This is a genomic window from Micromonospora sp. NPDC048930 (assembly GCF_043197935.1).
GTDB lineage: Bacteria > Actinomycetota > Actinomycetes > Mycobacteriales > Micromonosporaceae > Micromonospora.
In genome coordinates this window covers 54962-111661 of the sequence record NZ_JBICUB010000019.1, presented here as the reverse complement: position 1 = coordinate 111661, position 56700 = coordinate 54962, and the positions used below count along the sequence as shown (strand labels likewise).

Here is a 56700-nt window from a genome sequence, read left to right as displayed (position 1 = left end):
AGCTGCTCATCGGTGACCTTGGCCGGGTCGTACACGGCGATCGCGTGTGGGCCCTGCTGCCTGGCGAAGGCGCGGCCGAACGGCGCCGAGGACGCCTCGAGCAGCGCCAGCGCCACGACGATCGTCGTGGTGGAGAGCAGGACGACCAAGCCGATGACGAACGTCTGCACGCGACGTCGCCGGACCGCGGACCGCGACGCCCGCCACACGGCACTCATGCGCGTTCCAGACTGCGTTCGCGGGTGATCCGGCCGTCGGCGAGTTCGACCACGCGGCTCGCGCACCGCGTCGCGAGTCGCTCGTCGTGGGTGACGATGAGCAGGGTCTGCCCGATCTGGTTGAGGTCCAGCAGCAGATCCATCACCTGCTCGCCGGAGCGACTGTCCAGGGCGCCGGTCGGCTCGTCGGCCAGCAGCAGCTCCGGACGGTTCATAAGGGCCCGGGCCACCGCGACGCGCTGGCGCTCGCCGCCGCTCAGGGCGGCCGGATACACGTTGCGCCGGTCGGCGATGCCGAGCTCGTCGAGCAGTTCCATGGCCCGCTTGCGTGCCGGGCCGGCCTTGGTACCGGTCAGCTGGGCGGCGAGAGTCACGTTGTCTATCGCCGGTAGGTCGTCAAGCAGGTTGAAGAACTGGAAGATCATGCCGATCCGGTGCCGCCGGAACAGCGCCAGCTTCGTTTCGTTCAGGCGGCTCAGCTCCTCGTCGTGGACGCGCACCGACCCTGATGTCGGTCGGTCCAACCCGGCGATCATGTTCAGCATGGTGGACTTGCCGCAGCCCGACGGGCCCATCACCGCCACCGCCTCGCCGGTGCGGATCTCGAGCGACACGCCGTCCAAGGCGGTCGTGTCGCCGTATTCTTTGCGGACGTTGTCCAGCCGTACAACGCACGTGTCAGTGGTCATGGCAGCACGCTATGGCTGCGGGTGGCGCCCGGTCGTCGGTCCCGGGATGTAATCCGTCGGAGCTGTCATCCCAGGGATGTACCGGCTGCATACCGGGGATGATGTGGCACCGGTTCGGCTCTGCGAAACTTCCTGGATGAGATCGGGGGCGATGTGGCTGGTCGGCGCGCTCGTCGCCGCCTGCGCGACCGCGGCATGGCTCGGTGTCACACTCGTCCGCGCGCGACGCCGGCACCGCCGGGCGCTGGAGGAGCGGGGCTGGCTCCTCGAGCGGGAGCGGGAGAGCGTGGCCCGGACCGCCGTCGACGCCGAACGTGCCCGCATCGCCCGGGAGCTGCACGACATCGTCAGCCACAACGTGAGCCTCATGATCGTGCAGGCCGGTGCCGCACGCGAGGTGCTCACGGCCATGCCCGACGAGGCCGCGGCGGCGCTGTCGGCGGTGGAAGGCGCCGGACGGACCACGATGACCGAACTGCGGCACCTGCTCGGCCTGCTGGCGCCCGCAGCGGACGGCGACGATGGCACGGAGGGAGCGGATCTGGCGCCGCAGCCCAGCCTCAGCAGGCTCAGCCCGTTGATCGACCGAATCGCGTTCGCCGGTCTGCCGGTGGAGGTGCGCATATCGGGTGAGCCGCGGCCGCTGCCTTCCGGGATTGACGTTACCGCGTACCGAATCGTGCAGGAGGCGCTGACGAACGCGCTGAAGCACGGCGCCGGAGGGGGGAAGGCGGAGGTGACGATCCGCTACGCCGGCCATTCACTGCGGGTGGAGGTGCTCACCACGGGTCCCAGCGTGCTCACGGGCGACCAGCCTGCACCGCGCGGCGGAGACGGCGCCGGGCGGGGATTGCTGGGGCTGCGACAGCGCGTTGCGGTCTACGGTGGCGATCTCGACGCCCGCCGGCGGCTCGGCGGCGGGTTCCGGGTCCGCGCCCGCATCCCGGTGGAGCACCCGTGAAGGCGCAGCCCGACCCTTCCAGCCCGCCCGGGTCCACGCCGCCGGCATCCCCCCGCGTGCTCATCGCCGACGACCAGGAGCTGATCCGCACCGGCTTCCGGCTGATCCTGGTCGCCCGCGGCATCGACGTGGTCGGCGAGGCCGCCGACGGCGTCGAGGCGGTGGAGGCCGAGCGGCGGCTGCGTCCCGACGTCGTGCTCATGGACATCCGCATGCCGGTGATGGACGGGCTCGAGGCAACCCGACGCATCCTGGACCACAGCCCCCGCTGCCGGGTGCTCATGCTAACCACGTTCGACCTCGACCGGTACGTCTACGCGGCTTTGGCGCTCGGCGCGAGCGGATTCCTTCTCAAGGACGTCACCGCGGACCACCTCGCCGCGGCGGTGCGCCTCGTCGACACCGGCGACGCACTTCTCGCGCCCTCGATCACCCGGCGGCTCGTCCAGCGCTTCGCCGGCGCGGGCCAATCGGCCGGCAACGAACCGACACGCGCCATCCACCGGGATCTCGCCGCGCTGACGCCCCGCGAACTGGAAGTGCTGACGCTCGTCGGCCGCGGTCTCTCCAACACCGAACTGGCCCAGGCACTGACCCTGAGCGAGGCGACGGTGAAGACCCACGTGGCACGGATCTTCGCCAAGCTTGCCCTCCGCGACCGTGCGCAGGCGGTCGTCCTGGCCTACGAGACCGGCCTCGTCACGCCCGGCGACACCTGACCGCACCCCACGCCTGTGTACGGCATGAGCGATGGCCCGAAAAGGTCGCTATCGGCGGGTCCGTCGGCCTGGAACAGCCCAGCCACTGGTCGCCCGACCGGCGCGCGTTCTTCACCGGCCGGGGCTGTCACAGACGCCGCGGCTGCCCTGTCTTGGCTGGGTGAGGACGGAACATCAGGACAAGAGCCCGACACTGAACACGGCGCTCCGGAAGCGTTCGACGGCGGGATCCACGGATCGACACGAGAAGGGCGGCGGCGATGAGGACCAGTCGACTGGAGGCGTTCAGTGACGGGGTGCTTGCCATCATCATCACGATCATGGTGCTGGAGCTGAAGGTGCCGGAGGGTCACCATTTCTCCGACCTCGTCCACACGACCGGCGTCGGACTGCTGACGTACCTGCTCAGCTTTGCCTACGTCGGCATCTACTGGAACAACCATCACCACATGTTCCACCTGGTTCGGCGGGTCAGTGGCGGCGTGCTGTGGGCGAACCTGGCGCTGCTGTTCTGCCTGTCGCTGTTCCCGTTCACGACAGCCTGGGTGGACGAATCGAGGTTCGCGCAGACACCACTCGTCGTCTACGGCCTGAACCTGCTGAGCGCCGCCGTCGCATACTTCGTGCTCCAGACGGTGATCATCCGGCAGGAGGGCCCGGAGTCCCCGCTACGCCAGGCCATCGGCGCCGACCTCAAGGGCAAGCTCTCCCCGGTGTTCTACCTCGCCGGGATCCTCAGCGCCCTGACGGTCGACCGGAGCGGGCGGGTCGGCGCGTGGATCGCCCTGGCGTGCTTCGTTGTCGTCGCGGTCATGTGGATCGTCCCCGATCGCCGCATCGCCCGGGTGGTCCGCCAGCACGAGACTCCCGCCTGAGAACACGAGGTCAGGCACGCCGCTCGCGGCCGGCCGATCGCCTGTCCCAGGGGGCCGGCCGGTCACCGAGCGCCGTGGCGGCCGGTAGCGGGGTGGCCGCGATCCCCATCGGCCATCGGGGAGCGCCTGCGGTCGCCGGGCGCGGTGTGCCGGCGGCGGTGAACGCGGCCCGGGGTTGCTGCACCGATTGCAGCGAGACGATGTCGCGGCCGAACAGCGCGGCGCTGAGCCAGACCAGCAGGACGCGGGTCTTGCGTTCCCAGGTCGGCACGGCGAGCACGTGGTATCCGCGGTGCATCACCCAGGCCAGGAATCCCTTGATGACCAGACGGCGGTACTGGAACACACCGCGACCGAGACCGAGGGTCGCGACCACGCCGAGACTGTGGTGCGCGTACTGCTTGACCCGCCGCCTGCGGAGGTCGGCGACCAGGTTCGCGGCCAGCCGCTTCCCCTGCCGCACGGCGTGTTGCGCGTTCGGCACCGCCAGCGCGCCCGGGATCGCGGACGCGAGATCCGGGACCGCCGCGTTGTCGCCCGCGCCCCAGGCGTCGGGGACCGCGGCGTCCGCCGTGCCGACGCGCAGATCGGCTCGCACCTGCAGGCGGCCCTTCTCGTCGATCGGTAGGTCGGTCTGCTTGGCGACGACGGGGTTGGCGCCGTTGCCCGCGGTCCAGATCAGCAGCTCGGTGTCGTACTCCTCGCCGGTCGAGAGCACGACGTGCCCGTCCACGGCCGAGACGAGCTGCGTGTCCAGGTGGATGTGGCCGCCGCGCTCCTCGAGGTGGCGGACCACCCATCGCCCCACGTCGTCGGTGACCTCGGGGAGGATGCGGCCCTGCGCCTCGACGAGGTGGAAGGCGAGATCCGAGAAGGTGAGCTCCGGGTACCGCTTGAGCAGTGCCGTCGCGAGCGAGAGCAGCTCCCCGAAGCCTTCGACGCCGGTGAACCCGCCGCCGACGACGGTCACCGTCAGCAGCCGCGTGCGCTCGGGACCCGGCGGAAGGGCCGCGGCACGCTCGAACGCGGTGAGCAGCCGGTCCCTGATCGCAACGGCCTCCTCCACATGCTTGAGCCCGATCGCCCCCTCCGCGACCCCGGGGATGGGGAAGGTACGCGTCACCGCGCCCGCCGTGACCACGATGGTGTCGTACTCGAGCCGGCGGTCGGGGCCGTCCAGCGGCCGGATGGTCGCCGTCTTGTGCGCGTGGTCGATGTTCGTCACGCTGGCGGCGATGACGGTGGTTCGGCGCAGGTGGCCGCGCAGCGAAACCGCGACGTGGCGCGCCTCGACCGAGCCCGCGGCGACCTCGGGCAGGAACGGCTGGTAGGTCATGTACGGCCGGGGGTCGACGAGGGTGACCTCGGCCTCGTCGCGGCGAAGCTTCTTCTCCAAACGCCAGGCGGTGTAGAAGCCGGCATAGCCGCCGCCGACGATCAGGATTCTGCGCATGGCAACCTCCGACGAACTGCTACCAGGTGCAACCAGGTAAGGCTTGGCTGTGTGCCGCGCGCGGCCTGATGGTGATCGGACACACGCCCGCGGACGGGCGCTGGTTGCTAAGCCCCCCTGGGCCACCGGCGGGCTCACCTGGCCCGCCGGCCCCGCACACCGGATTCAGCGGGTCTGGTCAGTCGGTCGGATCAGGATCTCGTTGACGGCGACGTGCTCGGGCTGGGTGAGCGCGTACAGGACGGCGCCGGCGATGTCCTCGGCCTGGAGGGTCCGCATGGACTCGGCCATGCTCTTCGCCGCGGCCTGTACGGCGGGGTCGGTGATGTGGCTGGCCAGTTCGGTCGCGACGAATCCCGGCTCGATGACGATGACACGCACGCCCTGCGCGGTGACCTCCTGCCGCAACGCCTCGGAGAAAGCGGTGATGCCGAACTTGGTGGCCGCGTACACGCCGCTTGCGGCCGATGCCGTACGCCCCGAGGTCGAGGAGATCTGCACCACGGCGCCCTTGGAACGAAGCAGGTGAGGCAGGGCGGCGTGGACCGCGTACATCGATCCGAGCAGGTTGGTCTCGACCATGCGCGTCCACTCGGCGGTGTCCGCGCCCAGGATCGGGCCGCTGAGCATGACGCCTGCGTTGTTCACCAGGACGTCGAGAGCTCCGAAACGCTCGACGGTCGCCGCGACCGCGTTCTGCACCGACTGGCGGTCGGTGACGTCGAGCTCAAGGGCCAGCACCTCGCCGGGAGCGTCCTGCGCGAGGGACTGCAGCCGGTCGGCCCGCCGAGCCCCGACTGAAACCCGGGCACCCGCCTTCGACAAGGCAAGCGCCGTGGCCTGGCCGATGCCCGAGGACGCACCGGTGACGAGGACGACCTTCCCGTGCAAGCTGTTGCTCACGTTTCCTCCTCGTGAAAGCCGATCTTTCGGTGGGTTCCGTCGCACAGCGGCTTGTTGGCGGAGTGCCCGCAGCGGCACAGCGTCATCCTGTTGCGGGTCTGCAGTGGCTGGCCGTCTGCCCGGACGACCGGCACTCCACCGGTCACCCACAGCGCGCTGGCCAGTCCGTTCTCCTCTTCGAGGACCGAGATGGCCTGGGGAAGATCGGGCTCGATCGAGTCGCCGCCGCGGTGGAGGGCGTAGCTGTACGACCCGGACGGGCAGTGGTCGATCCGGCTCATGATGTTGGAGCGGACGTCGCTGTCGTCGGTGTCGGCGAGCATTGCGGCGATCGGCTTGGTGCGTCCGATGCAGAAGGCGGCGTGGATGCACAACTCGCCGACCCGTTGGGCCGAGATGCCCACGCCGTCGTGGACATGCTGCAGTTCCTCGTACGGTCGGACGTCGGCGGTCTCCGTACCGTCGAAACCGATCCGAGCGTGTGTCCCGTCGCAGAACGGCTTGGCGCTCGAGTGGCCGCAGCGACACAGCGCGTAGGTGCGCTCGGTCGCCAGGTTGTCGCCGGTCTTCCAGGTCAACGCGTCGTCGTTCTCCGCCGAGACGATCTTGCGTTTGCGTCTGAGCGGGACTTCGCCGGACACGACGTACGGGCCGTCAGGGAGGACCACGATCCGCTGCCGGTCGTCGATGCGCCACCGGCGCAGTTCGGGTGGCACGTAGTCGAAGGTGGGTCCGGCGCTGGTGTCTTCTCCGTCGGGCATCTGCATCAGGGCCTGGGCTTGCGCCTTGAGCGTGTACATGCTGCCGACGGCGACCGCGAGCAGCCTGGGGCTGCCGTTGAACGCCTGATCGAGCAGATTCAGGACGGCGGCGTAGGTCTGGTTGAACTCTTCCTGCGCCGTACGGATCGCGCTCCCCGGAGCGTGATCGGCGAGCCGCGGGTTACGCCTCATCGGCCGGACGGCGGCGAGATCCACGGCGACCGCCTCGCCGGTTGGCCCGGTCTGCGGGGTGTCACCGCGCCGGTAGCGCCGGCCGACCTTGAGCTCCTGGAACCGGTAGTAATGCGCGACCTCCTCCCGATCAGGGTGGAAGACGTCCTGGTCGCCGTCCCACACCTCGCCACGGGCCGTGCCCTCGCCCTGCTCGACGATCTCCTCCAGCGCGGCCAGCGCCGACCCCAGATCCTCGACCGCGATCAGTCGCCCGCCGGTGTGCCGGAAATGGACTGCGGTCACTTGACGAGCCGGATCGCCGCTGAAGACCTCCCGCTCGCCGAGCCGATCGCACAGGTAGCGCAGGCCTTCCTCGATCGCGGCGTAGAACTGCCCGATCGTCTCGTAGTCATCGCCTTCCGCGGGGGCGCCGGGCGGTGCCGGTTGTTCGATCCGCAGGAACATCTCCAGTGCTTCCGCACCGAACGGGAGCAGCGACAGCTCCAGTGAGCGGTCGCCGTGGGGCAGCCGCCGGGGATGCGGCGGCAGCATTCCTGGCGTATCCAGGTGCGGCCGCCCCCCGACGGCGTTGAGCAGATTCGCGGCCAACGTCAGGTGAAGCATCTCTTCGGCGAAGACGCTGGCCACCACCTCGACGGCTTCCGGGTTCCGCTCCGGGTCGAGCGAATACAACGCACACAGGTACGGCGGCAACGTCGAGTGTTCCAACTCGATCGCCCACTGCAGGTGCTCGCGAAGATCGTCGAGCGTGACGATCCGCGCCGACGTGGCAGGAGCAGCAGCAAGCCCCCGCTGATCTAGGTCATTCACTGGTGTCTCGCTTCGGCTGTCGAAGAGGTGGATTCCGCCGGCGCCGGGTCGGCGTGGCGCGGGTGTCTCAGGCACGTCCGTCCATGGCATCGCCAAGCGGGGCGTCGCCTTCCAGCGCCTCGACCGCGCCGAGCAGGCTGCGGAGCCCGACCTCGTCGCGCTGGGCGTCGGCCGGATCGAACAGCCACTCGGTGACCGGCAGCTCGGCGGCGTCCGCAGGGTCGCTCGACTCGGCCATGGCCAGTTCCGCCTCGACCACGGACTCGAGCTCGTGCAGTGAGTTGTCTCCGGTAGGCGTGCTCATCTGTCCTCCGTACGTCAGTGGGTGGATGCCGGCCCGGCCGGCGCGCTACTTGCCGGAGGCGGTCCGGCCCGCCCAGTCGGCGTACTTGATCTCACCGAGAATCGCGCCATCACCCGGCACCAGCGTCCGCTCGCTCAACTCGGCGCCGAAGTAGCGGGCGTGCGGGTCGGTGGCCACCTCACGCGTATCGCCCGAAGCAGCCAGGGCGTTCCGGAAGAACTCGTCCATCCGGAACTGCTCGGGCCCGGCAACCTCGACCCGCCCGTTCAACGGCGACCCCACCGCCACCCGCCCGACCGCCTGGGCCACCTCGTCGCCGGCGATCGGCTGGAAGAGCACGGGCGCCATCGCGACCGTGCCGCCGTCCGTCGCGGCAGCGGCGATGGCCGGGACGAACTCGAAGAACTGCGTCGCGTGCACGATCGAGAACGGGATCGAGGAACTCTCGATCAGCTTCTCCTGAGCGATCTTCGCCCGGAAGTAGCCGCTCTCCGGCAACCTCTCGGTCCCCACCACCGACAGCGCGACGTGGTGGCCCACACCGGCCGCCTGCTCCGCCGCGAGCAGATTGCGCGTGGAGGTCTCGAAGAACTCCAGCACCGCGGCGTCCTCGAAGGACGGGGAGTTCGACACGTCGATCACCACGGACGCGCCGGCCAACGCCTCGGCCAGGCCCTCGCCGGTGAGGGTGTTGACGCCGGTGTTCGGTGACGCCGCCACCGCCTCATGGCCGTGCTCGCCGAGCCTCTTCACGAGCTTCGATCCGATGAGGCCGGTACCGCCGATTACCACGATCTTCATGACGAGCCTTCCTGTTGGCCGGGGCATCGGTCGCCATCCGGTCGTCAGCTAAGACAGGACAGCCCTCCGGCCTGTGACAGCTCCGGCGATACGTCTTCCACGAGGCGGATCCCCGGGCGCGCGGGTGTCGTCGTACGACACCGACGACATCGCCTACCGCTGCTGACCATGGTGCAGACGGCCGGGGTCCTGGTCGTCGCGGCCAGGGTGCCGGCTGCGGCCGATTCAGCCGAGACAGCGCAGCCGCGAAATCTGTGACAGGACACGGGGTCGCGTACATCACTTGCCGCGGTCCGACCGTTGGCAATTGGGGCCTGGTCGACCCACCATTGGCTCCGCGGCAGGCAGCCGCGGCGATCAGACAGGGGCAAGCGGTGGCGGATTCCGGTGTGAGTCACGAGCCGGCCAGCGCGGATGATCTTGAGGAGGCGGCGGCGATCTTCATGAGCGTGCGGCCACGCCTGTTCGGGATCGCGTATCGCATGCTCAGCAGCGCCACCGAGGCCGAGGATCTGGTGCAGGAGGTGTGGCTGCGGTGGCAGACCGCTGACCGCGGCGCTGTGGTCAACCCGGCCGCGTTCCTGGCTACGACGACGACCCGGCTGGCCATCAACGCACTGCAGTCGGCGCGGGTGCGGCGCGAGACGTACATCGGGCCGTGGCTGCCGGAACCCGTCGACACGAGCGCGGACCCGTACCTGGGGGCCGAGCGCGGCGAGGCCCTGGAGTTCGCGGCCCTGCTGCTGATGGAGAAGCTCACGCCCAACGAACGCGCCGCGTATGTCCTGCGGGAGGCGTTCGACTACCCGTACGCACAGATCGCCGACATCCTGCAGTCGACCGAACCCGCGGTGCGCCAGCTGGTCAGCCGGGCACGCCGAGGCATCGCGAGTGAGCGGCGTACGCCGGTGAGCGCGGCGGCGCAGCGGGAGCTGCTGACCACCTTCATCACGGCGGCCCGCTCCGGGGACGTGACCGCGTTGGAGCGGCTCCTCGCGGCGGACGTCACCAACCTCGCCGACGGCAACGGTGCGTTGGGCGTCGCCCGCCGGCTGCTGGTGGGGGTGGTGCGCGTGACGAAGTTCCTGAACGCGATCACCTGGTTCTGGGACGGCCTGGACGTGCAGTGGGCGGACACGAACGGCCAGACGTCCGCCGTGCTGCGACGCGACGGCGAAGTGGCGGCGGTGCTCACGGTCAGCGCCTCGACCGAGGGTATCGATCAGGTGCTCTGGATGATGAACCCCGAGAAGAACAGAGCGGTGTCCACCCCGGCCTGACCCGCCGATGTCACAAGCCGGCGTGCCATCCGGTCATAACTGGCGACTGCAAGAAGAACAGAGGGCCGTATGCGTGCGTTTCTTTCCGAGGTGGTGGCCGGTTCGGTGGGGCCGCCCGCGCAGTGGCCGGTCCGCTTCGCGCCTCGTCGGCCGGCATGACGATGCCGTGCGCAGGTTCGCCGAGGCCTGCAAGCTCGGAGAGGTCGTCGCGCTCCGGGCCGCCTTGGACGCCGATGCCATCGCCGTGTGCGACGGCGGTGAGCGGCTGCCCACCGCAGCGGGTTCCATCCATGGTGCGCAGGACGTTGCCCAACTCGTCTCGGTCCTGCTGTGCGGCCAACCAGGCACCGAACTGACCATCGAGGCCGTCAACGGCCGCGCCGGGCTGGCGCTGCGCCGCGGCGGCCAAGCCATCGCGGTGGTCGCCGTCCAGGCGGCCGGCACGAAGATCACCATGCTCTGGATCGTGCTCAGCCCGGCAAAGCTCTGCGGCTGGCATCACCACTGACAAGCCCATTGTCGGCAGTACCGGTTGCTGTTGATCGGCCTGGTCTATTGCGGAGCGTTATCTTAACGATTAAGGTAACGACATGACTTCACTGGACACGCAGGGCGTCACCGTCGCTGTCGCCGGAGCTGGGCTGGCCGGACTGTGCCTGGCGCAGCGGCTGGTGCGAGCGGGCATCGACGTGCACGTCTACGAGGGCGATCCCGGGCCGTTCGTACGGAGGCAGGGCTACCGGATCACCGTCGACGCCGACGGCATCGGCGCGTTGCGCGCCAGCCTGCCCGACCACCTGTACGAGCTGACCCTGGCCGCAGGCGGCGAACCTGGCGGGTCCTTCCGATTCACCAACAGCCGGTTGCGCGACGCTTTCAGCCTGACCTTCAAGCCCACGGAAGACGGTGAGCGCCAGATGGACCGCCAGATGTTGCGGTCGATCCTCCTCATCGGGTTGGACGAGCGGGTCCACTACGGCAAGGCCGCCGTCGGGGTGGCGCGCGGAAACGCGGACCAGATGGAGCTGCGGTTCGCCGACGGCAGCTCGGCGACCGCGTCCGTCGTGGTCGCCGCCGACGGGATCGGGTCGGCGTTGCGGCGACACATCGCGCCGGGCGCCGATCCCCTGGACAGCGGGATGGCCGGTATCTACGGGCGCACCCCGCTGCTCCAGGCCGGTCGCAGCGTGCTGCCGGAGGTGTTGGACAACAGCGGTGTGCTGGCGCTCGGGGACGAGCCGGGCCGGGCGTTCTTCTTCACGACCATGCGGTTCAGGCAGGCACCGCAACAAGCGTTCCAGCGGCTGGCGCCGGGCCGCCCCGCGCCCGCCGATGACGACTACGTGATGTGGGGTCTCGTCCTGCGCCAGCAGGAGGCACCTCTCGACGTGCGTACGGACCCGCAGCGCCTGCGGGAGTTGGCGGCGCGACTGGCCTCGGGTTACCACCCGCTGGTCCATCGGTTGATCGAGAGCGCCGAGGACGACACCACGATCCTGAGCACCTTCGCCATCGGTCAGCGCCCGGGCACCTGGCCACTGCCTCGGGCGACGGTCGTCGGCGACGCGATCCATGCCATGCCACCCTTCGGCGCACACGGGGGCAACACCGCGCTACGCGACGCCGCACTGCTCGGCGGCAATCTCGTGGACGCCCACCTTCACGGCGAATCGGTGGAATCCGCAATCGCCGCCTACCAGACCGAAATGCCGGGCTACGCGTTCAAGGCGGTCGACACCGCCGCCGGGATGATGCGCCGGCTCACCGGAAGCGGACGGGTCCAGAGAATGGTGATGACGCGCCTGCTGCCCAGCCTGCACCGGGTCACTGTGCCGGAAGCGTCCATAATCACGGCGTGAACGACACCGACGCCCTAGCACGGGAGCAGGCGGTCATCGAATTCATGCGGGCCGGACGGGAATCCTCCCGGCTGTCCGTCATGTTCCGGCACGCCGCCGCCGCGCGGCTCGGCCTCACCGTCACCGACATGGAATGCCTGGACTTCCTCATGGACACCGGTGCGGCCACCGCCGGGCAACTTGCCGAGCAGACCAACCTCACCACCGGGGCGATCACCAGCATGATCCGTCGCCTGGAACGGGCCGGCTACGTCACCGCGGAGCGCGACCCGGCCGACCGGCGACGGGTCATCGTCACCCTCGTACCCGAGCGAGTCGAGGGCGGAGTCCGGCTCTACGCCTCGTACGGGAACGCCATCAGCGAGGTTCTCAGCCGCCACAGCACGGAGGAGATCCGGCTGCTCACGCGACACTACGATGAGATGAGCGCCGTCTACCGGGCCCAGCTCGCCACCCTCAACAACGACGAGAGCCCGTAGACGACGGGTCCCTCCTCGACGCCGCCAGGCTCGTCACGACCAGCAGCGACCGGCCGGACTCCTTGAGGGCCGCGCGGGTGAGTGGCGGTCGTGATCCGGTTCACGGTTCGTTTGCCGGCCCATATTCCAGCGAGGGTAGGCGTTTCGGACCTGGCCGTGGGCGGAAGACCGGTCCGGTGAGCGGACGACGGAGCCGGGCCCGCAGGCCGCTGCGACGCTGGCGAACGCGGGTGAGGGTCGGCGTGGGAGCGCCTCAGGCCCGAGCGTCACTCAGACAATCGCCACGGGGTCAGCGCCGCAACTGTCGGGTGTTGCTGGTCAACGTGTCGAGGAGACAGCTGATCAGAGGGTGTTGGCGGGTGCCGTGGCGGATGGCGGCGTACAGGGTGCGGTGGATCTGAGGCTGGCGGACGCGTAGCAGCCTGATCGGGCTGTGGTGCCCGGTTGTGGTGGGTGTGGCGATGCTGGGGAGCAGGGTTACGCCGTGGCCAGCCGCGGCGAGGGCGGCGGCCACGGCGAAGTCGCCGCAGTGTGCCACCACGTGGGGCTCGTAGCCGGCCAGGGCGCAGGAGCGCTGCAGGATCGCTTCGCAGGAGCTTCCGGCGGCCGGAGCGATCCAGCGTTCGTCGCGCAGGTCAGCGAGATCGACGTCGGGCCCGGTGAGATGGTGGTCGGCGGCGACGGCGGCCAGGAGCGGCTCGGTGAACAGGTCGATGCGGTCTTGGTGTACCGGCCGCCGGTGCGGCGCGAGGCCATATTCACCGGCCAGGACAAGGTCGAGCTCGCCGCGGGTCAGGGCAGGCAGGCTCTCCTCCGGTTCGCACTGTTCGATGCGCAGATCCACCTCTGGCGCGGTGACGCGCAACGTGGCCAGCACGGCAGGCATCAACGTGGCGCCGAGAGTGGGAATCGTGCCGATGGTGAGGTTGCCGCGCGGGTTGTCACCGCTGGTCACCACGTCGGCTTCAGCGGCCTCCAGTGCGGCAAGCACCTGACGGGCATGTCCGGCCAGGCGGTGACCGGTCGCGGTCAGCCGGGCGGTGCGGCCGCTGCGGTCGACCAGCGGCACGCCGACTTGGCGTTCGAGCGCGGCGAGGTGCTGCGACACCGCCGGCGGGGTGAACGTCAGGGCCCGCGCGGCGGCGGCGACACCACCATGCTCGGCCACGGCCAGTAGGACCCGCAGGCGACGAACGTCGAGCATAAAGCAACGCTACAAGATAGCTCGAAGTCTTGTTAATGGCGCTTATGGCTCTGCCTCGGCAAGGTAGCGGCATGGTCGGTGATCGACGAGTCGGTGTTGCAGTGGGCGTCACCGTGGCCCTGTGGGCGTCGGCGTTCGTGGCCATCCGGGTAGCCCTGCCCGACTTCGGCGTGGCTGGCCTGTCGGTGGGGCGCCTGACAGTGGCGTCGCTGATGCTGGCGGTGATCGCCCCGCTGCTGGGCGTACGCCGACCTGCCCGCTCCGATCTGGCCCGCATCTTCGGCTGTGCCCTGACCGGCATGACGGCCTACCAGATCCTGCTCAACGCCGGCGAACGCAGCGTGCCGGCTGGCAGCGCAAGCCTGTTGGTCAACAGCGCGCCGATCGTTGCCTCCGTGCTCGCCTTCATCCTGCTGCGTGAGCGCCTGCACCAGCGCGGCGTCATCGCTCTGGCGCTGGGATTCACCGGCGCCACGGTCATCGCCGTGGCCGAAGGTGACGGATTCACGCCCAGCAAGGACGTGCTGCTTGTCCTCGGCGCGGCCGTCGCCCAGGCATTGTTCTTCGTGCTTCAGAAGCCCCTACTCATCCGTTACCGAGGGCTGGAACTGACCTGTTACGTGGTGTGGTCGGGCACCGTGCTGTCCCTGCCGCTGGTTCCTGCTCTGGTTCGCCAGGCCCCGCAGGCCTCCGGCGACGCCGTCCTGGCCCTACTTTTCCTGGGCATCGCTCCCAGCGCCCTCGGCTTCGTAACCTGGGCCTACGCCCAGGCGCGCCTATCGGTGGCCGCGGCTGCCACCTCCCTGTACCTGGTACCGGTAATGGCCATCGGCATCGGCTTCGTCGTCCTCGGCGAGAGCATCCCTCCTGCGGCGCTGCTCGGCGGCGTGGTCGTCCTCGTCGGCGCCATGATCAGCCGTCGGGCGGGCACGGGCACAGCCGTGGGTGCCGCCACCGGCGCGGGACCGCGGACTCCATCCGCCAGTTTTGACCCGACCAGCCCGCCATGACGACGCCCGCTCACAGCACTAGACCAACAAGCAAACAACTCGACAGTTACGTAGGAAGGATGCCCGCTATGGACCTTGTTGCCACGCTGCCCGCCTTTGTCGCCGCAGTCGTGCTGATCTCCGCGTCACCAGGTCCAGCGATGGCGTTGATCATGCGCCGCGCCGCCCTGAAGGGCTTTTCCGCCGCCGTACCGACGGTGCTTGGCCTGGAGGCCGGTCTCTACCTCTGGGCGTTGTTCGCCGCCGCCGGTCTGGCCGCCCTGGTCGCGGCCTCGGAGGTTGCCTTCATCGTGCTCCGCGTCGTCGGCGCAGGCTTCCTGCTGTATCTGGGGGTGAAGGCATGGCGAACGGCGTGGTGCAGCCGCAGGGCCGACACGGGCCTGGAAGGCAACGACAGCACACCATCGACTTCTGCGCGCGGCTGGTCGAAGGCGTTCGGTGAGGGCGGGGTGGTGATGCTGGCGAATCCCAAGGCCGCCGCGTTCATGATCGCGTTCTATCCGCAGTTCGTACCCGCAGACCGGCCCTTGTTCGCCACGACTGCGCTTCTCGCCCTGCTTCAGGTCGTTGTCGAGATCGCCCTGTATCTCACGCTGGCCGCAGTAGTGGGGCGTGCTGGCGCGTGGTTCCGCCGGCCAGCGGTCCGCCGTCGGCTCGATGCGGTCAGTGGAACGGTTCTCATCGCCCTCGGCCTACGCCTGGCAGCTGAGACCCGGTAACCAACCTTCATCAATGCCAGTGGGCAGAGGCCGAACGAACCGTAGTGCAGGTCCGTCCACGAACAATCCCCTCCAATGACCGGGCCGGCGAGCACAGATGCCGGTCACGGTGGAGATCGCATTCATGCCCGGCGCCGCGGTCTTCGGCGAAGACGGCACCTTTGCGATCGTTCGGGCGAGGACGTGTGCCGGCTGGACCGAGCTGGCCGATTTCCGCCAGCGTTTGGCCGGCGGCCGGCTTGAGCATGGACGGGTGATCGAGGAGAGGGAGTCCCCGCTGCGCAACGCCGCGTTTCGTCGGGTATGGATCGGGGCCACCGTGTCAGCGGCAGGAGACGCGGCGAGTTGGGTCGCGTTGGTGGCGTACGCGTTGGGGTTGGCGCACGGTGGCGTGGCGACGCTCGCCGTGTTGTACACGGCGCCGGTGGCAGTCGGTGGCCTGATCGCCGGCTGGGCCCTGGACCGCTACGACCGCCGGTGGTTGCTGGTCGGGGACAGCCTGCTGCGGGCGGCGGTGTTCGGCACGGTGCCGTTGGCCGCAGTGTGGGGCGGGTTGACCTCTGGCCAGTTGTACCTGGTCGCTGGGGCGTACGGGCTGCTGAAGATGACCAGCCTGGCCGGGTTCCCGGCGCTGATTCCCGAGCTGGTGCCGCCAGGGCAGCTGATGGCCGCCAACGCCTTGGAGTCGGCGAGCTTCGGGATCGCCGGCCTCGTCGGGGCGGTGGGTGCAGGAATTGCGGTGGCGATGGTCGGGCCTGGGTACGTGGTGGCCTTCGACGCACTGAGCTACGTGATCTTCGCGCTGTGCCTGCTCGGCACGCGAACAGGCGCCAGGCCGGCGCGGGCGGTCACCCGGCCAGCCACGGTGTCACGACGTGGCGGCGGGCTGGGGCCGGTGCTGCGGCTGATGGCCCGCGAGCCGGTGCTGCGCGACACCACGGTCATGTTCGCGTTGTTCAACATTGGCGAGGGTGCCCTGCTGGTGGTGTTGCCGCAGCGGGCGATCGAGTACGGGCTCGGCGCCGGCGGGTACGGCTATCTGGTGGCTGCCGTGACCGGTGGCGAGTTGCTTGCCGCGCTGCTTCTGGTGCGCGGGTCGCGGCGGGTGTCGTTGACGCGCTCGGTGGTGTTGGCGTCGCTGGTTGCCTCGGTGGCCGTGCTGGCCGTGCTGGTGCCGTCCCCGTGGGTTGCCGTGGCGGGCCTGGCCGGGCTGGGTGGCTGCGCGGCGGCGATGACTACTTGGGCGCAGACGCTGCGGATGGCTGCCGCCCCGGCCGGCGTGCATGGTCGGTTGTTCGCGTTGCTGCGGACGCTGATGCAGGCCACCCCGCCGCTGGGTGCGGGGCTGGCTGCGCTGACGCTGCGAGACGGCGTTACCGCCACGGTGCTGGCGATCTGCGCGCTCATGGCGGTGCCCGCCCTCGCCTTCGCCCGGGACCTGACCGCCGCCGGCGCGCACCTCCGCGCCCCCGGCGGCAGGACACTCGCACCCGGCAGGGTCGCCGCCGGGGATCAGGCATGATCGCCGAGACGGACCTCGAATTCGAGCGCTGCTACCAGGCCACAGAAAGCCGCGATCCGCGTTTCGACGGCTGGTTCCTCGTCGGCGTCCGCACCACCGGGATCTACTGCCGGCCGAGCTGCCCGTCCCCGGTCTGCCCCAAGCGGGCCAACGTCACCTTCTACCGCACCGCCGCCGCTGCTCAACTCGCCGGGCTGCGCGCCTGCAAGCGCTGCCGCCCGGATGCGGTGCCCGGATCACCGGAGTGGAACACCCGGGCCGACATCGTCGGTCGGGCGATGCGACTGATCGCCGACGGTGTCGTCGACCGCGAAGGTGTACCCGGCCTGGCGCGACAACTCGCGGTCAGCGTCCGGCACCTGCACCGCCTGTTGGTCGACGCGGTCGGTGCACCGCCGCTCGCACTGGCGCGCTCCCAGCGGGCGTACCAGGCGCGACTGCTCGTCGAGACCACCACTATGCCGTTCGGCGAGGTCGCCTTCGCTGCCGGCTTCGCCAGCATCCGGCAGTTCAACGACACGCTCCGCGAGGTCTTCGACGCCACGCCGTCGCAGCTGCGCGCGGTTGCGCGCCGGCGCGGCCACCCACGTCCAGGCGCCGGCCTCACGCTGCGGCTGGCCGTCCGGCCACCGTACGACCCGGGCGGGGTGGTGGCATGGCTGGCGACCCGCGCGCTGCCCGGCATCGAGGAGTACGCCGACGGCGCATACCGTCGGGCCCTCCGGCTACCCGGCGGACCCGGCACCGTAACGCTGCGCCCAGCACCCGACCACGTGCACGCGACGTTCCGGCTGCGATCGGTGGCCGACCTGGGCGCCGCCGTGGCCCGCTGCCGACGCCTGCTCGATCTGGACGCCGACCCGGGGAGCTACCTGCCCGTGCTGGCCGCCGACCCAGCCCTCGCGCCGCTGACCAGAGCGGTGCCCGGTCTGCGACTACCGGGCCCCGTGGACGGTGCGGAGACCGTGCTGCGTACCGTGCTCGGCTCGCACGCGGAGACCGTGGCCGCAGCATTCGGCGAGCGGCTGCCCAGTCCCGACCGCGGACTGACCCACACGTTTCCGAACCCCGCAGTCATCGCCGCCGCTGACGTCGCGCTGCCCCCGAAACGGGCAAGCACGGTGCGGGAGCTGGCGCAGCGCCTGGCCACCGGCGAGCTGTGCCTGGACGAGGGTGCGGAGCGAGCGGCGATCCGCTGCGGCCTGCTCGCCGTACCCGGTCTCGCGCCCGCCCAGGTCGAATGCCTCATGCTGCACGCGCTCGGCGATCCGGACGCCTTTCCCGTCGCCGACCCCGGCCTGCTCACGGCGGCCAGGGCGCACGAGCTGCCAGCCGACCCAGCCGGCCTCACCCGGCGCGCCGACCGATGGCGGCCGTGGCGCGGCTACGGGGCCCACCTACTCTGGCGAGCCCGGTCGATCGTTTCCCGACAGGCGGACTCGCGGCCATAGGCGGTGGAGTGGGGCTGCCGGCCACACACACCCTCTGCTGACACCAATAGACCTAGAGCGCTACGAGGTGACCCCATGACCGTCACGTTCTTGATGATCGCGCGGCTGCCTGACGCGGGTCTGGACGCCTTCGACTCCTACGAGAGGGCTGTTCTTCCGCTCCTTGCCGAGCACGGAGGCCGTCTGGAACGACGTCTACGCAGCCTCGACGATCGGGTCGAAGCTCACCTGGTCTCGTTTCCCACCGAGGAGGACTTCACCGCGTACCGGGCAGATCCTCGGCGCCACACCGCCACACCGCTGCTGGAATCGTCCGGCGCCGCCGTGGAGCTACTCGCGGTGCGCGACGTTCAGTCAGCTTCTCGGCCCTGAAGGGGCCGAGCTTGCAGATCGTGGTCGGTGCTGGCTGCATCGGTCACGCCGCGTTCGGCAGGCTGACTGCTGCCCAGTCCGTAGCACCGCGTGTGGCGATGTTGCGGGCTGCGTTCACGTCGGCGTGCTCAGCGAAGCCACACGACGTGCATCGGAAGGTGGACTGGTTGGGGCGGTTGGCTTTGGCGATGTGCCCGCAGGTGGAGCAGCCCTGCGAGGTGTACGCCGGATCCACGTGAACGAGAGCTATCCCGGCCCGGGTCGCTTTGTAGGCGATGAACTGGCCGAGTTGGTGGAACGCCCACGAATGCAGGGTGACCCGCTGGGGCCGTCGGAGCCGTACCCGGTCGCGGATGCCCGTGAGGTTTTCCAGGGCGATACCGCGTCCGGTGCGTTCGGCCTCGGTCACGATCTGCTTGGCGATGCGATGGTTGATGTCGGCCGCGAATCGGGCTTCCTTACGGCGGCGGGCCTTCAGGAGCCGCTTGGCCGATTTGGTGCCGATGCGCTGGAGTTTGGCCCGCAGCCGCTGGTTACGGTGGCGCACCCGGTTCAGGCCCTTGCCGCTGTGTCGGGTGCCGTCGTTGGTGGTGGCGATGTTCGCGATGCCCAGGTCAACACCGAGGAACCCGTCAGGCTCTTTCACCTCGACATCAGGGATGTCGCACGTGGCGTACAGGAACCACTTGCCGTCGCGGCACACCAGGTCGGACTCGCCCCGCCGGTGCGCCACCAGGGTGGCGTACTGCTGCTCTGAGCAGCCGAAGCGGATGCCGGCTTGTCGGCCCGCCGTAGTCCAGATGGAGATTGTGCGGGTCTGCATCTGCCATGACAGGCAGCGGTCGTCGAACGGTTGCGCGGCGTCGCGGCGGAACCCGATCGGCTTCGACTCGGCCTTGCGGCGGCGTTTCGACCCCGCCTGGCCGAGATTGCCGGCACGGATGTTGGCTTTCAGGGTGGCGTACGCACCGGCAACCTTGCGGGCAACGTGGATCGCCGGCTGGGCCGACAGGCCCATCGCCTTCAGGCGGCCGTAGGTGAGCCGCTGAAGCGCTTGCTTCGCGTAGACCCGTCGCTGGAATGCCTCAGCCGAGGCAAGGTTCGCGGCCTCGTTGCACATGTCCAGCGTCGCCCGAAGCGCCGCCTCCTGGGCGACGTCCGGGTACAGCCGAACCTGCACCACGATCTTCACGTCCACAGTGTACCGTCTCGTCTATGTCACCACGATGGACTCCAGACCCGGACGTTCGCCGTGGTCGTAGTCTCGTCTACAACCTGCACGTTCATCTTGTCTTCGTCACCAAGTACCGGCGGGACGTGTTCAACGACGCCATGCTCACCCGGTGTGGACAGATCATGGCCGACGTGTGCGACAAACTCGGCGCGCAACTGCGGGAGTTCAACGGCGAAGACGACCACGTTCACCTGCTCGTCCACTACCCGCCGAAACTGCCGATCTCGACCCTGGTCAACCGACTCAAGGGCGTGTCCGCGCACTACCTGCGGCAGGAGTTCACCGGCCGGATCAACCGGCACATCATGCACGGCCACCTGTGGTCACCGTCGTACTTCGCCGGATCATGCGGCGGAGCGCCCCTCACCGTCATCCGCGAATACATCGAAAGCCAAAAACGTCCAGGCGCGTGACGCGATTCCTCCCGGCCCTGAAGGACCGGGATTCCTCGCTAGATCACGTTGATAACCCGGCCCACGGCCGCGGCATCTCACGTCAGTGCGGCATGGGCTGCTGCCGGGAACTGATTGCCGAGCAAAGCCGGCCCGCGACGCGTCAGTCGACGACGGGTGGCGCCGTCTTCGCCGCGGCCGCCAGGGCCGCCGCCGCGCCCGCGTACGGGTTGTAGGTGTACGTCCGAGACAGGCTGCCCGGGATCGTGAAGTACTCGACGGACAGCTTCGCCGGATCGGTGGCGATCTGGCCCCGGGCGGGCAGGTCGTCGCCGTCGTCCCAGCCCCACGGCGCGTTGGCCGAGTTGATCGAGCAGTCGAGCGTACCCACGCCACAGTCGCCGGAGTCGTCACCGGCGAAGGTGCCGAGGTTCGCGAACAGGCTGGTGTTGGCCCGCTGCGCCCACAGGCCGTCACTGGCGAAGATGTCAATGAGCTTGTACCGCACGTTGCGGTCGTCGCCGCTGCTCGGCGTCTCCGCCACGGTCGACGGGTAGTACACGATGCCGTCGCCGACGATGTTGTACTGCGGGTACGCCTTCAGGCCGTGACCCTTCGCCTCCTGCGCGGTCACCGGATGCAGGAACGCGTCGTGTGGCGACGCCTGGAGTTGCAGGGTGCCGTCGACGCTTTCCCGGCCACTCGTCCAGGTGCTCCCGGACGGGGTGTACGAGAAGAAGTTCGTGTGCGCAACGGTGACCGCGGAGCGCAGCACCCCGTACGTGGAGCCGTCCCGCTGGATCGCGAGCAGCACGCCCTCGCCGTCGTTCTCGTGTTCGGTATCGAAGAAGCTGTCCGTCCAGTCCCGAGGATGGAAGAACAGGTACGTGATGTACCAGTGCGTGCTCGTCTCCAGCACCGAGTAGTAGGCGTGCGCGGCGAACGAGACGCCCGTCTGGCCGGCACGGTCCCAGTTGTTGCGCCCATTGAGATCGCCATCGAAGTCGATCTTGGTGATGTAGTCGGACCTGCCACCGAGCGCATGGCTGCCGGTGACGTCGACGTCCTGGTAGTGGATCGGCGCCCAGCGCAGCGCCAGCTGCGCCCTGGTGACCGCCGCGCCAGCCGGCGCGGGCACCGCGAACCCCACCGCCACGAGCGCCGCAGCCGCTACGGTCGCCACCAAGGATCTCCCAGCAATTCTGCTTTTGTTGAGCATGTGTGCTCCCACGTCCGGGACATCGATTAATGGCAAACAATCTATCCGATCCGCGGCCGCGGGCGTGTGACCTTACAACCCCGAGTCGGGCGACCGCGACCTGCGGCACCGGGTGGTGCTCGCCGACGCGGTGCCGCTGAGGAATCGGGCTTTCCGTTGGACGAACGCGGACCGGTCACCCGCGTTCGTCCAACGGAGAATCACGAGTACATCAGGTGCAGCGTCATCCCGGCGTCGGCGTGCGCCAGGTTGTGGCAGTGGTTGGCCCACATTCCGGGGTTGTCGGCCCGGAACGCCACCTCCCAGACGTCGCCGGGGCGTACATCGAACGAGTCGAGCCACAATGGACTGCCGGTCGCCGACTTTCCGTTGCGGGACAACACCAGGACATGATGCCCGTGCAGATGCCACGGGTGCACCACCTGAGATCGGTTCGCGATCGTGAACTTGACGATGTCGCCGAGGCGTACGACCTGGGGCGGGATGTCCGGATCGGCCGCTCCGTTGACGGTGTGGGCGTATCGCGGAAGCAGTCCGTGCAGGTCGAGGCCGCGGTCGAGAACGAGGGTGAACTCCCTGTCGAACCGAGACCAGGGCGCCGGAGAACCGGCGCCGTAGATGAGCGGATCCAGCACCGGCCACGTGTCGGTCGACGCCGACACCGGTCCGGTCGCGTAGACCGCCCGTCCGTCGACGAACAGCGCCACCGGCGTGGCGGGCGCGGTGAACACCAGGTCGTAGCGTCCCCCGGCCGGGATCAGCACGGCGGTGTCCACCAGCGATGTCGGGCCCTGCAGGTCGGATCCGTCGATCGCGGCGACCCGGAACGGGGTCCCGGCCAGGGCGTACCGGTGTGTCGTGCTGTCGGTGTTGACCAGCCGCAGCCGCACGGGCACCCCCGCCTCGACCGGCTCAGTTCTGGGCGCGGGCAGTGGAAGGCCCGCCAGCGTGTGCACCGGCACCGTGACGTCGACGCCGGTCACCGGCGCCGGGCGCACCACCAGGACACCGTAGAGCCCCATCCGCACGCCGACGTCGGATACCGCATGCGTGTGGTACCAGTACGTCCCGGCCTGATCGGCGCGGAACCGGTAGACGAACTCCTGTCCGGGCAGCACCGCCGCCTGCGTCACGCCGGGCACGCCGTCCTGACTGTTCGGCACGTCGTACCCGTGCCAGTGCAGCGTGACGCCCCGCGCGATGTCCCGGTTGCGCAGCGTCACCTCCAGGACGTCACCGACGGTGGCCGTCAGCTCCGGCCCGGGAACCTGCCCGTTGAACGCCCACGCTGCGACGTCACGGCCGCTCACGCGCACCGTGGCGGTCCCGGCCGTCAGGGTGAACCGCCTGGTCGGTTCGCCGACGTCCGGCGCATCCCCGTACCGGTGATCATGTGGTACGGCGGGAGCAGCCCCGGGGCTGACGGCCAGCCCCGTTCCGGTCACCAGCGCTGCGAGCGCGACCGCGACGGCCGCCCGGGACATCGTCCCGGACGGACGCGCGCCGAGAGCCCGCCACGAGACCGCGGTCGCCGCGAGGACCCCGGCGAGCGCGAGCAGCCCCGCGCCCGCCGACGCAGGATAGCCGTGCAGGACCGTCACGAGCAGGGCGCTGGTCTCGGCGTACCCGGCGAAGAGAAGCGGGACCGCGACGGACCGGATGTCCCTCGGGGCCCGCAGCAGCCGCGGTCCGGCGACGACCACCGCCGCGAGCGACAGTGGGGCGGCGATGAGGACCTTCTCCGCCGCGAACCACCAGCCGGCGCGGGCGAGCGCGATGATCGTGACCGCGCGGGCGAATGTGGCGAGCAGCGCGAAGGCGGCCAGTCCCAGGGCGAGCGGACGGCGCCGGGCGGCCGACGCGGCGCCGCCGCCCAGCCACCCGGCGGCCGCGAGCACCGCGATCACGAGGTCGGCCGCGAGCAGCGAGCCGGTGGTCATGCCGGCTCCCCTTCCCGGACGGCCACCGGGGCGGCGTCGGCCGGCGCCGGGGCGGTCAACTTTCGCGCTGCCTGTTGAACGGCGACCACGACGTGTACCGCGATGATCCCGTTGAGCGCGTGCAGCCCCCCGATGGTCAGGCCGAGGGCGGTACTGGTGCCTGAGGCGTCGGTGGACGCGTTCGCGAGCATGGCGATGAGCGCCTGCAGGACGACGAGGCCGAGCGGCAGGATCGCCAGTCCGATGAGCCGGCCGGGTGCCTTCGCCAGCGCGGCGAACAGGGTGGTGAGCAGGGTGAGAACGGGGATGATCGCCGTCCCGGTGACGCTGTGCAGGGCATACGCGCCGTCGCCGGCGGGTTTCGTGAACGCGCCCACGGCGGCGAAGACGAACTGCAGGGCGAACGCGACGAGCAGCAGGGTGCTGGCGATGACGAAGGCCTTACGCATGGTGATCTCCTAGGCGTGAGCCGGGGTCAGGGCCCCGGCGACGTGGTCGGTGGCCGTGATCGCGCCGTACGCGACGATTCGTACGAGGTCGGCGTCGTCTGGATAGGACAGTCGCCAGACGGCGACATCGGCCGGGGTGATCGCGGCGGGTGCGAACGCCGCGAGCAGCGCGATCCGTGTCCCGGCCCGGTCCTTGCCGGACAGGTCCAGGACAAGTTCGGAGGCCCACTCGGCGGGCCGGGCCGGGTGCTGTCCGTCCTCCCAGCGCACGGTGCCGGTGACGGTCTGGCGAGCCACTTCGCTCAGGAGGTCTCCGCCTTGCGTGGCGGCGCTCTTCAGCGACGCGTACGCGACGCCGACCGGGCTGTCCCCGGCCCAGGCTGGTAGGGCCGTCGTGCCGGGGTCGAGGAGTGGGAGGCTGCGGCCGGGCTCCTTCGGCTCCCGAGCCGTCCTGACGCAGACCCGGCCCCCGACCGACTGCACTCCGGGGGAGCGCTGCGGGCCGCTGGGCGGCAGATCCGGGTCGAGCAGCGCCGAGGCCATCCGGCTGACGAAGTGGCAGGCGAGCAGGGTGCCGGTGACCTCAGGGCCGTACCGGCTGGTCCATGCGGCGGCTCCGGGGTTGCGGCTGGCCTCGGCCCAGCCGACGAGCTCGGTGTGCCTCGGCTCCAGTGGCGTCCCGCCCCGGGCGATGACCTCGGCCAGCTCGGGCTCGCCGAGCGCGTGCAGCAGCATCACGTGGGCGTCGACGCAGAACCCGCAGCGGTTGGCCCGGGACACCGCCGCCGCGACGAGCTCGCGGTCGACCCGGGACGCGTCCCCGGCGAGCAGGGCCTCGCGCATCAGCGCCCAGGTCGCGGCCAGCACCTCCGGCACGGGCGAGAGCGCCTGGAAGGTGGCCACCGGCCCGAGAAACTCGTCCCGCAGCTGCCGGTAGACCTCCGCGGTCAGGGCGGTCGCAGCCCACGCTTTCGGCGGGGTGAAGAAGCGGTATGACATGGGCTCGATGCTTGCCCGGCCGGGCCGGGAAAACGTCGTGCCGCCGCAGGCACTTGCCCGGTCACCGATACCGCGTCCGCAGTACGCCTCATCTACCGCAGGCGCGGGATGCTCCCTGATGACGGCCGTTCTACAGTTCGATCATGCACCGCGATCTGCCGTACGCCCTCAGCGGCCTCGCCCTCGGCGTCCTCCTGCTCGGCAATGCCGCGCTCACGCCGGACGCCGGAGCGGTGCGGGCGATCGACGTCGCCCTGGTCCTGGTCATGGCGGCGGCCCTGGCGGTGTGCCGGCGGTACCCGGTGGTGGCGTTGAGCGTGGTGACCGCCGCCATGCTGGTCGTCCACGTCCGGGTACACGGCGGGGTGCCCGCCGCGTTCCCCGTCCTCGGCACGGTCTACGTCGCCGCCTGGCGGGGGCACCGATGGGCCGCCGCCCTGGCCAGCCTCGTCTTCCTCAGCGGCTTCCTGGCCCGCGACATCTCGCTCGCGCCTGCCGACCGGCCCGGCCTGCAGATCGCCGAGCGGACCGCCTTGCTGCTGGGCTGGTTTGTGGCGGCCGGCGTCGCCGGGCTCGTCGCGCGGCAGCGCCGGGCGTACCTGGAACAGGTCGAGCAGCGGGCGATCGACGCCGAACGCACCCGCGAGGAGATGGCGTTGCGCCGCGCCGGGGAGGAGCGGCTGCGCATCGCCCGGGATCTGCACGACTCACTGACCCACAGCATTTCCGTGATCAAGGTGCAGGCCGGGATCGCCGTGCACCTGGCCCGCAAGCACGGCGAGGAACCGTCGGCCGCGCTGCTGGCGATCCAGGAGGCCAGCAGCGCCGCGATGCGGGAACTGCGGGCGACGCTGGACGTCCTGCGCTCACCCGCCGACGGGGACAGCGTCGGGCTGGCCCGGGTGGGCGAGCTCGCCGAGCGGACCCGGGCGGCCGGCGTACCGGTGCAGGTGACCGTCACCGGTCAGCCCCGGGACCTGCCCGTGGAGGTCGACCAGGCCGGGTATCGCGTCGTCCAGGAGGCCCTGACCAACGTCACCCGCCACGCCGGCCCCGCCACCGCCCAGATTCACGTCGAGTACGCCCCGGCACAGCTGATCGTCTCGGTGACCGACGACGGCCAGGCGTCGTCGGTCCGGCCGGTGACACCGGGTGTGGGCCTGCGCGGCATGCGGGAACGGGTCACCGGGCTGGGCGGCACGCTGCATGCCGCCGCCCGCGACGGCGGCGGTTTCGCGGTACGGGCGACATTGCCGCTGGACGGTCCAGCATGACCGAGCGCTTGCGCGAGGGCCAGCCAGCTCAGTCCGCCACGGATCGTGGCGGCTCCGACCGGAGGGAGGAGCCGGCATGACCGAGCGCTTGCGCGAGGTCCAGCCAGCTCAGTCCGCCACGGATCGTGGCGGCTCCGACCGGAGGGAGGAGCCGGCATGATCCGGGTCCTGCTCGCTGACGACCAGGCCCTGATGCGGGCCGGATTCCGGGCGTTGCTCGACGCCGAGGAGGACCTGGAGGTCGTCGGCGAGGCCGCCGACGGCGCTGCGGCCGTCCATCTGTCGCGACGCCTGCGGCCGGACGTCGTGCTGATGGACGTGCAGATGCCGGGACTCGACGGCATCGAAGCCACTCGCCGCATCGCCGCCGATCCCGACCTCGCCGCAGTCCGCGTCCTCATCCTCACCAACTACGGGCTCGACTCCCACGTCTTCGCCGCACTTCGCGCTGGCGCCAGCGGGTTCCTCCTCAAGGACGCCGACCCCGCCGACCTGCTGCAGGCCGTCGCCGTCGTGGCTCGCGGCGACGCGCTCCTCGCCCCGGCGGTCACGCGTACGCTCATCAGCGAGTTCGTCGCCGGTCCGCCGCCGGCCGACCCGGCGGCCGGGCGCGACGTGCTGACCGCCCGCGAGCAGGAGATCGTCGAGCTCGTCGCCCGGGGGCTGAGCAACGACGAGATCGCCGAGCGCATGGTGATTAGTCCGTTGACCGCCAAGACACACGTCAATCGGGCGATGATGAAGCTGCACTGCCGCGACCGTGCCCAGCTGGTCGTGTGGGCGTACGAGTCGGGGCTGATCACGCCGCGTCGCCGGTGACACCACGTCGTCGTCGCGAGGCCGTTAGACCATCACCACCGACAGCCGCCAACAGCATGGCTTGCCGGCCCCGTCGTTAATCACCTACCGGATCACCGGTGACTCCACGCCGCCTTCGACCACCCCGCCGCCGGCCACGCCCTCGCGCGACCTGCGGCTGGAGGGTGAGCGTGACGAAACCGCCATGGAGGAAGCCGCCTTCCTCACCCCCGGTTCGCCCGCAGTGCCACCATCGTCCACCGCCGCAAGATCCAGGTGGCGTGGGACAGCGTCGTCGAGGAGATGCTCGGCCACGACGGCGCCGTCCTCGAACCGGTCCTGTGACGGCCGTTCAGCCGGGTTTGACGCAGATCAGGTGTGGGGTAGATGCCACCGCGTCAGCAACGGCGACGGCTCACGGAGCTGAGGGAGAAGGCAGGTCAGTCAGTGGTGAACTCATCGCCCAGGCCGACCATGTCGAGGATGGCGACCGTGATCCGGGACGGCCTGCGCAGCAGCATGGTGCCCCCGCATGCGACGACCCGCCGGCGGGCCGTCAACAGCGCCGTGACCCCGGCGGCACAGAAGAAGCTGACCTGGCTCAGGTCGAGCACCAGTACGGCGGGCGGCTGGCTCGCCGTCAGGCTGTCGACAACATCCACCAGCCGGCCGACGGTGTCCATGTCGAGCGGCCCGGTGACCTCCACCACGATCGCCGAGCCGTCCCGGACGACCGCGAGGGACAGGGGTGGCTCGCGGGTGGTGGTGGCGTCCGCCGGCTGGAAGCAAGGTGCGTGATGCACGGACATGAACCGCTCCTCGGTGAGGAGGTCAGGGGACCGGGTCTGCGCCGGTGCCCGCCGTCAGCGGGCGGCACTGGTCCTGGGCTCATGTCCGAACCCACCCCGACCCTAACCGGCTCCCGCCCGATCCGCACCTGCCCGTCCCGGGCAACCGGTCACGAATTCCACGTTCAGGAGGTAACGGTGGTGTCCCCCGCTGCTGATTTCCCTCTGGCCTCGGCGTACAGCCAGTTGCTGGCCCTGCTCGCCGATTCGCTCCACGTCGACGTGTTCCTCGACCACGTCGTCAAGGTCGCGGCGGAGGTCATCTCCCCGGCCGTGGCCTGCGGGCTGACCATGCGCCGGGACGGCGGCGCCTTCACCGTCGCCGGCAGCGACGACCTCGCCGCCAGGGCCGACGAGATCCAGTACGGGGCCGATGAGGGACCGTGCCTCGACGCCCTGCGCCGGGAACGGGTCGTCGAGGTCGTCGATCTGCGCGAGGACCGACGCTGGCCGAGGTATCGGGAACACGCGCTCCGACTGGGCATCGTCAGCTCCCTGTCGCTGCCGATGACGATCGATCGCGAGACCGTTGGCGCGTTGAACCTCTACGCCACCCAGCCCGCCGCCTTCACCCAAACGGCACGCCGGCACGCCCTGGCGTTCACCGACCAGGCGACGGCGGCGCTGACCGTCATCCTGCGCCAAGCCGACCAGTCGCTGCTGCACCAGCAGCTCACCGACGCAATGGCCTCCCGCAGCATCATCGACCAGGCCCTCGGGGTGCTGATGGGCCAACAGCGGTGCACCGCCAAGGAGGCGTTCGCTCTGCTCCGCCAGGCGTCCCAGCACCGCAACCGCAAGCTGCGCGACGTCGCTGCACAGATCATCAAGCAGATCAGCGGTGAGGATCCCCCACCGGCGCCCGAATTCGCGGTACCGCGCCCGCAGTCATGATCAAGCAGTGAGTTCGGCTGCCCGTGCTCGTCGGTTCGCACCCGACCGGCGGGCGCGGTCACCGCTACGCGGGCGGTGCGGACGCTACCGTGCAGGCTCCGCTCGACGCACCGTGTGCCGTCCGTCCCACCGAGTTCAGATGCATTGACCGACGCTGGTAGGGCAACCCGGGCGGGTAGTGCCGGCATCGGCGCCGGGCGAGGACGTGGACGGGCAGGCAGGCTGCAGCGACCAACGAGGGGTACCCCATGGTGGGCTCACCTCGTGGAGAATGCGGCGGGTGCGACTTGATCTGGACAGCATCGACTGGGCGTCGTTGACGCACGCGTACGGAAGTGCCGAGGACGTGCCTGGCCTCATCCGTGATCTGCGGTCATCCGACGCCGAGGTCCGTGACGCGGCAATGTACGAGCTGTACGGCAACATTTACCACCAGGGCACCCGCTACGAGGCCAGCGCATACGCGGTCCCGTTCCTGCTGGAACTGCTGGCCGCCCCCGCCACGCCCGCCCGGCACGAAGTCATTCAGCTGCTCTCCTGCCTCGCTGTCGGTTACACGCCTTACGACATACCCGCCGGCGGCTTCCCCATCGCCGAAATCCGCAACGACGTGGCCCAAGTCCCCGAGGAGACCTGGCGCCGCTGGTCGCAAGCGATGAAGGACTGGTACGAGGTCGTTGGTACAGGGCAGAGGCAACCTCTTCCGCTCACCAAGCCCGAGCGGCGCCTGCTCGAAACCCGGCACGCGCTCGCCGCGTACGATGCCGTCCGCGCCGGCGTCCCGCTGCTGTTGACATGCCTGGCTGACCCAGACGACGAGGTGGTCGGGGAGGCGATCCACGCCTTGGCCTGGTTTTCGGAGGAGATGACGTCGATCCGCCCCCGCCTGCTCGAAATCGCCTCCGACGACCAGCGCCCCGCGCAGATAGTGGGAGCGGCGCTGATCGCGTTAGGACTGGTCGGCGGTGCGTTGACGCAGCCTGTAGCGGACCTGCTCGACAGGAACCTTGCAGGTACAGATCCCGACTTGAGATGGGCGGCTGCTGTGGCGTGGGCGCAGCTGGCCGGTGAAGAGGTACCGGACTCGGCAATAGCCGAGCTACGCGGATGGGCAGCCACTCGCCAACAGGACACCGGGCAGACAATCTGGGGAACGAGCCCCAGCTACGTGGCACTCGAAGTGCTCGACGCCTTCGCCGCACCGGTGGCCGAGGAGGTGCGGTCCGACCTCGTTGCGGCGGTGCTCGCCGAACAACCCACATCGAACTGGCACAACCATTTCAACGTGGTGCTGGGGTACGCGTTTCCGCAGATGGAATCGGATCACGGCCGCGGCCTCGAGGAACTGACGGCGGCGCAGCGGGCGGCAGTCGCCTGGCTCATCGATAACCCGCACGTGTTCGGCTCGTCGGGGCCTCAAGGCCCGCTCCGCCAACACGGCCTACCGACGACTCACGAGGCGCTACGCGCCTACGCCGGCCTGGAGGGGTAACAAACACAGCGGGTTGGCCGGACAGCGCTGCACCCCTCGCCTCGTAACGTCCGTCCGCGTGCTGACGAACTCCCCTCGCGTACCTGGTTTCGCCATCACCGCGGACCGCCTACTACCCTGCGGTGGCCGCATCGCCGGCTCGTCGCAATCCGACGGGACGATGAGCTGTTGGCGTACGCGACCAGAGCCTCGCCGGCAACGCTGCTCCCGCCGCCGGTTCCGGCGCCTGGAGGCGCGGGTCGGGCGGGCGCGACGTGGTGAGCCACATGCTCGACCTGACAGTCTTAGCGCGGTCAGGTCCCGCGTTACGGCAGGAACGCCGCTCACGCTACGAACCTCGGGTTTAGTGCGCAGATTTCCCCACACCGCCGGGCAAATCACCAGGTCAGAACAGGCCGACCGTCCCAAGGTCAGTGATCATGAGCCAAGTCGGGCCGGGCGGGGGACGTGGACGGACAAGCTGCTCAGGGGGCTGTGGTGGTCGCCTGAGCTGCGGCCAGCAACGCGTGGAGCCGCTCGTGCGGGAAGCCCTGGTCGGTACCGGGTGGGGTAACCCGGGTGCTGTAGAAGTCCCGCTCTTCGTCGAGGCCCTGTGCCGCCCACCGGTAGCCGGCCTCGTCGCGGTGCCACGTCACGTTCTGGCCACGGAAGTCGGACCGGTCCAGCCAGTCGGCGCCGCTCGGCCAGTACCCGGTCCAGCCGTCCGGGCGCAGCGAGGCGAAAGCAGCCTCCACCGTGGCCATGGCACCGCTCACGTCGTCGTCCTCGAACACCGCGGCGAACCGGCACAGCAGCGCCAGCGCGGGCCCCGGATGCGGCAGTTCCGCATCGCGTGCAGCCAGAGCCCGGCAAACCAGTTCGAGCTCGGACCAGCGCAGCGCGTACGGGTGCCAGTGCGCGCAGTCGTCCCAGCCCAGCTCGACCGCCTCCGCTTCGCCCGGGCTGAGGATGCCGAGGCTGTGAGAACCGAGGACCGGGCTGAGCTCGAGCGCGAGCCGGTGGCCGCCACCGACGTCGAACACGACCGTCAGCTCCGGTTCCGACCCGTCGTCGCCCTCGCCGCCGTCGTGGTCCTCGTCGGCAAGGTCGTCCTGCTCGTCAATGACGTCGGCGAGATCGCCGAGGCGCTCCGAGCCGGGCCAGCCCTCGTGGGCGAACAGATAACGTGCCCAGAAGACGGGGTCGTGCAGCGATGCGGTCAGGGGTGCGGGCATGCTCATCGCATGATCATGACCGAGGCCGCGTCATGTCGCCACCGAGCACCGGCTCGGTGCCGCCGTCAGCGGTCGCCTGAGCTGCCTTGACGGGAGTCCGCCGGACTGCAGCCCGACGGGTCCTGGCTGTTCAGCGCCCGAGGACGTCCACCAGTTGCTGCCCCAGGCCGGTGCAGGCCTCCATGTCCAGGCGGTACGTCACGTAGCGGCCGCGGCGCGCCGAGATCAGCAGCCCGGCCGCTTTCAGCACCGCGAGGTGCCTGGAAACCTCCGGCGCCGTCACCTGCCAGAAGTCGGCCAGCTCGCCGGTCGTGTGGGGACCGCGGGCGAGCGTGCGGCAGAAACGTAGCCGCAGCGGGTGCGCAAGCGCGGTCAACCGAGCATCCAGCTCGTCCACCCGTAACACCGGGCGCGGGTCCCAGCCCGGTGCCGGGTACTGCAGCACGGGCTGCCAGCCGGTCGCGTACACGATGGTCATGTGCGGTGCGCCGTACGCGCTCGGGATGAGCGTCATCCCGCCGCCGCGGCCGTCTGCGATCTGGTCCTGCAGCTTGTCGATCGTCAGGATGCCGCGCTCGGTGTCGACCCCGATTGCGGGCGAGATCCGGCCGAGGGCGCCGATACCCTCGCGGGCCAGGTCGAAGCGTCGACGGTCGGCTTCCTCGGCGAGCGCTGGGCGGATGCGTTTCCAGACCGTGCCGAAGAAGGCGGACTCGCAGGCGAGCAGAAAGCGACGTACCCGTTCGCGCTCGGCGGCCGGATCGGCGAGCACCCGCTCGGCCCACGCCGCCTGCCGCGGCCCTCGGGCGCGGGCCGCAGCCAGCGCCCGCTGCCGCACGATCGGGTCACGCAGCGGCGACCACATTCGCGGCGCTGGTGAGGCGGCCCGATGGGCGGCGAGCGCCGCAGCGACCCAGCGCTCGTCGTCCAAGCGGTCGACGCCGTCCAGTTCCTCGCGCAGGCTCGGCCGTGGATCGGGCGGGAACAGGAAGTCGGCCCGGCCGGAGTGCCAGAGCAGGCCAAATTCCTCGAGGTCTGGGGCCAACTCTGTGGGAAGGGCAGCCGCCATCGTCCTAACCGCCGCGGCGGTGTCCGGATGATGCTGCGGCTCCGCGAGCACGTGCAGCACCGCGCCGAGCTCCGCGAGCGGCGACGGTGTTATCCGGATCCGATCGGCTGGTACGCCGGCGACGTCGACCGAGGTAACCACGGTACCGATCATGGCAGGGGTCCACGTCCGGGCAAACCGATTGACGTCGTTTGTCAATCGACGAGCCGTGGATTGACGACGCTGGCCAACCTGGGTCCCTTCGCGGCCGTATGGCCAGACGATCGGAGCCGTGACGACCACCCGTACGACGCTTCGTGAGCTGGTCCACATCCCGGGCGGCGGCCGCTACGCGCTCAGCGCCGCAGTCGAGGCAGCGACCTCCGGGATGCTGCGCCCGTTCATTGTGATCTACGCCGTGCTGATCGGGCTCAGCGCGCCGCAGGCCGGTACGACGCTGACCGTCGGCATGCTGGCCGGCCTCTGCGCCGTCCCGCTCGCCGGACGCTGGATCGACCGCGGGGCGCGGCGCGCCCCCGCCGTCGCCGCGCTACTGGTGCGGGCGGTGGGATCGCTGCTGCTTGCCTTGGTGCCCGGCATCGCCGGATTCGCGATCGGTGCGGTGCTCATCGGCGTCGGCACGCAGATCGCTCCACCCACCAATTCCGCGCTGGTCGCCGCGCTCGCCGGCCCGGCCCAACGTACGGCGGCGCTGGCCGCAGGCCGCTCGCTGCGCAACGCCGGCCTGGGTGCCGGCGCCCTGTTCGGCACGGTTCTGGTCGCGAGCGGGCCGGAGGTGCTCCGCTGGCTCGCGCTGGCGACGGCGCTCGGGTGCGCGTTCGGCGCGGCGATGATCGCCCGGGTGCCGCTGCCCCATCAGGATGTTCCGGCCCCCGCCCCGGCTGCGGCTACGAGGGAAGCGCGCGGTGCGGGCCTACGCACCGTCACCATCCTGGCCCTGGCCGGCATTCCGTACGCGTTTTACGCCGACATCCTCGAGATCGCCCTGCCGCTGCTGCTGGTGCAGGGTCTGCACGCGTCACTGGCGTGGCCCTCGGGCATCTTCGTCGCCAACACCGTCATGGTGATTGTGCTGCAGCTGGTCGTGGTAGTGCGCGTCGCGAAGTGGCCGCACCGCACCGTGCTGTTCTGGTCCGGCTTGCTGCTTGCCGCCTCCTACCTCGGCTTCTGCCTCGGCGGGGCGACCGGCGGCGGTCCCGGCACGGTGCTCGTCGCGCTGGTCATCGTTCCGTACACGTTGGGTGAGATTCTCTACACCGGCAGCAGCGTGCCGCTGGTGATCGAGTCAGCACCGCCACACCTGGTGGGGCGCGCGCTCGCCCGGTGGCAGCTCAGCTACGGCCTGGCCCGGGCCGTCGATCCCATCATCATCACCGGTCTGCTCAGCCTGGGCGCGGCGGCGCTGTGGCTGCCGCTGGCCGCCGCGACCCTGCTGGGCGCAGCGACGGTGCGGCTGGGCACTCGACAGCATCGTCCGCACCGTTGGCGTGGGCAGTCCATGAGTCATGCCGTGGCAGATGGCGGGAGCCGGCCGTCGATGGTCCCCTGACCAAGCGCTGGTGCTCTCAGGTCGAGTAGCCGGGAGGGATTCAACCTCCCGGACAGATCTGGGCGTAGCACTGCACACCGCCTCAACGCGCCTGGTCACCTCACCGCAGAGCGACCCGACCTGCACTCATTTACCGCCGGCCTACGCCGCGACCACGACGCCGCCGTCAACGGCCTGATCCTGCCCTACAGCTCCGGTGTCGTTGAAGGACCGGTCAAGGGCGTCGGCGTCAAAAAGGCGTGAAAAAACCGGCGGTGTGCGTTAAATCCGCGTAGCGGCGGCCGCCGGTCCGGCCCTGCCAGCCCAATCATGGGCGACGGAACGTCGTGGTCGACCGGGCGATGGTCCGGTGGCCGTGCGGCAACCCCGGGTCTCTCCCGGCCAGCAGGTACGTGCTGGGCCCACCCTCCCGGCGACGGAGAACTGGGGAGGCACGATGAGCGTCGGCGCGCGCGCCCGGGTACGGGCGCGGGAGAAACGCCCGCTGCGGGACTGGCTGCTGGCCGACGCGTCGGCCCGGCCGGCCCGGGCGGAGGGCCCGTACGCCCGCCCGCCGGAGCGGCACCATCACAGCTGGTGGAAGGTCATGTGCCTGACCGGCGTGGACTACTTCTCCACCCTCGGCTACCAGCCCGGCATCGCGGCGCTGGCCGCCGGCGTGCTGTCCCCGGTGGCCACGCTGGTGCTGGTCCTGGTCACCCTGCTCGGGGCGCTACCGGTCTACCGGCGGGTCGCGCACGACAGCCCGCACGGCGAAGGCTCCATCGCGATGCTGGTGCGGTTGCTGACCTACTGGCAGGGGAAGCTCTTCGTGCTGGTCCTGCTCGGCTTCGCCGCGACCGACTTCATCATCACCATCACCCTGTCAGCGGCTGACGCCACCGCGCACATCGACGAGAACCCGTTCTGGCCGGACAACCTGCGCGGCCACCCGGTGATCATCACGCTGCTGCTGGTGGCGCTGCTCGGCGCGGTGTTCCTCAAGGGGTTCACCGAGGCGATCGGCATCGCCGTCGGGCTGGTGGGGGTCTACCTGGCGCTCAACGCCGTGGTGGTGGTCGACGCGCTCTGGCGGGTGCTCACCCACCCCAGCATGGTCGGCGACTGGACCACCGCACTGACCGCGCAGCACGGCGATCCGCTGCTCATGGTTGGCATCGCGCTGCTCATCTTCCCCAAGCTCGCGCTCGGCCTGTCCGGCTTCGAGACCGGCGTCGCGGTCATGCCGCATGTCAAGGGCGACCCGGAGGACACGGAGGAGAAGCCGACGGGGCGGATCCGGGGTGCACGGCGACTGCTCACCACCGCCGCCGTGATCATGAGCATCTTCCTGATCACCAGCAGCATCGTCACCACCGTGCTCATCCCGGCCGACGCCTTCAAGCCGGGCGGGCCGGCGAACGGGCGGGCCCTGGCGTACCTGGCGCACCAGCACCTCGGCGAGGTGTTCGGCACGATCTATGACCTGTCCACCATCGCGATCCTCTGGTTCGCCGGCGCCTCCGCGATGGCCGGCCTGCTCAACCTGGTCCCCCGCTACCTGCCCCGGTACGGCATGGCGCCCACCTGGGCGCGGGCGGTACGGCCGCTGGTGCTCGTGTTCACCGCCGTGGCGTTCCTGATCACGATCGTGTTCCGAGCCAGCGTCGACGCGCAGGGTGGGGCGTACGCCACGGGCGTGCTCGTCCTGATCACGTCTGCGGCGACAGCGGTGACGCTCTCCGCCCGACACCGACGCCAGCACGTTCGTACGGCCGCGTTCGGGATCATCACGGTGATCTTCGTCTACACCACGATCGCGAATGTCGTGGAGCGGCCCGACGGTGTGAAGATCGCCGCCGCCTTCATCGCCGGCATCATCGGGGTGTCGCTGCTCTCCCGGCTGTTCCGGGCCTTCGAGCTCCGGGTCGAGACGGTCGAGCTGGACGCCACGGCCCGGCAGTTCATCACCGACTGCGCCCGGCGGCGGATCCGGCTCATCGCGCACGAGTCGAGTACGGGGGACGCCGCCGAGTACCGCGACAAACTCGCGCAGATCGTCAAGGACAACGACTTTCCGGCCGACAGCGACGTCATCTTCGTCGAGGTGACCGTCACCGACCCGTCGGACTTCGAGACCGAGTTGCACATCAGGGGAGCGGTCGTGCACGGCAGATACCGGGTGCTGCGGCTGGCCAGTTCGTCCGTGCCGAACGCGCTCGCCGCGCTGCTGCTGCACATCCGCGACCTCACCCACCGCCGGCCGCACATCTACTTCGAGTGGACCGAGGGCAACCCGGCGGGCAACTTCCTGCGTTACCTGATCTTCGGGCAGGGCGAGATCGCCCCCGTCACGCGGGAGATTCTGCGCCGGCAGGAGCCCGACCGGACGCGGCGCCCGCACGTGCACACCGGCTGACCCCGGCGCGGCGGGGTCCGACGGACGGGTCCGGCAGGCCGGACGGCCCTGCGCGGCGCCCGGCCCGCGGGCCAGGATCGGGGTGGGACCGCGCGAGGAGGCAGACCATGGCGGACACCGACACCCGTCCCGTCTGGCGGCACACCCACCGGCCGCCGGCCCTGATCAACCGGGCGGTCCTCGCCGTCCTGCGCTCCCGGCGCCTGCATGGCCTGCTCGACGGGCAGCTCTGTGAGCTGCGCTACCGCGCCCGCGACGGCCGGCCCGTCCGACTTCCGGTGCGCTACGCGGTGACCGGCGAGGGGTACGCCGTGCTCGTCGGGGACGCCCGGGACAAACGGTGGTGGCGGCGCTTCCGCCGGCCCGACGCGGTGCAGGTCTGCCGGGGTGGCCGCTGCCGTACCGGCCTCGGCCGGATCGTCCCGCCGGAGGACCCGGCCTTCGCCCCAGCCGCAGCGGCGTACGCCCGACGGCACGGCGTGCTGGTCGGCCCGGACGACCGGCTCCTGGTGGTCAAGCTGCCGGCCGCGGCGCGCGGCTGACCGGTCGGGTGCGAGTGCGGCGGGCCGCAGTCACGGACGGTAGCGGTAGCCCATGCCCGGCTCGGTGATCAGGTGCCGGGGGCGGGTCGGGTCGTCCTCGAGCTTGCGGCGCAGCTGGGCCATGTACTGGCGCAGATAGTTGGTCTCGTTGTGGTATTCGGGGCCCCACACCTCGTGCAGGAGCTGCCGCTGGCTGACCAGCTTGCCGGGGTGGCGGAGCAGCTTCTCCAGCATGGCCCACTGGGTGGGGGTGAGCTTGACCTCGACACCGTCGTCGCGGGTGACCACCCGGTCGGCGAGGTCGACGGTGTGCCGGCCGATCCGGTGCGTGGCGGTGGCCGGCACTCCCGTCGAGTCGGCGGGGGCCACGGTGAGGCGGCGGGTGACCGCCCGGATGCGGGCGAGCAGCTCGTCCACCCCGAACGGCTTGGTCACGTAGTCGTCGGCGCCGGCGTCGAGCGCGGCGACCTTGTCCTCGCTGCCGGCCCTGCCGGAGAGCACGATGATCGGTACGCCCGTCCAGCCGCGCAGCCCGCGGATCACCTCCACGCCGTCCAGGTCGGGCAGGCCGAGGTCCAGCACCACCAGGTCGGGTGGGTGGCTCGCGGCCGCCTTGAGCGCGGTGGTGCCGCTGTCGACGACCTCGACGTCGTAGCCCCGCGCCCGGAGGTTGATCCGGAGGGCGCGCAGGATCTGCGGCTCGTCGTCGACGACCAGGATCCGCGTCATTCCTGTGGCCCTTCCGACTCGATCCCTGTAGTGGCGGCCGGCAGGCGTACCACCATGGTGAGTCCACCCCCGGGGGTCGTCTCGGGGGTGATGCTGCCACCCATCGCCTCGGCGAGCCCCCGGGACAGCGCGAGACCGAGCCCCACGCCGGTCTGGTTGTCCCGGTCGCCGAGGCGCTGGAACGGCAGGAAGACGTGTTCCCACTGGTCCTCGGGTATCCCCGGGCCGGTGTCGATCACCCGCAGCTCGACCTGCCCGGCGTGCGCGCTCGCGGTGATCGTCGGCGGCTCCCCCGCCGGACTGTAGCGCAGGGCGTTGGTGATGATGTTGACGAGCACCCGCTCCAGCAGGCCGGGGTCGGCGAGCGCCGCCGGCAGGTCGGCGGGGATGTCGGTGGTGACGTCCCGGGCGGCCGGTCCGATCTCGTCCAGGGCCAGCGGTACGGCGTCCTCCAGTCCGATCGCGGTGGTGGTGACGCCCAGCGCGCCGGCCTGCAGGCGGCTCATGTCGAGGAGGTTCGCCACCAGCCGGCCGAGCCGGTCGAGGGACTCATCCGCCGTGGCCAGCAGTTCCTCCCGGTCGTCGGCGTCGAACTCCACGTCGTGGCTGCACAGGCTGGACACGGCGGCCTTGGCCGAGGCGAGCGGCGTACGCAGGTCGTGGCTGACCGCGGCGAGCAGCGCGGTGCGCATCCGGTCGGCCTCGGCGAGCGGCCGGACGGCGGCGGCCTCCTCGGCGAGCCGTTCCTGGCGCAGCGCCACGGCGGCCTGCGCGGCGAACGCCTCGACCACCCGGCGGTCGGCGGCCTCCAGCCGCCGGCCGGCGAGCACCACGGTCAGCCGCTCGTCGACGGGCACCACCGTCTCTCCCGCGCTGGGGCTGCCGGCCGGGGCGTCCCCGACGCTGGCCACCACCCGCCAGGCAGCCTCCTCCCGGGCCCGGCCCGGCCGGCCCTCCGCCTCGGCGGCGAGTTCCAGCACGCTGACCGCGCGGAGCGCGAAGGTCTCCCGGAGCCGGTCGAGCAGCGCGGGCAGCGGCCGTTCGCCGCGCAGCACGCTGCCCGCGACGGTGGCCAGGGTCTGGGCGTCGGCGGACGCCCGGGCCGCCTCCCGGGTACGCCGGGCCGCCACGTCGACCACCCCGCTGACCGCGACGGCCACGCCGACGAAGACGGCGAGGGCGAGGAGGTTGTCCGCCTCGGCGATGGTCAGCGTGTGCAGCGGCGGGGTGAAGAAGTAGTTGAGCAGCAGGGAGCCGCCGAGCGCGGCGACCAGCGCCGGCCACAACCCGCCGACCAGCGCCACCCCGACCACCGCGGCCAGGAAGATCAGGATGTCGTTGGTCAGGGTGAGGTCGGGCAGCGCCTTGAGCAGGAACGTGAGCAGCGGCATGCCGAGGCCGGCGAGCCCGAAGCCGAGCACCCGGCGCCGCCGGGACAGGGCCGCCGGCACCGCCGCGCCCCGTCGGCCCCGCCCGGCCTGGGGATGGGTGACGAGGTGCACGTCGATCGGGCCCGACAGCGCGGTGGTGGTGACCCCGACCCCGCGCGAGAGGAGCTGCGCGAACCGGCCCCGCCGGCTGGCGCCCAGCACCAGCTGGGTGGCGTTGACACCGCGGGCGAAGTCCAGCAGCGCCGCCGGGATGTCCGCGCCGAGCACCTGGTGGTACGTGCCGCCCAGGCTCTCCACCAGCACCCGCTGCCGGGCCAGCTGAACCGGGTCCGCGCCGGCCAGGCCATCGCTGCGGGCCACGTGCACGGCCAGCAGGTCGGCGCCCTTGCTGCGGGCGGCGATCCGGGCCGCCCGCCGGATCAGCGTCTCCCCCTCCGGCCCGCCGGTGAGCGCCACCACCACCCGCTCCCGGGCCTCCCAGGTGGCCGAGATGCCCTGCTGGGCGCGGTACGCGTCGAGCTGCTCGTCAACCTTGTCGGCCAGCCAGAGCAGGGCCAGCTCGCGCAGGGCGGTCAGGTTGCCGACCCGGAAGTAGTTGCCCAGCGCCGCGTCGATCTTGTCTGGGCGGTAGATGTTGCCGTGAGCCATCCGCCGGCGCAGCGCCTCCGGGGTCATGTCGACCAGCTCGACCTGCTCGGCGGCCCGGACCACCTGGTCGGGCAGGGTCTCCTGCTGGGTGATGCCGGTGATCTGCGCGACGACGTCGTTGAGCGACTCGAGGTGCTGGATGTTGACCGTGGTCAGCACGCTGATCCCGGCGTCGAGCAGCTCGTGGACGTCCTGCCAGCGCTTCTCGTTGCGGGAGCCGGGCACGTTGGTGTGCGCCAGCTCGTCGACCACGGCGACCTCGGGCCGGCGCGCCAGCACCGCGGCGAGGTCCATCTCGGTGAACTCGACGCCCCGGTAGCCGACGGTGCGTCGGGGCACCACCTCGAGGTCGCCGATCATCGCCGCGGTGTGCGGCCGGCCGTGCGTCTCGACCAGGCCGATCACCACGTCGGTGCCCCGCTCGGCCCGCCGCTGGGCTTCCTCCAGCATCGCGTACGTCTTGCCGACGCCCGGGGCGGCACCGAGGTAGATGCGGAGCTCTCCCCTTGGCACGGATACATCCTCCCTGATTCCCGGAGCCACCGGTCATCGGACGGTCGTGCGACGCGGGCGGAGCCACCGGATGGTGGCCCCGCCCGCGGTCGCCTGGTCAGCGGGCGGGGAACTCCTGGTCGAGCGCGAGGTTGAGCTCGAGCACGTTGACCGCCGGCTCACCCAGGAAGCCGAGCGCCCGGCCGGTGGTGTGCTCCGCCACCAGGCGGCGGATCGCCGCCGGGTCCGCACCGCGCTCGCGCGCCACGCGGGCCACCTGGATGTCCGCGTACGCCGGGCTGATGTGCGGGTCGAGGCCGCTGCCGCTGGCGGTGACCGCGTCGGCCGGTACCGCCGGCTCGGCGGGTGCGTCACCGCGGATGGGGGTGATCACGCCGCCCTCGGCGACGTAGTCGTGGCCGGGCTGGGCCAGCTCCACCGGCACCCCCTGGTAGCTGCTCATGAAGGGAGTGGCGGGGGCGACCTGGTTGACGCTGACCGCCCGGGTGATCCGGCCGGTCAGTCCGTCGGCCCGGAACACGGCCAGCACCGCGCCGACGCCGTCCGGCGTGCAGTACGGGCGCCGCCCGTCGACGCCGTCGAGATCGCCGATCGCCTTGCTGCGGGAGCAGACCTGGGTGAGCAGGCTCTGCGTGGAGTCGTCGGGGTTGGTGGCGATGGTGTCGAGCACGCTTTCCGGGCCCAGGTTGCTGGCCGCGGTGGCGGTGGGGTCGTAGCCGTCGCCGGCCGCGGACGGCCGGGACTGGAAGTAGCGCCGGACGGGGTTGCCGTCCGCGTCGGTGAAGGACTGGCCGATGAGCGAGCTGCCCACGGTCCGGCCGTTCACGCTCACCAGCGAGCCGTCGGTCCTGCCGTCGAGGCCGGAGAACCGGCCCACGGCGACCATGGCCAGCGGGTACGCGAGGCCGAGCAGGACGGTGAACACGAGCAGCGCGCGCAGGGCGGCGAGGTGTTGGGCGAGCCAGGTAGGGAGGCGCATCATGAGATCCCGGGGATGAACTGGATGAGCAGGTCGATGAGCTTGATGCCGAGGAACGGCACGATGATGCCGCCGAGGCCGTACACCAGCAGGTTGCGGCTGAGCAGCTTCGACGCGCTGGCCGGCCGGTAGCGCACGCCGCGCAGGGCCAGCGGGATAAGCGCGATGATGATGATCGCGTTGAAGATGACCGCGGACAGGATCGCCGACTCCGGGCTGGCCAGTCGCATGATGTTCAGCATGTCCAGGCTCGGGTAGATGCCGGCGAACATGGCCGGGATGATCGCGAAGTACTTGGCGATGTCGTTGGCGATCGAGAAGGTGGTCAGCGCACCCCGGGTGATCAGCAACTGCTTGCCGATCTCGACGATCTCGATCAGTTTGGTGGGGTCGGAGTCGAGGTCGACCATGTTGCCGGCCTCCTTGGCGGCCGACGTGCCGGTGTTCATGGCCACGCCGACGTCGGCCTGGGCGAGGGCGGGCGCGTCGTTGGTGCCGTCGCCGGTCATCGCGACCAGCCGGCCGCCCTCCTGCTCCTTCTTGATCAGGGCGAGCTTGTCCTCCGGGGTGGCCTCGGCGAGGAAGTCGTCCACCCCGGCCTCATCGGCGATCGCCCGCGCGGTACGCGGGTTGTCGCCGGTGATCATCACGGTCCGGATGCCCATCCGGCGCATCTCGTCGAACCGCTCCTTCATCCCCGTCTTGACGATGTCCTTCAGGTGGATGACGCCGAGGGTCCGGGCCGGCTGGCCGTCGATGTGCTCGGCGACGACGAGCGGGGTGCCGCCGATGCCGCTGATCTCGTCCACGAGCTGCCCCACCTGCTCGGTGGGGTGGCCGCCGTTCTCGCGTACCCACTTCATCACCGCTGCGGCGGCGCCCTTGCGGATCCGACGCGTCGCCTCCCCGCCCTCGGGGATCAGGTCGACCCCGCTCATCCGGGTCTGCGCGGTGAACGGCACGAAGGTGGCGTGCGGGATCAGGCCCGGCTCCCGCTCACGCAGCCCGAACTCGTTCTTCGCCAGCACCACGATGGACCGGCCCTCGGGGGTCTCGTCGGCCAGGCTGGACAGCTGCGCGGCGTCGGCCACCGCGGCGGTGTCCACACCCTCCACCGGAAGGAACTCGTCCGCCTGCCGGTTGCCGAGGGTGATGGTGCCGGTCTTGTCGAGCAGCAGGGTGTTCACGTCGCCGGCCGCCTCGACGGCCCGGCCGCTCATGGCCAGCACGTTGCGCTGCACGAGGCGGTCCATGCCCGCGATGCCGATCGCCGAGAGCAGCGCCCCGATGGTGGTGGGGATCAGGCAGACCAGCAGGGACACCAGCACGACCCCGGTGACACCGGCGCCGGTGATCGCACCGGTGTCCGCCGCGGCGGCCTGGTAGCCCTTGGAGAAGATGGCGAGGGGCTGGAGGGTGACGACGGCCAGCAGGAAGATGATCGTGAGCGCGGCGAGCAGGATGTTCAGCGCGATCTCGTTCGGGGTCTTCTGCCGGTTCGCGCCCTCGACAAGGGCGATCATGCGGTCGATGAAGCTCTCCCCCGGCTTCTGGGTGATCTTCACGATGATCCGGTCGGAGAGCACCTTGGTGCCGCCGGTGACCGCGCTGCGGTCGCCCCCGGATTCCCGGATCACCGGGGCGGACTCACCGGTGATGGCGGACTCGTCGACGCTGGCGATGCCCTCGACCACGTCCCCGTCGCCGGGGATGATCTGGCCGGCCTCGACCAGGACGATGTCGCCCTGCTGGAGCTGGGGCGCGGGCACGGCCTCGTCGCGGTAGGCGTTCGCCGCCGCGCCGGGCGTCCAGCCGATGAGCCGGGTGGCGATGGTGTCCTGCTTCGCCTGGCGCAGTGCGGCGGCCTGGGCCTTGCCCCGGCCCTCGGCGACCGCCTCGGCCAGGTTCGCGAAGATCACGGTGAGCCACAGCCAGACCGTGATAGCCCAGGCGAAGACCGACGGGTCGGCCACCGCCAGGACGGTGGTGAAGACGGCGCCGATCTCGACGATGAACATCACCGGGTTACGCCAGAGCGTACGGGGGTCGAGCTTGCGCAGCGCGTCCGGCAGGGACCGGATCAGCTGCTTCGGGTCGAGCAGTCCTCCGCCGACCCGGTTGCCGTGGGTGGCGGGGGTGCCGGCGACCGGCTGCTCGCCGGTGCCGCCGGATGTCACGGGTGTGACGGACATGTCCTTGTTCCTCATGATGGTCACAGCCCCTCAGCGAGGGGGCCGAGCGCGAGCGCGGGCAGGAAGGTCAGCGCCACGAGGATCACCGTGACGCCGACGACCATCCCGACGAAGAGCGGTCGGTGGGTCGGCAGGGTGCCCTCGGAGGCGGGGGTGGGTTTCTGGCGCGCCAGGGAACCGGCCAGCGCCAGCACGAAGATGATCGGGAGGAACCGGCCGAGCAGCATGCACAGCCCGAGCGCGGTGTTCCACCACGGCGTGTTCACCGTGATGCCGGCGAGCGCGGAGCCGTTGTTGTTGCTCGCCGAGGTGAACGCGTAGAGCACCTCGGACAGGCCGTGCGGGCCGACGTTCAACGCGGTCGAGTTGTTGCCGGTGGCGAACGCCGCGGCCGTACCCGCCAGCACCAGGGCCGGCGTGATCAGGAAGTACAGCGAGGCCAACTTGATCTCGCGCGAGCCGATCTTCTTGCCGATGAACTCCGGGGTCCGGCCGACCATCAGGCCGGCGACGAAGACCGTGATCACCGCGAGGATCAGCAGGCCGTAGAGACCGGAGCCGGTACCGCCCGGCGCGACCTCGCCGAGCATCATGTTGAGCATGGTCATCATGCCGCCCAGCGAGGTGAACGAGTCGTGGAACGAGTTCACCGCACCGGTCGAGGTCAGCGTGGTGGCGGCGGCGAAGGTCGCCGAGTTCGACACGCCGAACCGGACGTCCTTGCCCTCCATCGCGGCGGCGACCGCCTGCGGGACGGTGCCGTGCCCGGCCAGCTCGAAGACGTTGGTCAGGGTGACGCTGGCCAGCGCCAGGATCGCCATGACCGCGACGATCGCGTAGCCCTGCCGGTGCTGCCCGACCATCCGGCCGAAGAGCCGGGGCAGGCTGAACGGGATGACCAGGATCAGGAAGATCTCCAGCCAGTTCGTCCAGGTCGTCGGGTTCTCGAACGGGTGGGCGCTGTTGACGTTGTAGAAGCCACCACCGTTGGTGCCCAACTCCTTGATGACCTCCTGGCTGGCCACCGGGCCGCCGGTGAGGTGCTGGGTGGCGCCGGTCAGGGTGGTGACGTCGGTGCCGCCGGAGAGGTTCTGCACCGCCCCGCCGATCATCAGCGCGAGCGCGCCGAGCACCGCGATCGGCAGCAGGATACGCAGCGTGATCCGGGTCAGGTCGACCCAGAAGTTGCCCAGCTCGCCCGTCCGGCTGCGGGCGAAGCCACGGACCAGGGCGACCGCGACGGCGATGCCGACCGCGGCGGAAACGAAGTTCTGCACCGCCAGGCCGGCCATCTGCACCAGGTGGCCCATGGTCGACTCACCCGAGTACCACTGCCAGTTCGTGTTGGTCACGAACGAGACCGCAGTGTTCCAGGCACCGTGCGTCACCACCGGATCGAAACCGAGGGAGAGCCACAGGTGGTTCTGCAGCCGCATGAAGGCGTACAGGAACAGGATCGAAACCGCCGAGAAGGCCAGCACGCTGCGGGCGTACACGCCCCAGGACTGCTCGGCCGCCGGGTTGACGCCCATCACGCGGTAGAGACCGCGCTCCGGCAGGGAGTGCCGGGTGCCGGAGACCACCCGGTACATGTAGTCACCGAACGGCCGGTAAACGGCGACCAGGGCCGCCACCAGCGACAGGATGAAAATGATGCCGGCTGTCGGGGTGGTCATCAGAAGCGCTCCGGGAACAGCAGGGCGACGACCAGGAACACACCCAGGCCGATCGCCAGCACCAGACCGACCGCGTTCACCGCGCTCACAGCTTCTCCACACCCCTCACCACGAGGGCGAGCGCTGCGAACAGCCCCACCGTCAACAGCACGAACACCAGGTCAGACACGGCTGACTCCTCATTACCGGACGTTTGCTCTTGCGACCGTCTCCCGGTCGCGCCGGGCAATCACAACGCCGTATCGGCCGGTTGGACAGGGGCATTAACGCGACCATGACGGCCGCCCGCCGTTTCTTGACGCGCTTTTCACGGGCCGTTGCCGGGGGCGGCCTCCCCCACCCGCGACCGGGTTGGACGCGCTTTCAGGGAATGAGGGGCCATCCCACGTGCCATGGCCACGATTTCCGTGAATCAGCGCTGTTCGGCCCGGCCGGGCGGCGGCGTACCGACCCCTTCGCGGACCGGCCTACGCTGGGCGGGTGGCCACCGAACTGACCCTGCTGTCGGACGTGGTCTGCCGGGGTGTGGAGATCAGCGGGCCACGCCTGCGCGGGCTGCTCGCGCTTCTGGCCGGCCAGCTCCGCGCGGGCTGCGGCGCGCAGGCCCTGGTCGACGCGCTCTGGCCGGACGACCCGCCCCGGCATCCGGTGAAGGCGCTGCAGATCCTGGTCTCCCGGGCGCGTACCGAACTCGGCGCGGACCTGATCGTGCGGACCGCCACCGGCTACCGGCTCGCTCTCACCGAGGAGCAGGTCGACGCGGCGGCCGTGCTGCTGCGCGCGGAGGCGGCCGGGCGGCGGGCCCGCGCCGGCGAGCACGCCGCCGCGCTCGCCGAGGCGGAGGCCGGGCTCGCCCTGTTCGCCGGTCCGCCCGCCGACGATCCGGGCGTCGGCGATCCGCTCGCCGCGCTGCGCGCCGACCGCGCGGCGATACACCGGTCGCTGTCCCGGGCGCGGGCGCTGGCACTGTCCCGGCTCGGCCGGCACACCGAGGCCCTGCCGGTCCTGACCGAGCTGGCCGCCCGGTCACCCCGGGACGAGGAGCTGCTGATCGAGCTGCTGCGCGCCGAGGCGACGGCGACCAGCCGGTCGGCGGCCCTGACCCGGTACGAGGACTACCGCCGGGCGCTGCGCGAGGAGCTGGGCGCCGACCCGGGTCCGGCGCTGCGGGAGCTGCACAGGGAACTGCTCGACGGCGACGCTCCGGTCGCCCGGCCGGGCGTCCCGTACGAGCCGAACCCGCTGCTCGGCCGGGACGACGACCTGGCCGCGGTGGCTGCGCTGCTGCGAACCTCCCGGGTGACGTCGATCGTCGGCCCCGGCGGCCTCGGCAAGACCCGGCTGGCGTACGCGGTGGCCCGGCGCGCGGAGCAGCGGAGCGTCCACCTCGTCACCCTCGGCGGGGTGACCGAGGACGGCGACGTGGCGGCCGAGGTGGCGGCGGCGCTCGGCGTCGGGGAGGCACGAAGCATCCCCGCCGCTCCGCTGTCCGTGACCCCGGAGCCGGTGGGGGCAATCGTCAACGCGCTCGGGCACGGCCCGGCGCTGCTGGTGCTCGACAACTGCGAGCAGGTGGTCCGGGGCGTCGCCGAGCTGGTGAGCGCCCTGGTGGCGGCCACCCGGGAACTGCGGGTGCTCACCACCAGCCGTACCCCGCTGGGGCTGTCCTCGGAGGCGGTCCACCCGCTGCCGGAACTGTCCCTGCCCACCGCCGTCGAGCTGTTCACCCAGCGGGCGCGGGCCGCCCGCCCCGGCGTGGCGCTGCCGGCCGACGACGTGATGGAGGTCTGCCGGCACCTCGACGGGTTGCCGCTGGCGATCGAGCTGGCCGCGGCCCGGGTCCGGGCGATGAGCGTCGCCGAACTGGCCCGCCGGTTGGACGACCGGTTCACCCTGCTCCGCGGCGGTCCGCGCGACGCGCCGCAGCGGCACCACACCCTGCACGCCGTGGTGGACTGGAGCTGGAACCTGCTACGGCCGGACGGGCGGGCGGCCGTACGCGCGCTCTCGGTCTTCCCCGGCGGGTTCTCCGCCCAGGCCGCCGGAAGGCTGCTGGACGTCGACGACGCGCTCCCGGTGCTGGAGCATCTGGTCGACCACTCGCTGCTCAAGGTCGAGGAGGCGCCGGAGGGCGTCCGGTTCCGGATGCTGGAGACGGTCCGCGAATTCGGCGCGGCCCGGCGGGACGAGGCCAGCGAGAGCGAGGCGGTGACGAGTGCCTTCCTCGCCTGGGCCCGGGAGTTCGGCCTCGCGCACCACGAGTCGGTGCTCGGCCCGCACCCGTTCGCCACCGTGGGGCGGATCCGCGCCGAGCAGGACAACCTGGTGGCCGCGCTGCGGACCGCGCTGACCCGGGCGGACGCGCCGACGGTCGCCGCGACCTCCGCCGCCCTCGCCGGCCTGTGGACGCTGGACACCAACTATCCGCGGATGCTCGCGCTGGCCGACGAGACGGAGTGGACGCTGTCGCACTACCGCCCCGAGCCGGGGCTCGTGGCGGCAGCCCGCGCCACCGCCGTACTCTGCCTGGCGCACAGCTTCATGATCCAGGGGCCGCGGGCCACCCGGTCCCTGGTCACCCTGCGGCGGCTGCCGACGCCGTCGGCGGACACCCTGATCGGCGCCATGGCCACCGTGCTGGCGTCCGTACCGGAGTTCGGCGCGGATCCTGCCGTCCTGCCGGCGCTCTGCGACCACCCCCAGCCGCTGGTCGCCGCCGTGGCGAACGCCCTGGCCAGCTACGTGTACGAGCAGGCGGGCAAGCCCGAGGACGCCCTGGCCGCCGCCCGGCGGATGCTCGCCGTGCTCGTCCACCGGCCGATCCCGTGGGTCCGCATCCTGGCCCACTCCCGGGTCGGTGAGCTGTGCATCCAGGCCGAGCACGCCGAGGAGGCGCGGCGCAACCTGACCGCCGCGCTGGATCTGCTCGCCGAGAACGGCCCCGAGTGGGATGCGCTGCAGATCCGCTGGACGCTGGTGCTGGTCAGCCTTCAGCTCGGCGAGCTGGACGAGGCGGAACGCTGGCTGCGGCTCGCGACGTTCGACGGTCGGGACGACCGCTTCGGGATGCGCGCCTTCGAACTGGGGATCCGCGCCGAGGTCGCGCTCGCCCGGGAGGACGTCGACGCCGGGCTGCGTGGCTGGCGAGATGCCCTCGCCCGGCTGGCGGCACCGGTCGACCCGCTCATCTGGGCCGGGCCGGCCGCCGAGGCGCCGTGGGCGCTGGAGATCCAGGCGGCGGCCCTGGCGGCGCACGCCCGGCACGGCCGGGTCGACCTGGTCCCGGGGCTCGCCGACGACCTGCGCGGGAAGGGGTCGGCACTGCTGGTCGGTCCGATCGCCAACCCGCCCGCGTTCCTGGCGCAGCTCCCGGTCTGCGGGTCGCTGCTGCTGGCACTCGCCATGGTCGACCTCGACCGGGGCCGGCGGACCGGCGATCCGGCCGCCCTGACCTCCGGCGCTCGCCTGATCGCGCTGGCCGAGCGCTTCGGCTACCAGCGCAACTTCCAGCCGACGATGTCGTCGGTGGCGGCCCGGCAGGCCGCCGAGACAGCCGACCGGGCGGCGTACGACGCGGCGTGCGCGGCGTACGCCGCCCTGGACCACGACGAGCTGCGGCTCGCCGCTGTCGCGGCACTGGCGGCCGAGCCGCTCAGCGGCTCGGATCCCGGTCGTACAGCCGGCGTGCCCACAGGTAGCCGAGCAGGCTGATCCCCACGCACCAGGCCACCGCGGTGACTGCGCTCCCGCCGGACGGGGTGTTGAAGAGCAGCCCGCGCAGCGTCTCCATGATCGGGGTGAACGGCTGGTACTCGGCGAACCAGCGCAGCCCGGCGGGCATCGAGTCGGTGGGGACGAACCCGCTGCCCAGGAAGGGCAGCAGCATCAGCGGCATGGGCAGATTGCTCGCGCTCTCCACGCTCTTGGTAACCATGCCGAGCGCGACCGACAGCCAGGTGATCGCGAACGCGACCAGCACGAGCAGCCCCGCGGCCGCGAGCCAGTCCAGGGCCCCGGCGTCGGGCCGGAACCCGACCAGGAACGCCACCCCGACCACCACCGCGAGGCCCAGCATGGTCTGGAGCACGGCGCCGACGACGTGGCCGGTCAGCACCGAGGCGCGGGCGATGGACATGGTGCGGAAGCGGGCCACGATGCCCTCGGTCATGTCCATGGCCACCGAGATCGCGGTGCCCTGTGCCGCGCCGGCCATGGCGAGCAGCAGGATGCCGGGGGTGACGTAGTTCGCGTACTCGGCACGGCCACCGGAGACGCCGCCGAGGCCGTTGCCGAGCGTGCCGCCGAAGACGTACACGAAGAGCAGCAGGAAGACCACCGGCAGGGCGATCACCATCAGGGTCAACGACGGGTAGCGCAGGGCGTGCTTCAGGTTGCGGCGCAGCATCGTCGCCGAGTCGGTGACGGTGTGGGCGAGCGTGGTCATGCGGTGGTCACCTTCTCCTCGGTGCGGTGGCCGGTGAGGGCCAGGAAGACGTCGTCCAGGTCGGGGGTGTGCAGGCTGAGCGTCTCGACCTTGACGGCCGCGGCGTCGAGCCGGTCCAGCAGGTCCTTCACGGCGCGGACGCCGCCGTCACCGGGCACGTGCAGGGTGAGGTCGTCGTCCGGCCGGGTGGCTGCCGGCAGCACCCGGGCCGCCGCGGCCAGCTCGGCGGGGTCGGCGAAGTGCAGGCGTACGTGGCCGCCGGGCACCAGGCGCTTCAGCTCGTCCGGCGTGCCCTCGGCGACCAGGCGTCCCCCGTCGAGCAGCGCGATCCGGTCGGCGAGGTGGTCCGCCTCCTCCAGGTACTGCGTGGTGAGGAAGATGGTGGCCCCGTCGGCGACCAGCCCGCGGACGATGTCCCACATCACCCGCCGGCTGCGGGGGTCCAGGCCGGTGGTCGGCTCGTCCAGAAAGATCAGCCGTGGCCGGCCGACCAGGGTCATGGCCAGGTCGAGCCGGCGCTTCATCCCGCCCGAGTACGTGGCCACCGCCTTGCCGGCCGCCTCGGTCAGATCGAACCGGGCCAGCAGTTCCTCGACCACCTGCCGCCCCTCGACCCGGCCGAGGTGCCGCAGGTCGGTCATGAGCTTGAGGTTCTCCGCCCCGGTAAGCAGGTTGTCGACGGCGGAGAACTGGCCGGTGACGCCGATCGCGGCGCGTACCCGGTCCGGCTCGGTGGCCAGGTCGTGCCCGCAGACCCGGACGGCCCCGCCGTCCGCCCGGATCAGCGTCGAGAGGATCTGCACGGTGGTGGTCTTGCCGGCGCCGTTCGGCCCGAGCAGAGCGAAGACCGTGGCCTCCGGCACTCGGAGGTCGACCCCGTCGAGCACCACGTGCTCGCGGTACGCCTTGCGCAGACCGGTCGCCTCGATCGCCGGCCGGGTTGAGGTTGTCGTCATGCCGGTGAGCGTGCCGGCGGCGCGGATCACCACGGTTTCATCGCGGTTTCACGCCCCGGGGCCAGCCGCGAAACCGGCGGCACGCGGTGGCGGCGGGCCGATCGTGGAGGTCGCCACCTCCCCGCTACAACAAACCTTCAGCCGCCCAACAACAGAAGGTCCGGCCGCGGCGTTTCACCCGGTCTGTTGACGGGCTGTGGTTCGCGTTCTACGGCCGTATGTCCACGGTCGACTTCCAGCACCGGGCGTCGTCGTGCCGGTGGCAGCGCGACTATGCCGAGGACCTGGTCGCCGGTCATGGTCGGATCGTGGTCGAGTTCTTCGAAGAGGGTGTCTCCCGCACGATGGCCTGACCGGACCGGCCGCAGGCGGCACGGCCGCTCGCGGCGGTGGCGGACCCGGCGCGCGGGTTCGACGCGATCGTCGTGGGCGAGTACGAACGCGCCTTCCACGGCCAGCAGCTCGAACACTTGACCCCACCCACCGAGGAGCAGTTCATCGCAGCCCAGGCCATCCACACCGCACCCACCCCCGCGGATGGCGCTCGTCGCCACTACCTCCTGGCCGGCCTCGTATGCTGCGGCGTCTGCGGCCGAATCATGGACTCCCACTGGGTCCACGGCCGTCCCGGGTACCGCTGCCGCCACGGTCACACCCACCAAGACCTCTCCCCAACCGAAGATCCTCTACATCCGGGAAGACCACCTGCTGGACCGCATCCGACACCACCGCGGAGTACACCGCCACCACCCCGCGCTGCGCAGCCCCGACCCCGACAAGGTCACCGCCTACCTGCGCACCAACAGCGTCTCTGATTAGCTTAGTGATCCTGAATCGGATTTGGTTTCCGGGATCGTTTCCCACCGTGGTGGGGTCGCGTGGGCGTGCAGGTGGAATCCTGCGCCCAGTGCTGCTCCTCGTGGCCGGTGGCCGGTGGTGGGTGTGCTGATCGTGTTCACGCTCTGGTGCCGGTGGGCTGCGCGGGGCAGCCTCCGGTCCGTTGGTGCGTGTCCCTCCGGACGCTTGCCCGCCCGACCGTGGGGTCGGGTGGGGGAGGGTGCCCTGCGTCGCCTGGGCGTGGGGCGTGAGGTGTGGCGCCGGGTGGGGCCGGTCTTCGACCGGTCTCCCCGGCTGGTTCTCGTGATGACCGCCGAGGCTTCAAGCGTGTCGACCACAGAGCGGATCATCATCTGTCCGCTGCTGCGGTCGGTGACGGTTTTGGCCTGGTGGGTGAGGCCGCGGGCGGCGATGCGGCGCCAGGCTCCGTGGTCGCGATCTGCCTGCCATCGGCAGGACTGGTTGGGGCAGATGGCCCACTTCCAGCCCGCCACGGTCGGCTGGTCGGGGGCTTTGCGGTGTTGTAGCGGGGTCAGGCATTGCGGGCAGTGTTTGGAGGTGTTGCGGGCGGGGGCGGTGACCACGGCGACACCCGCCTCGGCGGCGAGGTGCCGCATCCGGTCGACGATCTTTCCGCGTACCTGCTGAGACAGGCGCGTGTTCAGGGTGGCGCCCATGCCCTTGGCTTCCATCGACCGCAGGTCTTCCACATAGATCACGGTCGCGGCGGCGGCGATGGCCTGGTCCACGGCCCACCGGGCGCCAGCCCAGGCGAGCGCCTGGTTGAGGTTCGCGCGGCGCTCGGACACGCGGTGGATCTCGTCGCGCAGCACCTCGTGTTTCCCGGTCAGGTGCTCGTCCGGGCGACCGTCGGTCAACCGCACGTACTGGTCGGCCTTGGCGTGCAGCCGCTCGGACAGGCGGCGCAAGCGGTGCTGCTTGGCCAGGACGCCGGCGGCCCGGAACTGACCACCGGCCCCCAACGCGGTGATCCGGCCGTCGGAATCGAGTCGTAGGGTCCCCGCGCACAGCAGGGTGTTGAGACCCCAGTCCACGCCGACCGCCACCGTGTGCCCGGTGCGCCGGGCTTGCGGCACGGCGTGCGTGTATGCGACATCGGCGCGGACCTGCCGGCCGGTGACGCGGAGGGTGGGTAGGTGCAACACCCCGCCCGCAGGGACTGTAGGCGGCAGGGCGATCGGACAGGCCACCCACGTCCAGTCCCCGTACCCCCTCGGATCGGCACGGGTGGGCAGCTGCACGCGCAGCAGCGCCTTCGCCGGGTCGGTGTCGGTGCGTTCGATGGTGCCTGCTGCCGGTCACACGCGGCAAGCAGCAGTATCCGCGGGATCTTCGGGATGCCTTCGAGCTCGAACACGTCCATCGGCAGCCGACCGTTGGCGGTGACGAACGTGGCGGCCTGCCGGGTTCGGCCCTTGATGACGCTGGACGGCAGATACTCCCCGCCCGGAACCGCCTTGCGTACCTGCTCCCACTCCTGCACGGTGCGCTTACCCGGGTCGGCCGGCCACGTCGACAGCACCCCGGCGGTCACATCGACACGCCACTTCACCGACCGCAGCACACGCCCAGCCTGCTCCTGAGCCATCCGCACGACCCGGTCATTGACCCTCACGCCCACAGGCGTGGTGGCGGTCCAGCCCAGGCGCCGCAACGCCATCCACGCGTTCGACGGCAGCCTCCGGCCACCCGCATCCACGCCGGAGGCCAACACCTCCACATCGGCGGCGTTCCAATGCTCGCCCAACAAGGCACCGACCATGCCCGCCACCAGATCGGCGCACCAGCCGACACGCTCGGCAAGCACCGCCTGAGACAGCACCTCACCGGTCTTCTCATCCACCCCCGCGCGCACAAGGGCACGGACGCACGCGGTGCGGAAAGTCTCTCCTTCAGCCAGCGGCACCTTCCGGCTCACCCGCCACCAGCCCTACACCGCCCGGCCAGCGCATACACGCCTTCCAAGCACGAGCGCTCACCGCCGGCAGAAACCTTCATCGCCTCGACACCAAACGCGGAGAACCGACCCTCACGACCGACCAAAGTCACCGGAACCCTCCCCGAGCCAGCCAAAAAGCGAAGGGCCACAAGGGCGAACACCAAGACCCATCACGGCCAATGAGCGCCGAAGAAGTCCCACACGATCAATCTATGATCACTGCCGATTTTTAATCAAATCGGTGAGCCTTGCCCAGGCGCTGCCCGCCCAGTAGGCGGTGCTCAGCCCGTCTGGAATGCGTCGATGCCCGTGCGCCAGGCGGCGTCGAGATCGGCGCCGGGTGGGAAGCGTTGGTTCAGCTCGAGGATGACCATGCCGTGCGCGAAGGCCCAGATGGCCCGTGCACGTTCGCGGTCCCCGCCGGTCGCGTCGAGAAGCGGCATCGCGGCCGCCTCCTCGACCCCGGAGGCGAGCAGGTCGCGGCGCAGGGGCCGCTCGGTCATCAGCCGATAGAGATTCGGCTGGCGGCGCGCGAAATCGCGGTACGCGGCGGTGAGGGCCGCGATCGGGGCGTCGGATCGATGGACGGCCTGCGCGAACTGTTCGGCCTGCTCCTCGAAGCCGACCGAGATCAGCGCCGCTTCCAGTGCCTGCTTGTCGCGCAGGTGCTCGTAGATCGAGGAGGCGCGGATCCCGAGTTGGGCAGCGAGGCGACGCATCGACAGTGCGTCGGGGCCCTCCTGTTCGAGGAGTTGGCGCGCGGTTTGCACGATCTCCCGGGCTCGGGGAGTGAGCCGGCTCAGCGCGGAGGGAGCCATCGGTACCGCCTTCCCAAGGTTTCCCTAACGGTGTTAGGTTAGCCCTAACACCGTTAGGAAGAAGGTACGCCAATGCCCGCTCGTGCCCCGTCCCTTCCCGCGAAGACCGGCACCGGCTCCGCTCGGGTCCGTGACCGCGTCGCGCGGGCCCTCCTCGTCCTCGCCGCCTGCGGCGCCGTCGCTGCGGTGGCCGGCGCAGCGGGCGCTGTGGCGGACGCCGGACCGGCCACCCGGATGGTCGAGACCTGGCGCATGCTCGGCTTCGGTGTCTTCGTGGGCGTGTTCCTGCTGCTGGCCTACCGCCCGCGGCTCTACGCCGGGATCTGGGAACTCGCCATTCTCAACAAGCTCGGCCTAACCCTGGCCGCCCTGTCCTTCGGCAGCGGGACCGACGGTGCTGGCACGGCGCTGATCGTCGACGGAGCGATCACCCTCGTCCTGCTGGCCGCGTATGCGCTTACCAGGGGCTGGACCGCCTGGTCGACCGCAAGGGCCGCAGCGTGATGCACGGCGCCCACGACCGCCCGGCGAACGCCGCTTCCGGACACGCTGACCGCGTCCACACGCTTCCTGCTCGGTATCAGGGCCTCGGACGTCGTGGCATGGACGCGCCGCGCCTGGCGATCTCTCGCGTGGCGAGACAAGTCCGGGGACCGCAAGCCCCAGCGTCCTCAGTGGGATAACCCGTTCGGGTCCAGCAAAGGGTTTAATGGACTAAGGTTGATCAGCTGATGGCGTACGGCAGCAGGAGCACTGCCCCGGATACGCTGGCTGGGGTAGCGGCGGTGGAGATGAGTGCGCGGCTGCGAAGCCAGCAGTGGCGCCGACCAGCTCACCCGGCGGCCGGCAACCCCGCGCGCGCCGGCGGGACCGCGCAGACGGCCAGCGCCATCTCGGCCATGAAACGCGGGGCGTCGGTTGGATCGAGCCGCCGAGTCGCGACGTCCGTTGCCGCGCCGTGCAGGATGTGGTGCAGGACGCTGGCCAGCAGGTCGGCCGGAATGTCGGCCCGGAAGACGCCTTCGGCCTGGCCACGGCGGATCAAGTCGTGAACCCGTTGCTCGGGTTTCGCGTGCAGCTCCTGCACGCGGCCGTGGGGCAGGGCGGCCTGCGCCGCCTGCAGGACCGAGGCCGCCTGGGCGATCAACAGCCAACCAGACTCCATGAGCTCCCGCAGCCCGTCGCGGGGATCGCCGGACAGGTCGATGGCCTCCAACACCTCGTCACCCTGCGCCAATAGTCGAATCATGGCCGCTTCCACCAGCGCCTCTCGGGACGGGAAGTGTCCATACAGGGTCACCCTGCCGACTCCCGCCTCCTGAGCGATGTCGTTCATGCTCGCCTCGGGGTCCCGCCCGAGGCACGTAACGGCCGCCCGGACGATCTTTTCCGCGTTCTGCCGCGCGTCCGCCCTACGGGCCGACTTGGCAGCGGAGTGAGCCATGCAACTTCCTTAAGTCAAACAGTCCCTGTACGGGTTATCGTACCCGGGCGCAAGTTGAACACACCCTGTACGGCTTAGCTCCGGAGGCGATCATCGTGTCCGAATCCATAACCGCAGCCACCTCGACAACCAACTCGACCCACAACCCTCATCCGCGACGCTGGCGAATCCTGGGGCTGGTCGGCGTCGCACAACTCATGCTCATCCTCGACGTCACCGTCGTGGCGATCGCCCTGCCACACATGGGCGCCGACCTCGACCTGCCGCGGGAGACCCTCACCTGGGTGGTCAGCGGCTACACCCTCGCGTTCGGCGGACTGCTGCTGCTGGGCGGCCGCGCCGCTGACCTGTTCGGAGCCCGCCGGCTCGTGCTCGCCGGTCTTCTGCTGTTCGCGGCGGCATCGTTGACGGCCGGACTGGCCACCTCCGGACCGATGCTCCTCGCCGGACGGGTAGCCCAAGGCATGGCCGCAGCAATGCTGTCACCGGCGGCACTGTCACTCATCATCACGATCTTCGACGGCGACGAACGCAACCGAGCGCTTGGTATCTGGTCCGCGCTGGGCGGCAGCGGCGCCGCGCTCGGCGTTCTGCTCGGCGGGCTCCTCACCGCCGGACCGGGCTGGGCATGGATCTTCTACATCAACGTCCCGGTCGGGCTCGTGCTGCTCTTCACCCTCCGCTCGCACCTGCCGGCGCAGGCGGCACCCGCGACCCGAGGCTCCCTCGACGTGCCCGGGGCAGCCCTGGTGACCGCGGCGACAGCAGCCCTCATCTACGCGCTGATCAGGGCCGGCGATCACGGCTGGGCCACCTGGCCCACCGCCGCGCTGCTGCTGGTATCGGCGGTCCTCTACGGTGCCTTCGTCGCGCGTCAGCGCCTCGCCGCAAGCCCGCTGATGAACGTGCGGCTGCTGACCCGCAGGCCCGTGGCAACCGGCATCCTGTTGATCCTCGTCGCCACCGCACTCATGATCATGATGTTCTTCCTCGGCACATTCGCCTTGCAGAAGCATCACGGCTACGGCGCACTGACCACCGGCCTGCTCTTCCTTCCCGTCGCGCTGTCCACCATGCTCGGCGCCAACGTGGCCGGACGCATCATCGGCCGCACCGGCCCCCGCACGCTGGCGGTGGCCGGGCTGGTCATCGCCGCCGCCGGCCTGGCCCTCCCCGCGATCTGGGCCGGGGCCGCAGCCATGGTGGCCGGCATGGCG

Annotated in this window: 52 protein-coding genes (2 of these 52 only partly in view); 24 read left to right on the top strand and 28 right to left on the bottom strand. The window is 70.8% G+C overall.

The window, feature by feature from the left end; translation table 11 throughout:
• Window positions 1-218, bottom strand: partial view of an FtsX-like permease family protein gene (locus ACGFI9_RS32760; RefSeq protein ID WP_393184201.1) — the start only. It extends 2152 nt beyond the left edge of the window; only the first 218 of its 2370 coding nucleotides appear in the window; its start codon is at window positions 216-218; its stop codon lies beyond the left edge, outside the window.
• Complete coding sequence (locus tag ACGFI9_RS32755; RefSeq protein WP_393184199.1) at window positions 215-907, bottom strand: ABC transporter ATP-binding protein; 693 nt, start codon at window positions 905-907, stop codon at window positions 215-217. The genes ACGFI9_RS32760 and ACGFI9_RS32755 overlap by 4 nt, the downstream gene beginning before the upstream one ends.
• Window positions 908-1058: 151 nt before the next feature.
• Between ACGFI9_RS32755 and ACGFI9_RS32750 the strand changes: the two genes are divergently transcribed.
• From ACGFI9_RS32750 to ACGFI9_RS32740, 3 genes are all read left to right on the top strand, one after another.
• Window positions 1059-1868 carry a sensor histidine kinase gene (locus ACGFI9_RS32750; RefSeq protein WP_393184219.1) on the top strand — a complete coding sequence of 270 codons (810 nt, stop codon included), beginning with the start codon at window positions 1059-1061 and terminating at the stop codon, window positions 1866-1868.
• On the top strand, window positions 1865-2587 hold the full coding sequence (locus ACGFI9_RS32745) for a response regulator (protein ID WP_393184197.1): 723 nt from the start codon (window positions 1865-1867) through the stop codon (window positions 2585-2587). The genes ACGFI9_RS32750 and ACGFI9_RS32745 overlap by 4 nt, the downstream gene beginning before the upstream one ends.
• Before the next feature lie 260 nt (window positions 2588-2847).
• Complete coding sequence (locus ACGFI9_RS32740; protein WP_393184195.1) at window positions 2848-3462, top strand: TMEM175 family protein; 615 nt, start codon at window positions 2848-2850, stop codon at window positions 3460-3462.
• Between the two features lie 10 nt (window positions 3463-3472).
• Here the strand turns inward: ACGFI9_RS32740 and ACGFI9_RS32735 are convergent, their stop codons facing one another.
• The 5 genes from ACGFI9_RS32735 to ACGFI9_RS32715 all read right to left on the bottom strand — a co-directional run bounded on the left by ACGFI9_RS32735 (window position 3473) and on the right by ACGFI9_RS32715 (window position 8689).
• Window positions 3473-4915, bottom strand: a complete 1443-nt coding sequence (locus ACGFI9_RS32735; protein ID WP_393184193.1) for an NAD(P)/FAD-dependent oxidoreductase — start codon at window positions 4913-4915, stop codon at window positions 3473-3475.
• Between the two features lie 165 nt (window positions 4916-5080).
• Window positions 5081-5818, bottom strand: a complete 738-nt coding sequence (locus ACGFI9_RS32730; protein ID WP_393184192.1) for an SDR family NAD(P)-dependent oxidoreductase — start codon at window positions 5816-5818, stop codon at window positions 5081-5083.
• Window positions 5815-7584 carry a ferritin-like domain-containing protein gene (locus ACGFI9_RS32725; protein ID WP_393184190.1) on the bottom strand — a complete coding sequence of 590 codons (1770 nt, stop codon included), beginning with the start codon at window positions 7582-7584 and terminating at the stop codon, window positions 5815-5817. The genes ACGFI9_RS32730 and ACGFI9_RS32725 overlap by 4 nt, the downstream gene beginning before the upstream one ends.
• Before the next feature lie 67 nt (window positions 7585-7651).
• Window positions 7652-7888, bottom strand: coding sequence for a hypothetical protein (locus tag ACGFI9_RS32720; RefSeq protein WP_393184189.1), 237 nt, complete (start codon window positions 7886-7888; stop codon window positions 7652-7654).
• 45 nt (window positions 7889-7933) lie between these two features.
• On the bottom strand, window positions 7934-8689 hold the full coding sequence (locus ACGFI9_RS32715; protein ID WP_393184188.1) for an SDR family oxidoreductase: 756 nt from the start codon (window positions 8687-8689) through the stop codon (window positions 7934-7936).
• 254 nt (window positions 8690-8943) lie between these two features.
• Here ACGFI9_RS32715 and ACGFI9_RS32710 point away from each other — a divergent pair, with 254 nt between their 5' ends.
• The 4 genes from ACGFI9_RS32710 (at window position 8944) to ACGFI9_RS32695 (ending at window position 12307) form a co-directional block, all read left to right on the top strand.
• Window positions 8944-9969 carry a sigma-70 family RNA polymerase sigma factor gene (locus ACGFI9_RS32710; protein WP_393184186.1) on the top strand — a complete coding sequence of 342 codons (1026 nt, stop codon included), beginning with the start codon at window positions 8944-8946 and terminating at the stop codon, window positions 9967-9969.
• Window positions 9970-10135: 166 nt separating this feature from the next.
• Window positions 10136-10477 (top strand): siderophore-interacting protein, encoded by a 342-nt coding sequence (locus ACGFI9_RS32705; RefSeq protein WP_393184184.1) that lies wholly within the window; start codon window positions 10136-10138, stop codon window positions 10475-10477.
• Between the two features lie 82 nt (window positions 10478-10559).
• Entirely contained in the window at window positions 10560-11828 is a 1269-nt protein-coding gene (locus ACGFI9_RS32700) for an FAD-dependent oxidoreductase (RefSeq protein ID WP_393184182.1), read from the top strand.
• The gene (locus ACGFI9_RS32695) at window positions 11825-12307 is read left to right on the top strand and encodes a MarR family winged helix-turn-helix transcriptional regulator (RefSeq protein WP_393184180.1); all 483 of its coding nucleotides are present in this window, start codon (window positions 11825-11827) and stop codon (window positions 12305-12307) included. Before ACGFI9_RS32700 ends, ACGFI9_RS32695 begins: the two co-directional genes overlap by 4 nt.
• Window positions 12308-12596: 289 nt before the next feature.
• Here ACGFI9_RS32695 and ACGFI9_RS32690 read toward each other — a convergent pair whose 3' ends face one another.
• A complete protein-coding gene (locus ACGFI9_RS32690) occupies window positions 12597-13511 on the bottom strand; it encodes a LysR family transcriptional regulator (protein ID WP_393184178.1) in 915 nt (304 codons plus the stop codon).
• 101 nt (window positions 13512-13612) lie between these two features.
• Here ACGFI9_RS32690 and ACGFI9_RS32685 point away from each other — a divergent pair, with 101 nt between their 5' ends.
• From ACGFI9_RS32685 to ACGFI9_RS32665, 5 genes are all read left to right on the top strand, one after another.
• Entirely contained in the window at window positions 13613-14521 is a 909-nt protein-coding gene (locus ACGFI9_RS32685; protein WP_393184176.1) for a DMT family transporter, read from the top strand.
• A 68-nt stretch (window positions 14522-14589) separates the two neighbouring features.
• Entirely contained in the window at window positions 14590-15240 is a 651-nt protein-coding gene (locus ACGFI9_RS32680) for a LysE family translocator (protein WP_393184174.1), read from the top strand.
• Window positions 15241-15493: 253 nt separating this feature from the next.
• Window positions 15494-16762 carry an MFS transporter gene (locus ACGFI9_RS32675; protein WP_393184172.1) on the top strand — a complete coding sequence of 423 codons (1269 nt, stop codon included), beginning with the start codon at window positions 15494-15496 and terminating at the stop codon, window positions 16760-16762.
• Complete coding sequence (locus ACGFI9_RS32670) at window positions 16759-18213, top strand: DNA-3-methyladenine glycosylase 2 family protein (protein WP_393184170.1); 1455 nt, start codon at window positions 16759-16761, stop codon at window positions 18211-18213. Before ACGFI9_RS32675 ends, ACGFI9_RS32670 begins: the two co-directional genes overlap by 4 nt.
• 75 nt (window positions 18214-18288) lie before the next feature.
• Window positions 18289-18585 carry a hypothetical protein gene (locus ACGFI9_RS32665; protein ID WP_393184168.1) on the top strand — a complete coding sequence of 99 codons (297 nt, stop codon included), beginning with the start codon at window positions 18289-18291 and terminating at the stop codon, window positions 18583-18585.
• A 43-nt stretch (window positions 18586-18628) separates the two neighbouring features.
• Here the strand turns inward: ACGFI9_RS32665 and ACGFI9_RS32660 are convergent, their stop codons facing one another.
• Entirely contained in the window at window positions 18629-19777 is a 1149-nt protein-coding gene (locus ACGFI9_RS32660; protein ID WP_393184166.1) for an RNA-guided endonuclease InsQ/TnpB family protein, read from the bottom strand.
• 23 nt (window positions 19778-19800) lie between these two features.
• On the opposite strand from ACGFI9_RS32660, the gene tnpA reads away from it, so the two are divergent.
• Window positions 19801-20232 (top strand): IS200/IS605 family transposase, encoded by a 432-nt coding sequence (tnpA, locus tag ACGFI9_RS32655; protein WP_393175170.1) that lies wholly within the window; start codon window positions 19801-19803, stop codon window positions 20230-20232.
• Window positions 20233-20374: 142 nt separating this feature from the next.
• Here tnpA and ACGFI9_RS32650 read toward each other — a convergent pair whose 3' ends face one another.
• The 4 genes from ACGFI9_RS32650 to ACGFI9_RS32635 all read right to left on the bottom strand — a co-directional run bounded on the left by ACGFI9_RS32650 (window position 20375) and on the right by ACGFI9_RS32635 (window position 24818).
• Window positions 20375-21394, bottom strand: coding sequence for a hypothetical protein (locus ACGFI9_RS32650; protein ID WP_393184164.1), 1020 nt, complete (start codon window positions 21392-21394; stop codon window positions 20375-20377).
• A gap of 236 nt (window positions 21395-21630) precedes the next feature.
• Window positions 21631-23370, bottom strand: a complete 1740-nt coding sequence (locus tag ACGFI9_RS32645; protein WP_393184162.1) for a multicopper oxidase family protein — start codon at window positions 23368-23370, stop codon at window positions 21631-21633.
• On the bottom strand, window positions 23367-23819 hold the full coding sequence (locus ACGFI9_RS32640) for a DUF6220 domain-containing protein (RefSeq protein ID WP_393184160.1): 453 nt from the start codon (window positions 23817-23819) through the stop codon (window positions 23367-23369). Before ACGFI9_RS32640 ends, ACGFI9_RS32645 begins: the two co-directional genes overlap by 4 nt.
• A 9-nt stretch (window positions 23820-23828) precedes the next feature.
• Complete coding sequence (locus ACGFI9_RS32635; protein WP_393184158.1) at window positions 23829-24818, bottom strand: carboxymuconolactone decarboxylase family protein; 990 nt, start codon at window positions 24816-24818, stop codon at window positions 23829-23831.
• 143 nt (window positions 24819-24961) lie between these two features.
• On the opposite strand from ACGFI9_RS32635, the gene ACGFI9_RS32630 reads away from it, so the two are divergent.
• The gene (locus tag ACGFI9_RS32630) at window positions 24962-26092 is read left to right on the top strand and encodes a sensor histidine kinase (protein WP_393184156.1); all 1131 of its coding nucleotides are present in this window, start codon (window positions 24962-24964) and stop codon (window positions 26090-26092) included.
• Between the two features lie 156 nt (window positions 26093-26248).
• The gene (locus tag ACGFI9_RS32625; RefSeq protein ID WP_393184154.1) at window positions 26249-26911 is read left to right on the top strand and encodes a response regulator; all 663 of its coding nucleotides are present in this window, start codon (window positions 26249-26251) and stop codon (window positions 26909-26911) included.
• 419 nt (window positions 26912-27330) lie between these two features.
• Here the strand turns inward: ACGFI9_RS32625 and ACGFI9_RS32620 are convergent, their stop codons facing one another.
• Window positions 27331-27699 (bottom strand): STAS domain-containing protein, encoded by a 369-nt coding sequence (locus ACGFI9_RS32620; protein ID WP_393184152.1) that lies wholly within the window; start codon window positions 27697-27699, stop codon window positions 27331-27333.
• A 177-nt stretch (window positions 27700-27876) separates the two neighbouring features.
• Between ACGFI9_RS32620 and ACGFI9_RS32615 the strand changes: the two genes are divergently transcribed.
• Both ACGFI9_RS32615 and ACGFI9_RS32610 read left to right on the top strand, forming a co-directional pair.
• Window positions 27877-28632 carry a GAF and ANTAR domain-containing protein gene (locus ACGFI9_RS32615; protein ID WP_393184151.1) on the top strand — a complete coding sequence of 252 codons (756 nt, stop codon included), beginning with the start codon at window positions 27877-27879 and terminating at the stop codon, window positions 28630-28632.
• A 280-nt stretch (window positions 28633-28912) separates the two neighbouring features.
• A complete protein-coding gene (locus tag ACGFI9_RS32610) occupies window positions 28913-30124 on the top strand; it encodes a HEAT repeat domain-containing protein (RefSeq protein ID WP_393184149.1) in 1212 nt (403 codons plus the stop codon).
• Window positions 30125-30588: 464 nt separating this feature from the next.
• Here the strand turns inward: ACGFI9_RS32610 and ACGFI9_RS32605 are convergent, their stop codons facing one another.
• Window positions 30589-31344 (bottom strand): hypothetical protein, encoded by a 756-nt coding sequence (locus ACGFI9_RS32605; RefSeq protein ID WP_393184147.1) that lies wholly within the window; start codon window positions 31342-31344, stop codon window positions 30589-30591.
• Window positions 31345-31468: 124 nt separating this feature from the next.
• Window positions 31469-32560: a DUF5937 family protein gene (locus ACGFI9_RS32600; RefSeq protein ID WP_393184145.1), complete on the bottom strand. Its 1092-nt coding sequence runs from the start codon at window positions 32558-32560 to the stop codon at window positions 31469-31471.
• Between the two features lie 118 nt (window positions 32561-32678).
• Between ACGFI9_RS32600 and ACGFI9_RS32595 the strand changes: the two genes are divergently transcribed.
• The 3 genes from ACGFI9_RS32595 (at window position 32679) to ACGFI9_RS32585 (ending at window position 36896) form a co-directional block, all read left to right on the top strand.
• A complete protein-coding gene (locus tag ACGFI9_RS32595; RefSeq protein WP_393184143.1) occupies window positions 32679-33956 on the top strand; it encodes an MFS transporter in 1278 nt (425 codons plus the stop codon).
• A 436-nt stretch (window positions 33957-34392) separates the two neighbouring features.
• Window positions 34393-36354: an amino acid transporter gene (locus ACGFI9_RS32590; RefSeq protein WP_393184141.1), complete on the top strand. Its 1962-nt coding sequence runs from the start codon at window positions 34393-34395 to the stop codon at window positions 36352-36354.
• Window positions 36355-36461: 107 nt separating this feature from the next.
• Entirely contained in the window at window positions 36462-36896 is a 435-nt protein-coding gene (locus tag ACGFI9_RS32585; protein ID WP_393184139.1) for a hypothetical protein, read from the top strand.
• 30 nt (window positions 36897-36926) lie between these two features.
• On the opposite strand, the gene ACGFI9_RS32580 is transcribed toward ACGFI9_RS32585, so the two are convergent.
• The 6 genes from ACGFI9_RS32580 to kdpF form a co-directional block, all read right to left on the bottom strand.
• Window positions 36927-37625, bottom strand: a complete 699-nt coding sequence (locus ACGFI9_RS32580) for a response regulator (protein WP_393184137.1) — start codon at window positions 37623-37625, stop codon at window positions 36927-36929.
• Entirely contained in the window at window positions 37622-40177 is a 2556-nt protein-coding gene (locus tag ACGFI9_RS32575; RefSeq protein WP_393184135.1) for a DUF4118 domain-containing protein, read from the bottom strand. The genes ACGFI9_RS32580 and ACGFI9_RS32575 overlap by 4 nt, the downstream gene beginning before the upstream one ends.
• A gap of 97 nt (window positions 40178-40274) precedes the next feature.
• Window positions 40275-41156, bottom strand: a complete 882-nt coding sequence (locus ACGFI9_RS32570; RefSeq protein ID WP_393184134.1) for a potassium-transporting ATPase subunit C — start codon at window positions 41154-41156, stop codon at window positions 40275-40277.
• Complete coding sequence (gene kdpB, locus ACGFI9_RS32565; protein WP_393184132.1) at window positions 41156-43348, bottom strand: potassium-transporting ATPase subunit KdpB; 2193 nt, start codon at window positions 43346-43348, stop codon at window positions 41156-41158. The genes ACGFI9_RS32570 and kdpB overlap by 1 nt, the downstream gene beginning before the upstream one ends.
• A gap of 20 nt (window positions 43349-43368) precedes the next feature.
• Window positions 43369-45024: a potassium-transporting ATPase subunit KdpA gene (gene kdpA / locus ACGFI9_RS32560; RefSeq protein ID WP_393184130.1), complete on the bottom strand. Its 1656-nt coding sequence runs from the start codon at window positions 45022-45024 to the stop codon at window positions 43369-43371.
• Complete coding sequence (kdpF, locus tag ACGFI9_RS32555; protein ID WP_036343797.1) at window positions 45024-45113, bottom strand: K(+)-transporting ATPase subunit F; 90 nt, start codon at window positions 45111-45113, stop codon at window positions 45024-45026. The genes kdpA and kdpF overlap by 1 nt, the downstream gene beginning before the upstream one ends.
• A 391-nt stretch (window positions 45114-45504) precedes the next feature.
• On the opposite strand from kdpF, the gene ACGFI9_RS32550 reads away from it, so the two are divergent.
• Window positions 45505-48735, top strand: coding sequence for an ATP-binding protein (locus tag ACGFI9_RS32550; RefSeq protein WP_393184128.1), 3231 nt, complete (start codon window positions 45505-45507; stop codon window positions 48733-48735).
• Here the strand turns inward: ACGFI9_RS32550 and ACGFI9_RS32545 are convergent.
• The 3 genes from ACGFI9_RS32545 to ACGFI9_RS32535 form a co-directional block, all read right to left on the bottom strand.
• Window positions 48677-49468 carry an ABC transporter permease gene (locus ACGFI9_RS32545; RefSeq protein WP_393184126.1) on the bottom strand — a complete coding sequence of 264 codons (792 nt, stop codon included), beginning with the start codon at window positions 49466-49468 and terminating at the stop codon, window positions 48677-48679. The two genes, ACGFI9_RS32550 and ACGFI9_RS32545, sit on opposite strands and share 59 nt — an antisense overlap.
• A complete protein-coding gene (locus ACGFI9_RS32540) occupies window positions 49465-50424 on the bottom strand; it encodes an ATP-binding cassette domain-containing protein (RefSeq protein ID WP_393184124.1) in 960 nt (319 codons plus the stop codon). Before ACGFI9_RS32540 ends, ACGFI9_RS32545 begins: the two co-directional genes overlap by 4 nt.
• 137 nt (window positions 50425-50561) lie before the next feature.
• Window positions 50562-50894 (bottom strand): hypothetical protein, encoded by a 333-nt coding sequence (locus ACGFI9_RS32535; RefSeq protein ID WP_393184223.1) that lies wholly within the window; start codon window positions 50892-50894, stop codon window positions 50562-50564.
• Window positions 50895-51023: 129 nt separating this feature from the next.
• Between ACGFI9_RS32535 and ACGFI9_RS32530 the strand changes: the two genes are divergently transcribed.
• A complete protein-coding gene (locus ACGFI9_RS32530; protein WP_393184217.1) occupies window positions 51024-51239 on the top strand; it encodes a hypothetical protein in 216 nt (71 codons plus the stop codon).
• Here ACGFI9_RS32530 and ACGFI9_RS32525 read toward each other — a convergent pair whose 3' ends face one another.
• Window positions 51240-52427 carry a zinc ribbon domain-containing protein gene (locus ACGFI9_RS32525; protein ID WP_393184122.1) on the bottom strand — a complete coding sequence of 396 codons (1188 nt, stop codon included), beginning with the start codon at window positions 52425-52427 and terminating at the stop codon, window positions 51240-51242. It abuts the gene before it with no gap.
• Between the two features lie 1075 nt (window positions 52428-53502).
• Window positions 53503-54039 carry a TetR/AcrR family transcriptional regulator gene (locus ACGFI9_RS32520; protein ID WP_393184120.1) on the bottom strand — a complete coding sequence of 179 codons (537 nt, stop codon included), beginning with the start codon at window positions 54037-54039 and terminating at the stop codon, window positions 53503-53505.
• A gap of 72 nt (window positions 54040-54111) precedes the next feature.
• Between ACGFI9_RS32520 and ACGFI9_RS32515 the strand changes: the two genes are divergently transcribed.
• Window positions 54112-54543: a hypothetical protein gene (locus tag ACGFI9_RS32515; protein ID WP_393184119.1), complete on the top strand. Its 432-nt coding sequence runs from the start codon at window positions 54112-54114 to the stop codon at window positions 54541-54543.
• Window positions 54544-54871: 328 nt separating this feature from the next.
• Here ACGFI9_RS32515 and ACGFI9_RS32510 read toward each other — a convergent pair whose 3' ends face one another.
• Window positions 54872-55483 carry a TetR/AcrR family transcriptional regulator gene (locus ACGFI9_RS32510; RefSeq protein WP_393184117.1) on the bottom strand — a complete coding sequence of 204 codons (612 nt, stop codon included), beginning with the start codon at window positions 55481-55483 and terminating at the stop codon, window positions 54872-54874.
• Window positions 55484-55680: 197 nt separating this feature from the next.
• Here ACGFI9_RS32510 and ACGFI9_RS32505 point away from each other — a divergent pair, with 197 nt between their 5' ends.
• A protein-coding gene (locus tag ACGFI9_RS32505) for an MFS transporter (protein WP_393184115.1) crosses the window boundary here: on the top strand, window positions 55681-56700 show its 5' portion. Its footprint extends 279 nt past the window's final position; only the first 1020 of its 1299 coding nucleotides appear in the window; its start codon is at window positions 55681-55683; its stop codon lies beyond the right edge, outside the window.

Excerpts from the sequence above, each read along its gene's own strand:
- ACGFI9_RS32755 (WP_393184199.1), bottom strand. The coding sequence starts at position 907 with ATGACCACTGACACGTGCGTTGTACGGCTGGACAACGTCCGCAAAGAA.
- ACGFI9_RS32750 (WP_393184219.1), top strand. The coding sequence starts at position 1,059 with ATGTGGCTGGTCGGCGCGCTCGTCGCCGCCTGCGCGACCGCGGCATGG.
- ACGFI9_RS32740 (WP_393184195.1), top strand. The coding sequence starts at position 2,848 with ATGAGGACCAGTCGACTGGAGGCGTTCAGTGACGGGGTGCTTGCCATC.
- ACGFI9_RS32735 (WP_393184193.1), bottom strand. The coding sequence starts at position 4,915 with ATGCGCAGAATCCTGATCGTCGGCGGCGGCTATGCCGGCTTCTACACC.
- ACGFI9_RS32720 (WP_393184189.1), bottom strand. The coding sequence starts at position 7,888 with ATGAGCACGCCTACCGGAGACAACTCACTGCACGAGCTCGAGTCCGTG.
- ACGFI9_RS32715 (WP_393184188.1), bottom strand. The coding sequence starts at position 8,689 with ATGAAGATCGTGGTAATCGGCGGTACCGGCCTCATCGGATCGAAGCTC.
- ACGFI9_RS32700 (WP_393184182.1), top strand. The coding sequence starts at position 10,560 with ATGACTTCACTGGACACGCAGGGCGTCACCGTCGCTGTCGCCGGAGCT.
- ACGFI9_RS32690 (WP_393184178.1), bottom strand. The coding sequence starts at position 13,511 with ATGCTCGACGTTCGTCGCCTGCGGGTCCTACTGGCCGTGGCCGAGCAT.
- ACGFI9_RS32680 (WP_393184174.1), top strand. The coding sequence starts at position 14,590 with ATGGACCTTGTTGCCACGCTGCCCGCCTTTGTCGCCGCAGTCGTGCTG.
- ACGFI9_RS32670 (WP_393184170.1), top strand. The coding sequence starts at position 16,759 with ATGATCGCCGAGACGGACCTCGAATTCGAGCGCTGCTACCAGGCCACA.
- ACGFI9_RS32665 (WP_393184168.1), top strand. The coding sequence starts at position 18,289 with ATGACCGTCACGTTCTTGATGATCGCGCGGCTGCCTGACGCGGGTCTG.
- tnpA (WP_393175170.1), top strand. The coding sequence starts at position 19,801 with ATGTCACCACGATGGACTCCAGACCCGGACGTTCGCCGTGGTCGTAGT.
- ACGFI9_RS32645 (WP_393184162.1), bottom strand. The coding sequence starts at position 23,370 with ATGACCACCGGCTCGCTGCTCGCGGCCGACCTCGTGATCGCGGTGCTC.
- ACGFI9_RS32640 (WP_393184160.1), bottom strand. The coding sequence starts at position 23,819 with ATGCGTAAGGCCTTCGTCATCGCCAGCACCCTGCTGCTCGTCGCGTTC.
- ACGFI9_RS32635 (WP_393184158.1), bottom strand. The coding sequence starts at position 24,818 with ATGTCATACCGCTTCTTCACCCCGCCGAAAGCGTGGGCTGCGACCGCC.
- ACGFI9_RS32630 (WP_393184156.1), top strand. The coding sequence starts at position 24,962 with ATGCACCGCGATCTGCCGTACGCCCTCAGCGGCCTCGCCCTCGGCGTC.
- ACGFI9_RS32625 (WP_393184154.1), top strand. The coding sequence starts at position 26,249 with ATGATCCGGGTCCTGCTCGCTGACGACCAGGCCCTGATGCGGGCCGGA.
- ACGFI9_RS32620 (WP_393184152.1), bottom strand. The coding sequence starts at position 27,699 with ATGTCCGTGCATCACGCACCTTGCTTCCAGCCGGCGGACGCCACCACC.
- ACGFI9_RS32605 (WP_393184147.1), bottom strand. The coding sequence starts at position 31,344 with ATGAGCATGCCCGCACCCCTGACCGCATCGCTGCACGACCCCGTCTTC.
- ACGFI9_RS32600 (WP_393184145.1), bottom strand. The coding sequence starts at position 32,560 with ATGATCGGTACCGTGGTTACCTCGGTCGACGTCGCCGGCGTACCAGCC.
- ACGFI9_RS32590 (WP_393184141.1), top strand. The coding sequence starts at position 34,393 with ATGAGCGTCGGCGCGCGCGCCCGGGTACGGGCGCGGGAGAAACGCCCG.
- ACGFI9_RS32585 (WP_393184139.1), top strand. The coding sequence starts at position 36,462 with ATGGCGGACACCGACACCCGTCCCGTCTGGCGGCACACCCACCGGCCG.
- ACGFI9_RS32580 (WP_393184137.1), bottom strand. The coding sequence starts at position 37,625 with ATGACGCGGATCCTGGTCGTCGACGACGAGCCGCAGATCCTGCGCGCC.
- ACGFI9_RS32570 (WP_393184134.1), bottom strand. The coding sequence starts at position 41,156 with ATGCGCCTCCCTACCTGGCTCGCCCAACACCTCGCCGCCCTGCGCGCG.
- kdpB (WP_393184132.1), bottom strand. The coding sequence starts at position 43,348 with ATGTCCGTCACACCCGTGACATCCGGCGGCACCGGCGAGCAGCCGGTC.
- kdpA (WP_393184130.1), bottom strand. The coding sequence starts at position 45,024 with ATGACCACCCCGACAGCCGGCATCATTTTCATCCTGTCGCTGGTGGCG.
- ACGFI9_RS32545 (WP_393184126.1), bottom strand. The coding sequence starts at position 49,468 with ATGACCACGCTCGCCCACACCGTCACCGACTCGGCGACGATGCTGCGC.
- ACGFI9_RS32540 (WP_393184124.1), bottom strand. The coding sequence starts at position 50,424 with ATGACGACAACCTCAACCCGGCCGGCGATCGAGGCGACCGGTCTGCGC.
- ACGFI9_RS32530 (WP_393184217.1), top strand. The coding sequence starts at position 51,024 with ATGGACTCCCACTGGGTCCACGGCCGTCCCGGGTACCGCTGCCGCCAC.
- ACGFI9_RS32520 (WP_393184120.1), bottom strand. The coding sequence starts at position 54,039 with ATGGCTCCCTCCGCGCTGAGCCGGCTCACTCCCCGAGCCCGGGAGATC.
- ACGFI9_RS32515 (WP_393184119.1), top strand. The coding sequence starts at position 54,112 with ATGCCCGCTCGTGCCCCGTCCCTTCCCGCGAAGACCGGCACCGGCTCC.
- ACGFI9_RS32510 (WP_393184117.1), bottom strand. The coding sequence starts at position 55,483 with ATGGCTCACTCCGCTGCCAAGTCGGCCCGTAGGGCGGACGCGCGGCAG.